We start from the raw sequence: 56,312 nt of genomic DNA, 5'->3' as shown, positions 1-56,312 counted from the left end.
CAATGTTCGCAAGGCAGCGGCATTGAATGTGTTACGGGACGCTTGGACGGGCGAAGCAATGAAGATCGAGCAGCTCGTCCTGAATCTGACTTCATCCGCGCTAAAGAATGTAAAGCCCCGAGCCTTGAAAATGGCGGATTGGCTTCCTGTTTCGCGCGACGCTGGTCGGGAGGCGGAGGGGGCATGTCATAAGGCTCCGCAGAAGCGAGCGCTCCTCCTGACAAGCCTGGGTGATAGCAGCTATTTTACGAGTTCGGTGGCCCTGTACAAACGGCTTGCGGGCTTTATGGACGTGCGTGTCTATAATGGTGCGGCCAGCGGGGGGGAAAAGTTCGCTGCCGCCACCCTCATCCGGCATGACCATCTGACGCCTCGTTTAGCACCGGACGTCGCTTTGCAGACCGCGATGAAGGCGCCAACGCGCCGGATGTTCGACGCCATCAGGGCGAACTGGACTGCCTCCCGAGCGGATATCTTCTTCCTCTGCAATGCGTCGCGTTTCGTTAACAGTATTCCGCTGGGGCTAGCGCATGAGATTGCTCAGGCACAGGCGTTACGCAACCTGTTGGTGACGGAGGGGATTGACCTGGTTATCACCATGCCGGGGCGCATGGTTAGCGCGCGTTCGACGACCATGATCGCACGCGCACTTGGTATCCCCACACTGGATCTTCAAGCCTTCTTTATCTCCCCGCATCCTCGTTATCATGCCAGCATGGCCGATATTTATGGCGGCCTGACCGAGGATCAGCTTGCCGTTTACGCCGCCAAGGCCCCCCCCAAACGGCAGGCCATCAAGCGTATCGGTTCGCTTATGATCGGCGAACAATTGGCGCGCGTTAGGGATATGACTGTCCAGCAGGCGCGCGCGGCTCAGGGAGTCTTTAACAAAAGACCGGTGATTGTTTTTGGGGCCCAGCACGGACAGGGCGCCGAAGGCGATGAGATCATTCGGATGATCGTGCGGGCGGCGAACACTGTCGATAACAGCCTGCTGATCGTGAAGCTTCATCCTCGCACGCCGATCGAGGCGGTCGACGTCATTCAGGCTATGGTGCGGGCCGAGGCGACCGGAGACGTCATGGTCCAGCGCGAGGGCGATGTCTACGCTCTCATGAAGGCGGCCGATTTGGTGGTGACGCAGTTTTCGAACGTCGGGTTGGAAGCGGCAGTTATGGGCCGAGCCGTGTTGTCGATCAATCTTACGGGATCTGACTACGTCGTAGATCTCGCTCGTCTCGGTGTTGCTCTGCGGGCGACCAGTGAGGCGGATGTCGTCGTCAAGTTGCATGCGCTGCTCTCTGACGAGGGCTGTCGCGCCGAGCTACGCACCAAGCGTGAGGCCTATTTCGACAAGAATCCGGAGCTCCGTGATCTGACAGCCGGGGAGACCGTAGAGGATATTGTTCGAGGAGCGTTGAATTTGGAGGTTCGGTCAGGAGCTTTACTGGCGGATCCAGCCTAAGGCGACTTCATCATTCGTATCGCACACCAGATCAGGCAGTATTTCGACAGCCGACTGCGAACGCCGCGTAGGCTTCAAGTCGCGCTGCGCCATCTTCGTGCTGGCAGAGCCGATCAGGCTGCTCGCGCGGCGGATAGAGTGCGAGCTCTCGAGCTGACCGATATGGCCGCTTTTGGCGAACTCATGCGGACAGCAACGGCGGAAGGGCGGGTCTCCGTCACGTCCAAGCTTTTCGCGCGTCATGTAGCCACTTTGGATACGTCGACTTGGTCGCCGATCCTTGTGGCTTTCCTTGCAACCTTGAGGGATCCCGATGCTGCCCGGACCCTTAGGCGCGAGCTCCGAGTTTACGTTAAAGACGGCGTGCCTGGCGCTATCGCGGTTGATGCTTGCCTGACCATACCCGCTCGCGCTGACTGGAGCGAGCGGCGACGTGCGCTTTACGCCGTGCAGACGCAATGTCCGAAGATGCTGGAAGCGCAGCTTGTAAGGGCCGCCTGCGCGGCCTTACCGCAAGATGACTTCCTCGAAACGGGCACCCCCGCTCAGAGCGTCCGCGCGGTGGAGGAAGCGGCGGCGGGCCGCTTCCTAGCGGTGCTTTCGCCCCAGACGGAACTTGCCCAACTGGCGAAAATTCTGCCGGAAGGCGCCAGCATCAAGGTTTGTTCCTATCGTCCGACGGATGAGTCCACCACTAATTGGATGCGGCAGGCCGCCCAGCAACCGGCGCTAATCCAGACGACGGTGTGCAATTCCTTCGAGAGCGCTTCTGATCTCAACAATGCCGTGCACGAGGCCCTGTCTGATATTGCGGACTCGGTCGCCCGCGATGCGCTCGCCGAGGAGGTGTTTCGCGGCGTATCGGAACGCGGCGCATTTATCCATTGGGCGGCAGCCGAACTGGCGCTCAGCGACAAGCTTTTCGCCTGGTTTCGGACCCAGCATGCGTTCGTCAAACTACTGGACGATCTCGACCCTACAGCCATGCTGCTTGTTGCGCCGACGGTCGAGGTGCGCGACTCTGTTCGCGCCGTTTTGAGGCGTCGTGAGACGTCCGTACGACTCCTGATAATGGAGGAGGCTGCGACGCTGTCCAGCCTGCGGCGTCGAGATCGCCCCACGCGCGATCTAGCCATGATTTCAGTGTCGCGGTCGGAAAACGACATGATGGAGATGGCGGAGAGTCTTATCGCGCCCTATCAGCACCTGCCTTGCGAAGGAGTTCTGGCGTCGGTCGGGCGCAGGCTCTACGAGCCGGCTGCGGCCCAGTTGCACGCTGTCCTTGGCGAAAAGACGGTGGACCTGTCGGACATGATCGCGGCTAGCGTCGGGAAGGTTCGTTTCAGCGCCGTAGTGGATGCTTCGGCAGCTCAGGCTTGGGGCGGCCCGGATCGCCGCCGCCTTGAACAAGTGCTGGAGATGGAGGCGAGCGATATTTCGGTTCAGCTCGCTCGTATCGTGAGCCGTTTTGTGAGTGTCGATCTTCCTCAACTGATGCTGATTGATGAAGCGACTCGTCTGGCGGTTCGGTGCTTGAAGCCGCGTTTTGGCGTGGTGATGCCCACGCGTCACCCGCCACTCCAGATCATGGCGCGGAACCTTCGAGCGGCGGGTGCCGTCGTTCATGAGCCGCAGGTGGTCTATTTCAGCGAGATGCCGCGCTATCGGGCTCCGGTGGTGGATTATTTTCATGCCCTGGACACATACTCGGCCCAGCAGGTGCAAGGACTGTTTGATCTTCCGGCTAAAGCAATCCGCGTCGGCGGGTCGCTCCGGCGCGCGGAGGCGACTCCGAACGACCGCGTGGTTGCGGCTGATGGGGTCTTGCGTGTCGTCCTTGCCAGTCAACCTGAGCCTTGGTGCGGGGCGGAGGAGCGTTTGAATGCCTTGGTCGCGGCGCTGAAACGGTTGAGTCGGCCGTGGCGGCTTTCCTTGCGCCCGCATCCTGCGGACGGAGCGTTGCGCCTGGAAGCCTACAAGGGAGCGGCCGCGAAGGCGGGCGTGTCCTTGAACTTTGGCGGCTCTCTGAGGGAAACAGATCTCTTGGTGGCCGGGTTTAGCAACTTGGTTCTTGAAGCTGCGGTGGCTGACATCCGCACGGTTGTATACTGGAGCAATACGTGTTCCCCGCCGGTACCCTATGCTCGCATGGGCTTGGCGTTACAGGTTAGTTCTGTGGAGGGCCTGGCGGGTGTTCTTCAGGCTTGTGCCGAGGACGCACCCGAGGCCATGGCGCTCGATGCATCCCGTCGCCGCTACCTAGCTGAAAATCCGCTCATCGTGTCGGGAGCGGCGGTCGCAATGGCGACCTTTATCGATGAAGCGAAGGGGCGATGAACGCCTGACCATTAACTGCGGACGGCGTTGAGCACGGCGGGTTCTCCAGCGAGAATCTTCGGAGCCAAGGCTTCACAAGCGATGAAATCGTAAAGTGAGTCGATGTCCCAGGCGCGTTCGAACGGTGTGGTGAAGGCCAGAGTGCCCTCGGGCGTGAACTTCCTCTGTTCCAGCAGGGCATCGGCGCGAATGATATAGACTGCGCCGTTGAGCATCATGATTTCGCTACCGTCTCCGTTGAACCGGTCAAGCTCACCAGTCGGACTGATCGCGCAGAGAAAGTTCTTGGGCTTCGGCAGAGGCGACACCGTCACGACCGCAGGCGCATCTTCGGTGAGGCATTTCTCGATCACCGCGTCGATATCGGCGGTAAGGCGCAAGGGTGATGTCGGTTGCAGCAAGACCACATAGTCCCAGGACTCTCCCAGGGTCTCGAGGGTATGGATGGTTGCGTCGACGACGGATGATTTGTCGCCTGCAAGATCTACCGGGCGGCGGAAGGGCGGTGGAAAGCCAGCCTCCGCGGCTGCTTGGGCGATGGCGTCATCGTCGGTGCTGACGATGATCTTGTCGAGATAGGCGGAGGCAGCGGCGGCTTCGAGCGTCCATGCGATCAGCGGCTTGCCGAGCAATGGGCGAACGTTTTTTCCGGGAAGGCCCTTGGAGCCGCCTCGCGCCGGCACAATGGCGATAATTCGGGGTTTCGCCAACACAAAGCCTCTCCTACGATCTTCCTATGTCGGTAGTGCAAGGCGTTCGACATAGTCAAGTGACGCTTTTGTCCAGTAAACGCTTGACGGGCAACCTCGCGACTGAAAAACCGAGTTCAAGTTTTCGAGGTGATCATGAGTGAGCAACTGTGGCTTATCGGTGCGGGGCGAATGGCGACCGCTTACGCGGCTGTCCTGGCCGAACTCGGAGCCAATCCCATGGTCGTTTGCCGCGGTGAAGCCTCTGCCGCGCGGTTCGCGGCGGCGACCGGCTTGCCGACCATGGCGGGCGGAGTATCGGCCAACCTGAACCGGGCCGGAACCGCACCGACCAGCGCCATAGTCGCCATCGACGTCGCCGAATTGACAGGTACGCTCCAGGAACTGATCCGCGCAGGTTGCCGTCGAATCCTTGTCGAGAAGCCGGGCGGGCTCAATTTTACCGAGATTGCTGAAACTGCGGCGCTGGCGGAGGGCCACGGCGCTGAGGTCTGGCTAGCCTATAATCGCCGCTTTTATGGATCAGTTCTGGCCGCACGAAGGGGGCTGGCGGAAGACGGAGGCGCCGTTTCCATGACCTTCGATTTCACGGAAGCCTCTGACGCGATCGTGAAGATCGGTCATCGCTCTGAAGTGCTGAACGAGTGGCTTCTCGCCAACTCTACCCATGTCATTGACACTGCGTTCATGCTGGCTGGCGAACCGACGAAATGGAGCACTCAGGTCGAGGGCGCGCTGGACTGGCACCCGCGGGCGGCGCGGTTCGCAGGGCACGGCCTCACTGAAACGGGCGCCCTGTTCTCCTACATGGCCGATTGGGACGCTCCGGGTCGGTGGATGATCGAGATCAGCAGCCGCAGGCGTCGTTTCGTCCTTAAACCGATGGAGCAACTTCAGGTTCAGAATCGCGGCTCCTTCGCGGTCGAACCTCAACCGGCGGAAGATGATCTGGACACGCGCTTCAAGCCGGGTCTGTTCCGCCAGACGCGCGCATTCCTCACAGGGGAAGACGCGGAGCTGCTACTGACCATCCAGCAGCATCGCGACAGGCTTGCCGCCATATATGCCCCGATGCTGCGGACGCAGACGATCGGTCACTGACGGAATTATATTATCAACAGTTCTCAGGACACTTCGCGCGTCGCAGTTGGATTTCTGATCGCCGACGATGTGGCGGCGGCGGAGCGCTTTATCGTCCGTTGCCGCGAGGCGGGGTTCAGTCCCCGGCTCGTGCGCGCCGCCTATGAGATTGAGCCGCAACTGCAGATCATCGACGTCCGAGTCGCACAGCCGATGGATTATTTGGGCGCGGCCCAGATGGATGTCGTCCATGCCGATGTTCTGGAGTGGTTGCGCCGGCTCCCCTCGACCGTCTTGAAGTCCGGCAAATCGCTGGCGGACTGGAGCGCAGGTCCAGAATATCCGGTGCCGGTGTGGGCTTGGCTGACGGCTCTTGGACCCTATGTTCAGATTTGTCTGCGGACCGTGAGATTGACGCGCGCTGTCGTTGATGCCGAAAAGCCCGCGGCTTGGGCCTTGCTGGGGAATGGGCCAGATGCGGGCTGGCAGGCTCCGTTGATGCGAGAACAACTGGCGCTGGCCGTTCCTGACGCACAATCCTGGGACGATGCATGCGCTGTGGCGCCGGTTGCACCCTCACGATCTTGGCACCGGCCAAATCTGGATGCCCTATTTCCTCACCTGCCCTTAGGCTTCTACCGACGTCGCGAGGCCTATCGAAAAGTCGAGGCTCGGCTGGTGGCTCAGGAGGCTGAAGTCCGGGAGCGGATCCGTGACTATGACGGCCACGTCGTGCTGATCAGCCGCGGTCAAAGAGGTGCGCACTGGTTGGTCAGCCGTGCCCGGGGGCGGCCTGTCCTCATTGATGAATACAGCGAGGGCATGCCCGACGCTCTGGCTGAGGCGTGCGTCCGCCGGAACTGGCGGTTGACTATCATTTGGGAAAGTCCTCGGCCGGTCTTCGAAGGCAAAGGCTATGCGGATCGTTGGCCATCGCATGTTGCGGAGTTGACGTTGGCAGACTTTGGAGGGTGGGCGTCTCAACTGCGTGCCCCCACCCGCACACGCTATGCTCATGCCTTGAACAAGTTGACCCGGGACCCGGGCTTCCGCCGAGCGATGCGAGTGGATGGCGTAGACATGTTCGGCCCATATGCCGACTACTTCAACCGGATGCTTTTGGACCTAGCGGTGTTGACCGCGACACAGGCTGAGGCATGGGGCAAGGCTTTTGCCTTGTTGCGGCCGGACATCGTCACGGCTGGCAGGCTTGAATCTCGCCCATGGATCAATCGCGCCGCCTTCCAGACCGGGGCGCGGACGGCATCGATTAAACTCGGGATTGGCGACGAGATGGCGCTCTCTCTTATGGCGACGCGTCCGAACGGGGAACCAGAGACCGACAACTGCCCAGACGCCTTGATTGTTTGGGGAGAGCACCAGGTTCGCCATCTCGCTAGGCGTCTGCCGGACAGCAAGATGGTTGTCCACGCGGCTGGTCGAGCGCGATCCGACACCTTCGTCAACGAGGGGGCGCTGACACAGACAGACATCGATACGGTCCGGCGTCTTCTTGGGCTGCGGCTTACAGGCCCCGTCATCGTCTGGGGAGGCACATGTCGGAGCCGATGGGGATTGTGGTCGGGACAGACTGCCGCCAGCGCCGTCATGGCGCCTGAGAGCTGGCGCGCCTGCCTTGCGGCCCTCTGCCAAGTCGCCGCCGATGTTGGGGGGCAGGTTCTGGTGAAACCTCACCCGGCAGACGACCAGGCCTTCGTCGCCCGTGAGGTCGCGCGAATGGACCCTGATGTCTGTGTTTTGTCGGCGGCTGTCGCCAGTGTGCACAATCATCAGCTTCTTGCTGCAGCTGATGTTTTCGTGTCGAGCGTCTCGTCCATGTTCGCCGAGGCCGCCTTGGCTGGGAAGGTCTCAGTCAACGTCTGGACCCCGGAAATATCCATGATTTACGAAACGGCGAGGTTCGAGCAGTATGCGAATCTTGCAGCTTCTGCGACCTCGGTGGAGGCGATGGCATTGACGACTCGTCAATTGCTGACGGATTCGGCAGCCTATGAACGTGAACTGACGCGGGCCATAGCGTCGATGCCAACCTATTTCGGCGGATTGGATGGGCGCAACGCCGAACGCACGTCGGAATGGTTGCTCGACTTCGCTAAGGCGAAGCGGAGCGGAACACATGAGTCATGACGCCGAATTCCAAAATCGAGGACCTGTTTGACAGCATTGTCCGCTGTCCGAGCGCCGATGCTCTGGTCTATCCCATGAGGTGTCGCGGGGCCTGGAGACGACTCAGCTTCGGGCGCCGTTCCGCCGAGGCCGTGGCCGCCGCCCTTTCAATGGATCGTTCGGCGTTGATCGTCGTCGGGCCAGGTGCCCGGCTGGGCGGTCAATTGGGCAGCGCAGCTGCTGAGGTCATCGATTTTTCCGGGACGGCAGGACGGGGCTACATCGACCCCAAGCGGCGCACTCTGCATGAGGGGTGGTTTAAACTGGCCAAGCAGGCGACTGAGGTGGCCTTGGCGAGCATTGTCGATGAACTGCCAACGAGGCTCGGCGAGCGAGTTGAGCGTCATCGTGAGGCGCTTGCGCTGCGCCTGAAGACGGACATCGCGATTCGGCTCCGGCGCCTGGAGATCGTCGAGACGGCGCTGCAGCGAAGCTCAGGTTTGGTCCTTCTGATTGAAGGAGATCAGCCGGTAGAGGACATGGAGATCGCTGCGCGAATGCGCGGGAGGGTGGTGAAGCGTCTGTTCGCGGATTGCGTCCCCGAGGCGCGTCGTCGGCAGCGACGGCGCCAGGATACCAGAAGCGAACCAGGAGCCGGCATCGAGGCTCTGGCGGCGACCATTGGGCGTTGGCGGCCGCCTCTACGAGGGCTTGGCCCTGCCATCATGGTGGCGGCCGACCTTCGCAGCTTGGGGGACTTCCGCCACGCCGCGACGGCGGAGGCCGTCCTCGCGGAACTGCGGGGCCGTGGGGGCTCTCGATCTGCTGTTTTGCTTCAGCCCTACACGCGACTGACGCGTAACGTGTTCCGCGCCTGGCGAAGGGCGCGCCGCAACGGCGCTTCAATGCACCTTCTGCGCCAGCCACGATCCTTTGGTCTCAATCCCCGTTTGGCGCCCTTGCGGGCTCGACTTTTGCAAGCCCTGTCGACGAAGCTGGATGGGGATCTGAATCCGGCGCGCAAGGCGGCGGCTCTGGAAGCGACGGGGGGGTTTATCTCGGCGTCCTTGGGGCCGCTCCTGGCCCTGATCCAGGCGTTTGAAGCGCATTGTGAGCGCAACCCTGCCTGTGCCGTCGTCTCCGTGCCGGTAGGGTCGCCCTTCGGTGGGGCACTGGTGTCCGCTGCGCGAGCCGCGCAAGCGCCGTCGATAGAGGTTCAAACCCTGATGATCGGCGTTTCAGAGCGCGATCCTGCGCCTATAGCTGAAAAGCTGGCAGTTCTGGACACCGAACAGATGCACATCTTCGCCACCCGGTTCGGCGTGACTGCCGATCGCTTCGTCCTCGCCGGCCGAGTTGGGCAGGACGAGCGGAGCGGCAGCGTTGAGCAGGCCATCGACAATGGCGATGTCCTTTTCGCATCGCAGCCTCTGGATGGGGTCTGTCTCGCCGCTGTGGAGTTGCTGGCGCCGGCTTGTGATGCGCATGGGGTCCGGTTGGATATCGCCCCGCATCCGGATGAAACCGACCAAGAGATCGAAGCCTATAGGCGCGTCCTTTCCCTGTATCCAGAGCTGAGGGGCACAGTGCTTAAACGGGGGGCGGCCACGCAGGCTATCCCCCGTTATGGTGTGCTCGCCACAGTGGTCAGCAACATGGCCATGTGGGCGGCAGCGCGGGGGCAGGACGTCCTGACCGTCGATGTCGGGGTCCAGCTGCCGCTGGATTTCGCTGACCTGGGAGTGGCGGTGAAGGCTGCTTCCGTAGGTCAGGCAATCGCCTTGCTGGAAGACTTGCGCGACAAGGGGCCGTTATCTGAAGCATTGTCCCATAGCCGCGCCGCATTTTTTGAGCGCAACTCACAACTTCAGGCGGGCGAAGCTGCGCGGATCATCGTCGATACGGTTCTGACACTGGCGGACAGCAGGGCCGCACGGTAAGCAACGCAGCAGGCGACATGCTGAAGGAAGCCTGATGAGCGAATACGAGACGGTCCGTGCGGCGATCCAATCGAGCGAGGCGGCGACGTTGTCGAACCGAAAGCTCGTCTACAAGGAACTCACCGAAGCTCTGCAGCGCAAGATTGCGGAGACGCAGCCCCGTTTTCGTTCGATCTTGGCGCAACGTCTGCGCGCGCTGCGTCAGGCGATCAAGGATTTCGAGCGCGACTATCTCGCGGAAACACTTCGGCCGGAAAGCGTCAAGATCGACAAGACGCCGCCCGATCCGTCAGTGTCGACGGTGTTTAAGGCGGCGCCGAGGGCACAACCTCTTGGGCGAGTGCGCACGATCGTCGCCTTGACGCTTAGATTCTTGCGGCATCTCAGTCGGATCGGGCCAGCTGCGGCGGTGTGGATATTTGTCGAGCCGATAATTCAGATGAGCGTGATTGTCGGTATCTACACCCTCATCGGCGCCACGACGATCATGGACATGGAGACACTTCCTTTCGTTGTCCTCGGAGTTGGTGCTTGGTTCATGTTCCGTATCATTGTCCTTAGAACCGCCAACATGGCGGTGGAGACCAACCTCATGCTCATCCCGCGGATACGCATGATTGATGTACTACTGTCGCGCGCGCTCGCTTATGCGATCCTCTATACGTGGTCGCTCTGTTTCTTCCTGATCCTGATTGAGTTGACAGGGCGAGGCGTCGAGATCGATAGCGTCTCCGGCATTGTCGCCAGCTGGTTTGGCGTGTTCCTCTTCGCCATCGCTGCGGGGCTGATTTTCAGAGGCTTGATCAGCTACGTGCCGGTCTTGGTGCGCTTCACGCCATGGATCGTGAGGCTGTTCTTCTATACTGGCGGTATTATCTTCGTGAGCGAGCAGATACCAGATTTCATTGCAAAATGGATGTTGTTGAATCCGCTGTTCGATGCAACTCAATCCTTGAGGTCGGCGTTCTTTACAACCTATCAATCGACAGAATCGTCTTTGGTATACTGTTACGTGGTCAGTATCGCCTTGATTGCGATCGGATTGATGGTGCAGGCGGGTAGGTTGAGCAAGCACTGAAGTATGCCCTGTCGACTGGGCGGTATCCAGCGCATCAAGTCGGCTCCGATGGAGCCGACTTTTAAGAAGCATGGCTGAAGTTGGTTTTGCGCCTTCAGCTAGGGCTTCCAGCGCCGAGCGTCTTCAGGTTATGGGCAAGCCTTGGTCGGTCGCTAGGCCCGTTCTGATGAACGCGGGCTCCAGCAGGGCGAGTAGCGCCTCGTGGGCTTTTGCACTTTCGTCCAAGGCAGGCAGCATCGGCGATTGGTCGGCCAGCATCGGGCGCGCGTAGAGGGCGCTCAATTCACTCTGATAAGGGGCCCGGCCGAGATCCTGGATGACAGATCCGGCCCTGTTGGTGACCTGCCCTGTGCCTTCCAGAAGGGTGAAGTGGCGGTCTCCCAGGGTCAGGCCGACGACTGGCTCCTCGGGGCTGTCCTCGGTGACCGATAGAAGCAGACTGGAGCCGCTGGGGGTTTGGAAGCGAACGGTGCCCCAGATTTCGAAATAGCCCTTTCGCTTGGATGGCCAAGGCTCGGACAGGGTGGCGTCGACAGCGACCACCTCCGAATCGCCCGAGAGCATTTGAAGGAGGTCGATGAAGTGGATGCCGTTGCAGGCTAGGCCTAGGTGTTTTCCGGAAACCGTCAGTGCAATTGGTTGACCCGAGATGCGGATGTCCTGGGCTAGCTTCTGATAGAGGGGCCAAAGGCGACGGGCGGTGTTGACGTAAGCCGTAGCGTGCACGGCCTCCAGCGTTGCTTGCGTCCGTTCAAATGCGGCTCGTTCCGTGAAGACGACCTTTTCCAGCAAAAGGCGCCGCGTTCCGCGAGCCAGTTCCTGCTGGATCATAGCCTCGCGTCCGGAGGCGGATGTCGCCAAGATCGTGAGGTCGGCAGGGTGTTCATGTATCTTGCTGAACTCGCCGTCGGACCCGGTATAGCTCGACCATTCGGCCGCAGCCCGTTCGCGCGCGGCCTCGGCGATGTCGTAGCCTTCGAGGCGGATGTCTCGGGCGATTGGCGCAAGCCCCTGAAGGTGACGAAAGCCGATATTGCCCAAGCCGATCAAGCGGACAGTCGGGCGGGTGGGGAGAGGCATGGCCGTATCCTGTAGAAGCGAGCCGGGGAGGGGTAGATGGCGCTCAGAAGAACTTCAACCCGGTTTGGCCATGGGTGTGGGATTCTGGATCAATCTCAGGTAAAAACTCGCAGATTAGTGCGCTACAGTTGCGCCAAAGGTGCTTCCCGAGGAATTTATGTCAAAAAAAGTCGTTGTTACCGGTGCTGATGGGTTTATCGGCTCGCATCTGACGGAAGCGCTGGTCCGCGCAGGATATGATGTCAAAGCGATGACGCTGTATAACTCGTTCAATTCGGACGGTTGGCTCGATAGCTGCGACAGTGACGTCAAGGGGCACTTCGAAACCCAGTCGGGGGATGTTCGCGACCTGTCGACCTGCATGGCTGCGGTCAAGGGCGCCGACCAAGTGTTCCACTTAGCGGCTTTGATCGCCATTCCTTACTCCTATGCAGCTCCCCGCTCCTACGTCGAGACCAACGTTATCGGCACGCTGAATATGCTGGAGGCCGCACGTAGCCAAGGCGCGCGGATGCTGCACACTTCTACTTCCGAGGTCTACGGCACGGCCCAGTATGTTCCGATTCCGGAATCCCATCCGCTGGAAGCACAAAGCCCCTACGCAGCCTCCAAGACCGGCGCGGACCAGATGGCTCTCTCCTTCCACCGCTCTTTCGGGACGGATGTCTTTGTCTGCCGTCCATTCAACACCTACGGCCCGCGTCAGTCGGCTCGTGCGGTTATTCCCACCATCATCAGCCAAGCCATCGCCAACAAGGGCGTGATTCAGCTCGGTGCCTTGAGCCCGACGCGCGATTTCAACTTCGTCAAGGATACGGCGGCCGGCATGATTGCGGCGATGAACAAGGCGCCTGGGGGATCGACGATCAATCTGGGGTCGGACTTCGAGATTTCGATCGGCGATCTGGCCAAAACCATCTGCGAGGTGGTGGGCGTGGAGCCACAGGTGTCGATCGATCCGACGCGTGTCCGTCCGGCCGCCAGTGAGGTCGAACGTCTGTGGGCCGACAATTCGCGCGCCAAGGAACTGCTCGGCTGGACGCCGAAGTATGGTGGGATCGAAGGCTTCAAGAATGGTCTGCGTGAGACTGTCGAGTGGTTCACCGATCCGGAGAACCTGAAGCTCTACAAGGCCGGTCAGTACAACGTTTGAGATCTTATTAGTTCATGACAACCGCAGCTGACACTCTGCGCCGCTTCCTGCGTGACGATCTTCGTCTGCAGGGTGGCGTACCGCTCCACAGTCCTATCTTTCGGGGCAACGAACGCGCCTATGTTCTCGATTGTTTGGAAAGCACCTTCGTCTCGTCCGTGGGCGAGTATGTAACTAAATTCGAGAATGAAGTAGCGCGGCGATCAGGGTGTCAGTTCGGCATCGCCACCATGAACGGAACGGCGGCCATCCACGCGCTGCTTTATGCAGCGGATGTGCAGTCCGGCGATCTGGTATTGTGCCCGGCCCTGACCTTCGTCGCGACTGTCAACGCCATCCTCTATACAGGAGCCGCGCCGGTCTTTCTGGACTCCGACGAAGAGACTTTGGGGCTATCGTCGCATGCTGTCGCCGAATTCCTGGCGATGTGCGAGTTACGCGACGGTCAAGCCTGGTTTCAGGGGCGTCGGGTCCGGGCTTGCCTGCCCGTGCATATCTTCGGACATGTTATCGATATCGCAGCCATCGAGGCTATTTGCGCACCCCATCAGGTCGTTGTGCTGGAAGATGCCGCCGAAAGCCTAGGGTCCAGTCGAGACGGGCGCGCCGCAGGTTCTCTGGCACGCGCTGCTGCCGTTAGCTTCAATGGCAACAAGATCGTCACCACCGGCGGTGGTGGGTGCATCGTCACCAACGACGAGGCCCTGGCCCAGCGGCTGAAGCATCTGACCACAACAGCGCGGGTCCGGCACCAATGGTCGTTCTTGCATGATGAAATGGGCTTCAACTACCGGTTGCCGAACCTTAATGCGGCGTTGGGCCTAGCCCAGATGGAGCAGTTGGACCGCTTTCTAGTTGCGAAGCGAGCCCTGGCCGAGCGCTACGCCGCCCTTTTCCAGGGCCTGTCCGAAGTGAGCTTTGTGAGCGAACCGGAGGGCGTAGTGTCCAACTACTGGCTGCAGGCTATTCGAGTTCGCGATCGTCAAGAGAGGGACGCGACGCTTGAGGCATTGAAAGCCGACGGCATCGAAGTTCGCCCTGTCTGGACGCTGATGCCGGATCTGCCGCATCTCGCAGGTTGCGCGAGGATCGGCGATCTATCTGTGGCGCGAAAAATTGAGGACACCCTCATTAATATTCCGTCCAGCCCCTGGCTCATGGACGAATTCGTCGCATGATTTAAAAGCGACGACGGGCGACCGGGGGCCTTGTAGCCGGTCGCCCGTTCAGGGTCAGTCGACTCCGAATGCCCGGGTGAACAGAAGCCAGATCATACCGGCGATCAATCCAACGGCAGCGCCGGCGAGCAGGGCCATCCATATATGGGGCCAAGCCTTTTGCGTCGGCGTGGTCGGGGAGCTTATCGTCAAAAGATAGCGCTGTTGCCGAGCGACGTTGATGCGTGCATCAGCAAGTTGCGACCGTGCTTCCTTGAGGTTTTCCTGCGCCATCGCCAAGTTACTATTGGCGTTCTCGAAGGCCGATATATTGCCCGAGATTGCGCTGGCCGAACCTACCAAATTATCGCGCTGCGCCTCGATAAAGCCGTCGAGCGTGCTGATTCGGGCGTTCAACTCGGCCATCTTGGGACTCCCTGTGGGCGCGCCCAACGCTTGGAGGGCCGCGCGTTCGGCCGCCGCGGACGCGCGTTGGATTTCCAGTTGTTGGATGACCGCCCCGATGCGGGTGGCTTCAGCCGCCGGATCGAGGCGGCCTGTCGTATTACGTAGAGTGCGGATTTCTGCCTGCGAAGCGGTAACGCGCAATTCCGCGTTCTGAACTTCCTTCTCCGCGAAATTTAGCAGATCGCCCCGGACCCGCTGGTTGTAGCGGTTGATGAAGGCCTCGGAGAGTTCGACTGTGGCCTGGGTGATCCGAGCGGCGTGGTCCGCGCGTCGGGCCCAGCCTTCGATCTCGACGTTCTGACGCGTCAGACTATAACGAACCTTGACCACGGAACGGTAGAATTTGAGTTTCTCTTCCGGGGTTGGATTGGCGGGTAGGGGGTGGAGCGGATCCGCGCTTCCGCCAGGAAAGAGGGCGAACAGGCCGATCTTGCGATCAATGGCCGTCATCGCATCAGGAGATTGAAGATAATCCTGAATCAGAAAGCCATCGAGCAGGGCGACCATGTCGCCGGACGCGGCGGTGCGGCGCGCCATGGAAGCTGCGGCGTTGGGCGAAATCTCGCCGGTGCCGCCGCGAACGACCACGGTTGCGATCGACGAATAGAGGGGAAGCGCCAGGAACAAGGCGTAGATCAGACCGATCAAGACGCCGGCGGCCGTGGTGAGGGCTAGCAGCGTCCAGGCCCGACTGCGCCGAAATGGGTCGATGACCTTTGACAGGTCAAGGCGATTGACGAAATCCAGCCTAGAAGAGTTCATCGTCATCGTTGAGGGTCCGTTTCGACTCTTCCAGCAGTTCGCCCGCTGCGGCGGGCTTCACATCCAGCAGGGCGTCGGTGACGTCGCTGTAGCATATGGCTTCATCAGGCCGCAGCAGAATGGTTATGTCGCACATCCAACTCCAAGGCTCCAGCGGCGGTCCAACCGCCAGCAGGCCGCGGCCCTCGAGCTTCTGTTGGAAACGCGCCAGCCATTCGGCCTCGAAGGCGTCGTCACGACTAGGCCCAGCGCCATATACGACATAGACGTCGAATTGAGGCCAGAGCACAGCCAACCGCTCGAACTTGAGCCGGTCGACCGTCGGCCAACTATTCATCACCGCCCCCATACGTTCAACGCCAAACCATCGGATAGCGTCGCGGGTGCAGACTCGCTCATCAAGATTATAGAGGTCGGCCAAGAACCGGATGGTCTCGCGTCCGGTCAACGTGCTCCGCATCAAGCTCTGACCGATTGGCCAGGATGGACGACCGTCCAGTTGGACGGAGCCCTTTTCTGGTCGACGCGAGCCGATGACCAAATTGATGAAGCCGGCGGGAATGTCGTCGCGTTCCGATATTAGTAGGGCGCGGCGTCGGCCGATCTTTAGCGAAAGCCCGGAGAAGATCGGGCGGTTTTGCGTTCCAGGAAAAGAAACGTTGTCGAAGGTCAGCACGTGTGTGGTCCGGGGGCCATCGACAGGATCAGTTGGCCAGGCGTTCGATCGTCGCCGCACTGGCGCCGACCGCAACCGTGCCCTGGATAGCGCTCAGGATCTTGGTCCACTGGGCGACCGGCGCTTCGGTGACGTACAGGGTGTCGCCTGGACGAATCAGGAAACGCTGCGCGATAGCGAAGGCGTCACGCTGGCGCATGTCCAACTGATAGACGATGGGGCGCGGGTCGGGGTCGGCGACGTCGGGCGACCGGAAGACGAACACGCCGCGTGAATTTGCTCGCATAGGGTCTAATCCGCCAGCTTCAGACAGGGCGTTCAGAAGTGTGACCTCGGCAGTCGTCAAGGGATGGGAGCCCTGGCGACGGACGGCTCCCATGGCTTGGAATACGGCAGGTTGCACCGTGATGATCAGGTCGGTGTCGCCGTTCAATGGCAAGGGCGGCCCGGCCAGAATCTGCGCTAGCGTGGCCTGGGAGGTGCTGCTTTCCTTGCGGATCATGACATTGGCCGTGAAGGGGGCCTCATACGGCGCGCCAGCCTTGGATAATGCATCCTGCACCGTCAGTATGTCGGAACCGATCGTCAGTCGTCCTGGGGTCTTGACCGCCCCAGCCACAGAGACGCTGCCGCGATTGCGGGATGTGATTTCAACCAGGGCGTCAGGGCGGGTGGCGAAGCCGCGCACGCGGGCGAGTATGTCGAGGCGAACCGCAGCCACATCGCGCCCCTCAACGCGCAGCGCGCCGACGTAGGGAAGGGCGATCGTGCCGTCCTCGCGCACGGGAACATTAGGGAAGACGCTGCCGCCTGTGGCTGGTGTCGCAAACACGCCGTCAGGTAGGCCCTCGAACAGGGCGATCGACAGGACGTCGCCGCTGGTGACGATGAAGCGTTCCATGGACGGTGCAGGAGCGTAAGCTTGGGGCGTCGGAAGCTCGAAAGTCGCGCGTTGTTCCGGGACCCCGGCCAGCGTTAGCGTCTTAACGCGCAGATCGCTTCCGGACACGATGGCGCCGGTAGATGGCCCATCAGTTGGAAGCCCCGCGCAGCCAACAAGCGTCATGGCCAAGCCTATAAAGGTGACCATTATCGGCGATCTGGCGTTCATACGGCTTGCCCTTTTACAGTCACACCCTGCCATCTACGTCAGTCGCGTTCTGGAAAGAAAGCGCCACGGCGCTTTTTGTGTGCCAATACTCTGTCGCAGTGCGACCCTGACTCAGGCCGTCCGTTCTACGGGCTTGAGTTCCTCGGTGGCGCGCTGAAGATCGCCAGGGCGCCCCACATCCATCCAGAAACCGTCGTACTCGTAGGCACAGACCAGATAGCCGGCCTTCTTGGCTCGGTCCATTAACTGGGGCATGTCGATCCGCTCACCTGCCGTTATGAGCGTCAGCAGTTCCGGATTAATGACATAGGTTCCTGCGCTAACACGGTAGGAGAAACTGGGCTTTTCGACCACCGAGAGAATTTCCCCGGCATCGTCCACGGAGATCACGCCGAAGGGGACGCTGACCTCATGCGGCACCGTCACGACCGTCATGTCGGCGCGCTGTTTCTCGTGCGAGGACAACAATGCAACATAATCAATGTCCGTCAGGATGTCGGCGTTGCAGACTAGCATGGGGGCGTCGTTCACCGGCCCCACCAGGGACAGGCCGCCGGCGGTGCCCAGCGGCACCGCTTCATGAGCGTAGCGAATCTGAATGCCCCAGTTGGAGCCGTCACCGCAATGGGAGCGAATCTTCTCCGGCAGATAGTGCGTCGTCAGAACATAGCTGTGCAGGCCGTAGCGTTTCATTCGGTGAATGATCCGCTCAAGCATGGGCTGGCCAGCGACCGGAATCAGAGGCTTGGGTACGTGGCGCGTTAATTCCCCTAAGCGGCTGCCGAAGCCGCCAGCCATCACGACGACAGTGTTCGCCCTGCGGGCTGCGGCAGGTCGGATGGTCAGTTCGTGAACTTCAGCATGCATAGAGAACGCCTTCAAACGAGAGAGGATACGGTTGTTCAAGGGACCAGAATGAACTTGGCGGTTTCCGGTTTCGCCCACATTAAAATTCAGCCTGTTCCGCTTCCGCGAATTTACAAAACTACGACAAGCAGATGCGGCCAGATGCTACGTCTTGAAAGCAATCTTAGACCATATGGTCATGACAAGGGTCCATATCCCAAAAATGCAACATTTGTTTTTCATCAGCTTTTAAATGGTTGATGTAGGGTTGAACAGATGAAGCAAGCGTGTCTTGGGGTTCCGATTTTCGCCTTGTATAGTTCTTGGCGCGATTAATTTGTCAGATTATGAAGGGAGGAGCGCGAAGGCGCGGCGTCTCCTGCATCGCTGTGCGGTCACTCAGGGATCTCTAGCGTGGGAATCGTCGGGCGATGGGTTGCGGCGGTGGGGGTAGGCTTTTCGCCTGAACTGCATACTAGAGAGGGCGGCTAGGATCCGTACACGACCGTCTACAACCGCTTCAATCGCTGGAGACGACAGGGCGTCTGGCATGACATCTTCAAGGCTCTGACCGACCACACCGGCATCTAGTCAAGCGCCGCCATCAACTCGACCTCGGTCAAGGCTCACCGCTCGGCGACGGGCGCAAAAGGCGGGCCTTCCTCTAGAGCATAGGCCGGTCACGGGGCGGCCGGACGACCAAGATCCATGGGCTGGTGGACGGCTGCAACCGGCCGCGCGTGCTGTTGCTCAGCGCCGGCAACACCAACGACATCACCATGGCCCATGCCCTGATCGAGGCCGCTGGACCGTTCCGAAAGCTGCTGGCCGATCGCGGCTATGACGCCGACCACCTTCGGAAGCGGCTGGACGAGCACCGCGGTGAGGCCGTCATCCCGACGACCGCGTCGCGAAAGCAACCCATCCCCTACGACGTCGTCGCCTATCGCCAGCGAAACACCGTCGGGCGCCTCTGGGCCAGGCTCAAGGGCTATTGTCGCGTCGCCACTCGATACGACAAACTCGCCGCCAACTACCTCTCCGGCGTCCTCATCGCCGCCGCCGTCTGCTACTGGGCCAAATGAGTCCGGACCCTAGGCCGACCATCCCCCCGCGCGGCTGAGCGCGCTGGGGTTGGGCTTGCCGATCTGATCGCCGATCCAGCGGGCCGTGTCGATCAGGGCGTCCAGGTCGTAGCCGGTCGCGTAGCCCGCGCGCTCCAGCATGTAGACCAGATCCTCGGTGGCGATGTTGCCGGTCGCGCCCGGTGCAAACGGGCAGCCGCCGATGCCGCCGACCGAGGCGTCCAGCACGTCCACGCCCGCCTCGACGCCGGCATAGGCGTTGGCCAGGCCGGTGTTGCGAGTGTCGTGGAAATGCAGGCGCAGGGTCGCGTCCGGCGCGGCCTGACGGGCGGCCTCGACCTTTTTCGTCACGCTCCAGGGATCGCCGACGCCGATGGTGTCGGCAAGGGCGATCTCCTCGACGCCCAGGGCGGCGATACGGGCGACCAGGTCGCTGACCTGCTGCACCGAGACCTCGCCGTCGAAGGGGCAGCCCCAGACGCAGGACAGGGTGGCCGACAGCTTCGGCGTGGCGCCCGGCGCGCCGTCTATGCTGCTTGGCGCATTGGCGCGGCCCGCCACAATCTCGGACAGCATCTGCACCTGCTGGTCGACGCTGAGGCCCTGGTTCTTCAGGCCGAAGCCGTCGGTGACGGACATGGCGACGTTGACCTCGTCCACCGCCGTGCCGAGCGCGCGGTCATAGCCCTTGCCGTTCAGGACGAGGCCGATGCGGCTGTGGCCCTCGACGCGGGGCAGGGCGGCCATGACCTCTTCGGCGCCCGCCATCTGGGGCACGTATTTGGGATGGACGAAGCTGACGGCCTCGATGCGCTTCGCCCCGGCCGCCTCTAGCCGCTGGACGAAATCGGCGCGAACGGCGGGCTCCAGCACCGCCTTCTCGTTCTGCAGGCCGTCGCGCGGGCCGACCTCGACGATCTGAATGAAGCGGCTCATCGGCCCGTGCTCCTTTGATTGGCGCTCCGCTGGCCCGATCCTGCGGGGGCGTAGACGGTCAGGCGCACGTCGTCGCCCGAGGAATAGTTGTGGCCGCTGACGACGCCGACGGCCCGCCCGGCGGCGCCCAGATCGGCCAGGGCGCGGCGGAAGGCTTCGTCGTCGCCCGCCTCGACGATGGCCGGGCGGCCCTCGGCCAGGGCGCGCGCGGCGCCCGCGCCGTCGGTCAGCTGGGTGTCCTTGCCGGTCAGGAAGACGAAGCTGGGCTCATGGAAGGTGGTGATGGCCACCGGCCCCGGATAGCGGCCCTGGGCCGGGCTCAGCTCGGCCGATTCCAGCGTCTGGACCAGGCGCGGCGCGATCGACAGCGGGCGCAGCTGACGGATGGTCCCGGCCAGACCCGCGTGGGCCAGAACGCCGAAGACGATGGCGATCAGCACCCCGGTGATCGCCGCACGGTTGACCAGCAGGAAGCCGCCGATCGCGGCGGCCATGACGGCGAAGACGATGGTGACGGTGGCCCAGGTCTGGGCGGTCGAACGGCCGAACTCGGTCAGGCCGTAGACGGTGATCAGGCAGATGACCACGGCCGCGAACAGGCCCAGCAGCGCGCCTGTCACGCGCGAGACCTTGCCGATCGGCTGGGTCAGGGCGGCGGCGGCCAGCAGGGCGATCGCCCCGAACGTCGGCAGGGTGTAGTGCCACAGCTTGGTCGGCGCCAGTTCGAACATCAGCCAGGCCGGGACCAGCCAGCAGACGGCGAAGCGGATGGCGGGCTCGGCCCGGCGGCTCCAGCCCGTCGACAGGGCGGCGGGCAGCATCAGGGTGACGGGGAATAGCAGCAGCGGCGACAGCAGCACATACATGCCGGGGAAGCCGCCGTGGCTTTCGTGCGCGCCCGCGATCTTGGGCGCCAGATCGCCGCCGATGGCCTCGCGCCAGAAACCGCCGTCGGTGGCGATGGTGATGGCGATGGCCCACGGCCCCACCAGCAGCGCCACTAGCGGCAGGCCCCAGCCCCAGCCCAGCTGACCCAGCCACTTGATGTTCCGGTCCCAGAGCGACAGGGCGATGATGGTCAGGGCCACGACCAGCAGGCCGATCGGACCCTTGATCAGGATGGACAGGCCGATGCCCGCCCAGAACAGCAGCTTGTGCAGCCGGTTCGCCTTCTCGCCCGCCCGCGTGGACATGTAGATGCGCGCCAGCGCGGCCATCGACAGCGTGGTCAGGCCCGCCAGCATGGCGTCGGTCTTGGCGATGCCCGCCTCAGTCGAAAGCAGGAAGGTCGCGCCCAGCATGGCGCCCGCCAGGAAGCCCGCCCTGTTGCCGAACAGGGCCGCGCCCGCCCAGGCTAAGGCCCAGGCCGCCAGCATGGCGCCCAGCAGCGACGGCAGGCGATAGGGCTGGATATTCCGGTCCTCGACGTCCGAGGTCGCGGCCACGGCCGCCGCCTGCATCCAGTAGATGCCGATGGGCTTCTTCCAGCGCGGATCGTCCTGGAAGCGGATGTCGACATAGTCGCCGCCCTCCAGCATCTGGGCGGTCGCCTGGGCGAAACGGCTCTCGTCCCGGTCCAGCGGCGGCAACAGCATCAGGCTGGGCAGGCCGGCGATCAGGGCCAGCAGGGCCGCAAGAACAGGGCCGCGCCAGTCGGCGATGTAATGATCGAGGTTCGGGCGGTTCATGCCGCTGTCGTATCATGCCCGATGCGTCGCCCGGAAGCTTCACCTTCTTCACCGGCTGTGGACGCGCCGTTTCGCCGAGGCGCGGCCTGCGCTAAAGAGCGTCGATGATCGACCGCTCTGCTTCCTCGCCCGACATTTCCGTCGTCGTGCCCGTGCATGATGAATCCGGCGCCGCCGTGCCCCTGGCCCGTGAAATCGCCGAGGCCTTCGCCGGGCGGTCCTATGAGATGATCTTCGTCAACGACGCCAGCCGGGACACGACCCTGGCCGAGCTGCAGGCGGCGATGGCCGAGCTGCCCGCCCTGCGGGTGCTGTCGCACGGAACCAACGCTGGGCAGAGCCGTGCGGTGCGCACCGGCGTCCTTGCCGCGCGGGCGCCGATCGTGGTGACGCTGGACGGCGATGGCCAGAACCCGCCCGCCGATGCGCCGCGTCTGGCCGACGCCCTGCTGGCGGCCCCGCCCAGCGTCGCCCTGGTCGGCGGCGTGCGCGCCAAGCGCCAGGACACCAACGCCAAGCGCCAAGCGTCCTTGTGGGCCAACCGCATCCGCAAGAAGCTGCTGGGCGACGACGCCGACGATACGGGCTGCGGGCTGAAGGCGTTCCGCCGCGACGTCTTCCTGCGGCTGCCCTACTTCGATCACATCCACCGCTACCTGCCCGCCCTGATGATCCGCGAAGGGTATGAGAACCGCTACCTCGACGTCGATCACCGTCATCGCGAGACGGGCCGCTCGAAATACACCAACTGGGGACGGCTGCGGGCGTCCTTCTCGGACCTGCTGGGCGTGATGTGGCTGAAGTCCCGCTCGCGCCGTCCGGGGGACGTCAGCGAGTTCTGAGAACGGCCATACAGCGTAGCCGCTCCATTCCACGCCGTCATCCTCGGGCTTGACCCGAGGATCCAGTTGTCCGCCTGCTTAACAGTCGAGAGTGAGGACGCCGCTGCGCTGGATCCTCGGGTCAAGCCCGAGGATGACGGCAGAGGGTAGGAGCCCCTTAGCTGAACGCCAGAAAGATCACGGCCACCACGGTCACGTCGAACAGGCGAGCGGTAAGGCTGAAAACGGCGGGCATGGCGCGATCCGAAGACGGTTGAGCCTTCGTCTACGCAAGTCGGGCGCCAGTCGGCGTCAGATCTCGGTCTTGCGCGATCGTCCCGGCGAGGGGCGCCGGTCATGCCGCCCCGAATATTCCCGGCCCAGATAGGTGGTGCGCGCCGCATCCAGCACCGGCGTCCCGCCCTTCAATCCGCGCTTCTGCCCCGACTGGCCCAGCACCTGGGCGGCGAAGGCGGCGGGCGGCGGGGGCGGCGTGACGGCAGGCTTTGCCGAGGAGGCGGCAGGATCGGCCGCCTCTTCCGACGTATCGGTCTCGGTCGGGACCAGGGCGCGCGCACGCCGCCGCTCGCGATGGCGGCGGTCGCCTTCGCGGCGGTCGTCCACGACAGGGTCGTTCAGCGGCCCCGACGCGCCGATGGGACGGATCTCGTCCGTCACGTCGGCCTCAGCCCTTGGACTGGGCGAGGCGGTCGATCTGGGCCCGCATCTCGTCCATCTGACGGCGCATCTCGTCCAGAGCCGCGCCCCCGGCCGCAGATTCGGCCGCCTTGGGTTCAGCCGCAGGAGCGGGGGCTTCGGGCGTCTCGCCTTCCGGGCGGGCGTGGGCGAAGCCGGGGAACATCCGCATGGCGCGCTCGAACATGGCCATGTTCTGACGCACGGCCTCTTCCATCAGATTGCCGCCGGGCGCAGCGGCGAAGGCGCGCGTGAACTGACCGCGCAACTGTTCCTGCTGGCGCGTGAAGGTGTCCAGCGACATCTCCAGATAGGACGGCAGGACGCCCTGCATGGAGTTGCCGTAGAAGCCGATCAGCTGGCGCAGGAACTGCACCGGCAGCAGGGCCTCGCCCCGGCTTTCTTCCTCGAAGATGATCTGGGTCAGGATCTGGCGCGTCAGATCGTCATTGGTCTTGGCGTCATAGACGACGAACTCCACGCCCTCGCGCACCATGCGGGCCAGATCGTCCAGCGTCACATAGGCGCTGGTGGCGGTGTTATAGAGCCGCCGGTTCGCATACTTCTTGATGACGACCATGCCGTCACGGGTTTTTCCGCCCTCGGATTTCTTGTCGGCCACGCTTGTTCTCGCGATGTTGCAACGCCCAAGCATCCCGCATTGCGCGCGCGAAGGCGAGTCCCGTCTTTGGCGCAGGGCCTGTTGGGTGTGGGCGCTCAGCCCTGGACCAGCACCACGCCGATCAGGATGGCGGCCCAGTGCACGCCCGCACCGGTGACGACGAAGCCGTGCCAGATGGCGCGCCGGAACTTCACCTTCTGGCGGATGAAGACGAAGACCCCGGCCGTATAGATCAGCCCGCCCGCGACCAGCAGGCCCAGCGCCAGCGGATGCACCGTCTCGATCATCGGCTTCAGCGCGAACACCGCCACCCAGCCGAACAGGACGTAGATCACGCTCCAGAAGGCGTCGGACAGGCGCGGGGCCAGCATCTTCACGCCCGCCCCGACGATGGCCATCGTCCACACCGCCAGGGTGAAGCCGACGGACCATGCGCCCTCGAATCTCACGGCGGTGAAGGGGGTGTAGCTGCCCGCGATCATCAAGAAGATGGCCGCCTCGTCCAACCGCCGCAGCACCGGCCGCGCCGCGCACGGGTGGGTCAGGTTGTAGACGGTTGAGGCCGTCAGCATGGCCACCAGACACAGGGCGTAGATCGCCGTCGAGACCGCCGCGCCAACGCCTGCATAAACGCTGGCCAGAACGGCCAGGATCACCCCGCCCGCCGCCGCCAGCGCCAGACCCACGACGTGCACCCACAGATCGGCCAGGCGCTCGGCCCGCGTCTGATAGTGTTCGATCATGTCCAGATCGTCGGGGGTGCAGATCCGACGCGCGAGGGCTTTCAGCATGATGGGGCTTTCAGCAAGGTCACGTCTCCTTCCCCTTCTGAAAGCACGGCGCAGGGCATCGTTCCCGGAGGATGGTGCGGCGCGGCGATGACGTTTTGCTGATTGCTGCATCGCAACAGGTGACGTGCGTCTGCGAATGCGGCACAACCTCGCGCAAAGAATTTCTCCAGGGAGTGAATAAAAATGACCGACGTCGTCATCGTCTCCGCCGCCCGCACGCCGGTCGGCTCCTTCCTCGGCGCCCTGTCGACCCTTCCGGCCTCCAAGCTGGGCGAGGTCGCCATCAAGGCGGCGCTGGAGCGCGCAGGCGTGGCCGCCGCTGATGTGGATGAAGTGATCCTGGGCCAGGTGCTGCAGGCGGGCGCGGGCCAAGGCCCGGCGCGTCAGGCCGCCATCGGCGCCGGTCTGGCCAATGAAACCCCGGCCTGGAGCCTGAACCAGCTGTGCGGCTCGGGCCTGCGCGCCGTGGCCCTGGCCTATCAGCAGATCATGCAGGGCGACGCCAAGATCGTCGTCGCGGGCGGCCAGGAGAGCATGAGCCAGTCGCCGCATACGGCCCAACTGCGCAACGGCCAGAAGATGGGCGAACTGGCCTTCAAGGACAGCATGCTGCAGGACGGCCTGATCGACGCCTTCCACGGCTACCACATGGGCCAGACGGCCGAGAACATCGCCGCCAAATGGTCGATCGACCGCGCGTCTCAGGACGCCTTCGCCGTCGCCTCGCAGAACAAGGCCGAGGCCGCCCAGAAGGCCGGAAAGTTCGCCGACGAAATCGTCCCCGTCACGATCTCGACCCGCAAGGGCGACGTGGTCGTGGACCAGGACGAATACATCCGCCACGGCGCCACCATCGAGGCGATGGAGAAGCTGAAGCCCGCCTTCGTCAAGGACGGCACGGTGACGGCGGCAAACGCCTCGGGCATCAACGACGGCGCCGCCGCGCTGGTGCTGATGAGCGCCGATGAAGCCAAGGCGCGCGGTCTGGAGCCGCTGGCCCGCATCGCCTCGTGGGCCACGGCGGGCGTCGACCCGGCCATCATGGGCACCGGCCCGATCCCAGCTTCGAAGAAGGCGCTGGAGAAGGCGGGCTGGACTGTCGCCGACCTGGATCTGATCGAATCCAACGAAGCCTTCGCTGCCCAGTCGCTGTGCGTGGTCAAGGAGTTGGGCCTCGACCCGGCCAAGGTCAACGTCAACGGCGGCGCCATCGCCATCGGCCACCCGGTCGGCGCCTCGGGCGCGCGCGTCCTGACCACCCTGCTGCACGAGATGAAGCGCTCGGGCACCAAGAAGGGCCTGGCGACCCTGTGCATCGGCGGCGGCATGGGGGTGGCCCTGTGCGTCGAGCGCGCCTAAGCACGACGCCACAGGCTGAAACAGGAAGGCCGGCGAGCGAGCGCCGGCCTTTTTGCTTGCGCCCTATAACCCCCGCTCAGAACCCCCGCCGCCAGCTGCCCAGCAGGGCGTAGCCGGTCGGCGCGCCCGCGCGGTGCTGCTCCTCGCGGCTGGCGACGGCCTCCAGTTGCAGCCAGGAGCCGCCGGGCAGGGCGTGCAGGCTGCGCACGCTGAAGTCGATCTGCCGCCCCGACGGCGCGGCCGAGAAGCGCCGCTCCGAGAAGGTCACCGGATCGAAATAGTCCAGCGGCACGTCGGCCAGCCAGGCGCTGAACGTCCCGTCCTCGATCCGCAGCGGCTGGGAAACCTCCCACGTCAGGCTGCGGCAGCCCAGGGCCTTGGCGAAGGACCACGCCGGGCAGGCCGACTGCAGCGAGGCGCGCCACGTCGAACTGAGCGCCGGGGCCGACAAATGCAGGAACCGCCCCTCCAGCTCGGTGCGGCCGACGCCCGCCTCGCCCGACAGGGTGAAGCCGCGTCCCAGCTCCACGTCCGCCCCAACCGCCGCAAAACGGGTGCGTGAAGGCAGGGCGAAGTCCGACTGCGTCGGCAGATAGGCGCCCAGCGGCCCCATCCGCTCGTCCAGGGCGCCCAGGCTGAACGACAGTCCCCCTCGGTCTTGGCCGCCGTTCTCGGCGCGCCAGTCCAGCCCGACGCGGGCATAGGTCGAGGCGTCGCGCTCGACCGGACGCAGCGGCGCGCGCCGGTCGCCCGATCCGCTCTCGGCGCTGAAGGTCAGGGCGCCGAAGTTCAGGGCCCCGCGCAGGGCGTGATCCGCCTGGCTCAGCGCGACGAAGCCGTCGCCGGACCCGCTGCGGAACGGCGAGCGCGCCCCGCCCTGGCCCTGCCAGGCCGAGAAGGACAGCCGCCCGGCCTGAACGTCGAACAGGGCCTCGCTGCGCGGCTCGTCGCCCAGCCACGGCGCGTCATAGGGGCCGTAGCGCGCCACGACCGGCTCAGGCAGTTCAACGGGCACGGCGGCGGCCAGGGCCAGCCGCGTTCCGCCGGGCGCGTCCATCGACACCTGCGACTGGCGCATGGGCGTCGGCGTCTCCGGCTGCCAGCTGCGGCGCGGCGCCGGGCCGTAGGCCAGGCCCAGGTCGACCCGGAACAGCCGCTCATACTCGTCATAGGCGATGGTGTTCAGCGCCCCGGTCCGGCCCATCGCGTCCCCGAACGGTCCGCCCACATGGGCGCCGGGCGCGACGGCGATGCTCATCGGCCCGCCCGCCGCCATGGGCGCAGCGGTGACGCCTACGGGATGGAAGGCGCGGACGATGCTCAACAGGCCGCGGCCGTAGACGATGTCCGTGCCTTCATCGCCGACCTCATTGGCCGTTCTCAGAAGGATCTCGACGATCTCCTTGCCGGAAAGGTTGGGGAAGGCCTCTTTCAGCAGGGCCATGGCGGCGGCCACCGCAGGCGCGGAGAAAGAGGTCCCGCTGACGCGCCAGCAAGAGGTGTCCTCGCAGTCCACCACGACGTCGGCGCCGGGGGCGGACAGATACCAGTTCTGAGCGACGCCGGCGCGGTTGGAGAAGTCCGCCATCTCGTTCAGATTGTTATGGGCTCCGACCACGATGATGCCGCCCATGAAGCGGGGGTCGATGGCGTAGCGGCCGGGCCAGTCCGGATTGGCCTTGCTGTCGTTGCCGGACGCGACGGCGAAGATGACGCCCTGGCTGATTGCGTTCTGCAGTGCGTTCTCGAACAGGGGCCCCATGGGGTCTTCCCCGCCGAGTGACAGGTTGATGATCCGGGCGCCGTTGCGAACGGCGTAGTTGATCGAATTGGCCAAGTCTGAACTGCGGAAGCAGATATCGTCGTCCACATCCTGACAGTCGCTGATGTCGGCGCGGATCGACAGGATGGTGCTGTTGAAGGCGATCCCCACCGTGCCGAAGTCATTGTACGGCGCGGCGATCACGCTGGCGACGCGCGTGCCGTGGCGGTCTGTGCCTTCGCGCTGATCGCGTCCTGCAACGATGTCCGTCGACAGGGGCGAGATGTTCGTCCCCAGGTCCGGGTGGTTCATCTGGATGCCGCTGTCCACGACGGCCACCGTGACGCCTTTGCCCGTGGCGCCTTGCTGCCAGGCGGCTGCTGCGGTGGTGTTGAAGACCCCGTAGTTCCGGTGAAACTCCGCCGAATTCTCGGAAGGGCTCCCATCGAGCGGCGGATAGGGCGGGGGTGGAGGCGGCGGCGGCGGGGGAGGTGGCGGCGTCACGATCCCGCCGCCGGCCCCGCCCCCGCCGCCTCCACAGGCGGCCAGGGGAAAGGCCAGCAGGCTCAAGGCTCCGATCGACACCGCCGCCCGGCGCCAGCGCAACCGCTTCATCTTCCGCCTCCTCCCGATCCCTGGGGCGTATTAGGCCCTTGAGCGATCCGGAAGGCGAGCGAAAAAACGTCGTGCCGTCAGTCGCGCAGCAGCTCGTTCACGCCGGTCTTGGCGCGGGTCTGGGCGTCGACGCGCTTGACGATGACGGCGCAATACAGCGACGGGCCGCCGTTCGGGTCGGGCAGGGCGCCCGGCACCACGACGGAATAGGCCGGGACCTCGCCGCGGAAGATCTCGCCGGTGGCGCGGTCGACGATCTTGGTCGAGGCCGACAGATAGACGCCCATGGCCAGGACCGCGCCTTCGCGGACGATGACGCCCTCGGCCACCTCGGCGCGGGCGCCGATGAAGCAGCCGTCCTCGATGATGGTGGGGTTGGCCTGAAGCGGCTCCAGCACGCCGCCGATGCCCGCGCCGCCCGACAGGTGGACGTTCTTGCCGATCTGGGCGCACGAGCCGACCGTGGCCCAGGCGTCGACCATCGAGCCTTCATCGACATAGGCGCCGATGTTCACGAAGGACGGCATCAGCACCACGTTCTTGCCGACATAGGCGCCGCGACGAACGATCGCGCCCGGCACCGAGCGGAAGCCGGCGGCCTGATAGTCGGCGGCGCTCCAGTCGCCGAACTTGTTGGGCACCTTGTCCCAGAAGGGGCCGACGGCGACCGGCTGATCGGCCGACAGCGGCAGGGTGGCGGCGTGGCCCGCGCGCATGATGACGTTGTCGTTCAGGCGGAAGGACAGCAGCACCGCCTTCTTCAGCCACTGGTGCGTGCTCCACACGCCGTCATCGCCGCGCGAGGCGACGCGCGCCTGGCCGGAGTCGAGCAGGGCCAGGGCAGTGTCGACGGCGTCGCGCACCTCGCCGCGCGTGGCGGCGGAGACTTCGGCGCGGGCTTCCCAGGCGGCCTCGATGACGGATTCCAGGTGGGTCAGGTCGGTCATTGCGGATCTCCGTCCAGCATGGCGGTGGTCAGGAAGGGGCCGAGGGAGGCGGCCCGGTGTTGGATATGGTCGCCCTCGGCGGTGAGGGCCTTGGTTCCGACCAGGACGGTGGTCATGCCCAGGTCGCGCGCCGGCTCCAGGTTCTTGGGCGTGTCCTCGAAGAAGCAGGCCGTGGCCGGATCGACGCCGAAGCGCGCCAGCATCTTGTGGAAGGTGCGCGGGTCCGGCTTGGGGATCAGGTCGGCGTCTTCCAGGGCGAACACCCCGTCGAAGAAGGGCGTCAGCTCCAGCTTCTCCATCACCCGTTCGGCGTGACCGGCAGAGCCGTTGGTGAAGATCAGGCGCGGACCGTTCAGCCGCTCCAGCGCCGCATGAAGACCGGGGTCGGGCGTCAGCACGTCCAGCGGCACGTCATGCACTTCGGCCAGGAAGTGATGCGGGTCGATCTCATAGTGCATCATCAGCCCGGCCAGGGAGGTGCCGTAGTCGTGCAGATAGCCGCGCTGCACCGACAGGGCCTCGGCCGATTCCAGACCCGAGGTGCGCACGACATACTGGTTGATGCGCTGCTCCACCTGACGCAGGAACTGCGTCTCCGGCGGGTACAGGGTGTTGTCCAGGTCGAAGACCCAGGACCGCACATGGCGCAGGTCCGCGCCGATTTCAGTAGGCGCGGTTTCAGGCGCCGTCTTCGACGCCGAACCCGTCACTTCCGTCTGACCAGGGTGCCGGCGCCATGCTCGGTGAACAGCTCGACCAGCATGGCGTGGGGACGACGCCCGTCCAGGATGACCACGGCCTCGACGCCCGCGCGGATGGCGGCCATGGCCGTCTCCAGCTTGGGGATCATGCCGCCGGTGGCGACGCCGTCGTCGATCAGGCCTTGCGCCTCGTCCAGCGTCATCTGGCGGATGATCTCGCCGTCGGCGCCCTTGACCCCCGGCACGTCGGTCAGCAGCAGCATCCGCTTGGCGTGCAGGGCGCCCGCGACGGCCCCGGCCACGGTGTCGGCGTTGACGTTATAGGTCTGGCCGTCTTCCGCCACGCCGATCGGGGCGATGACCGGCACCCAGTCCTCGGTCTCCGAGGCGATCAGGCCCTTGATCAGCTTGGGATCGACCTTGGTCGGCTCGCCGACGAAACCCAGGTCGACCTCGTGTTCGATCATGCTGTCGGGGTCGCGCTTGGTGCGCTTGGTCTTTTCGACCGTCAGCAGACCGGCGTCCTTGCCCGACAGGCCGACGCCGCGCACGTCGGCTTCCTTGCCGGCGACGGTGATCCAGTGGGCGATCTCTTTGTTCACGGCGCCGGACAGAACCATCTCTGCCACCGACATGGTGTCCTTGTCCGTCACGCGCAGGCCGTCGACAAAGGCCGACTTCACGCCCGCCTTGTCCAGCATGGCGCTGATCTGCGGGCCGCCGCCGTGGACCACCACGGGGTTCACGCCCATCAGTTTCAACAGCACCACGTCGGCGGCGAACTGCTTGGCCACGGCGCTCTCGCCCATGGCGTGGCCGCCGTATTTGATGACCACGGTCTCGCGGTCATAAACTTGGATATAGGGCAGGGCCTCGGCGAGCGTCTTCGCCGTTTCCCAGCCGCGTTCCTCGGATTGCCGATCAGTCTCTATCATCGTGCGCGCTCGATAGCCCCAAGGACGGCGGGAGTCACGGGCCAAGGGCGGGGGTAAGGTGGAGTAATCGTGTTCTGTGGGTGTATTTCTTGGAATAACTGCGATACTCAAGGCCGATGCGTCTTTTTCCAGTAATCATGTGTGGTGGTTCTGGGACGCGCCTCTGGCCGGCGTCACGACTTTCGCGGCCAAAGCAATTTATTCCCCTGGCAGGTAGTCGATCACCCTTCCAGGAGGCCGTTACGCGGGTGGCGCCTCTGGTGGCCGAGAGCGGGCGGATCGTGGTCATCGGCGGGGCGCTCCATCGCCGAGTTATTCTCGAACAACTTCTGGAGATCGGCGTCGATGCGGCCGTGTTGCTGGAGCCTGAAAGTCGGGACTCGGCGGCCGCGATGGCGGCGGCGGCGCATTGGACCCTGGCGCAGGAGGCGACGGGGGTGAACGTGTTCTTGGCCTCGGATCACCACGTGCCGGATCATGCGGCTTTCCGCGAGGCTGTGCTCAAGGCGGCGAAGGCCGCTCAGACCGGGCGGATCGTCACCCTCGGCGTGCGGCCGACCGAGCCCTCCGAAGCTTACGGCTACATCAAGCCCCGCGCCGCTGGGCTGTCTCCTGTCGAGGCCTTCATCGAAAAGCCCAGCCGCGAACTGGCCGAACGCTACATTGGCCAGGGGTTTCTCTGGAATAGCGGCAATTTCATCGCGCGCGCCGACGTGCTTGCCGCAGAGTTGAGGCGGTTCGTTCCGGGAGTCGAAGCGGCGGCACGGGCGGCGCTGCAGCCGGTGCTTGAGGGCGCGGAGATGCTGCTTGGGGCGGCGTTTGTGGAGGCTCCGAGAATCTCCATCGACTATGCGGTTATGGAACGAACGGAGCTCGCCTCGGTTCTGGCCATCGACTTCAAATGGTCCGACTTGGGGACTTGGGGGGCGATCGCGACTAGGTGCGACGATGAGATTGGCGGCCATATCTTTGAGGACGCTGAAGGCTGTATGGCGCGAGCGCCTGACGGCATGATCGTGGCGGCGTTGGGAGTCAGAAACCTGGCCATCGTCGCTGAGCGGGACGCGGTGCTCGTCTGCGATTTGAGCCGGACTCAGGAAGTGAAGAAGATCGTAGAGCGTGTTCGACTCTCTTCGCCGCAGCATATGGACTTTCATCATCCGCCGGATGAGGATTTGCGTAGTGGGTTTGTGCGCTTGTGCGACTGGCTGCGCCTTCGCGCGTTGCCGGTCTGGGCGACAGTGGGGCGCACTGAAGGTGGAGTTTTCTGTGAACTGATTAGCCTTGAGGGGCGGCGCGTTGCGGCGCCTGCGAGCATGCAGGTCCAGGCTCGACAAGCGGGGGCCTTCCTCCTGGCGGGCGGTTTGGGCTGGGAGGGACCGTGGCGCACTGTCGCCATGGACGCTCTAGAGTGTTTGGATGAGGCCGCGTTACGCGCCGCGTTTTGGGCGGAGAGGGCCGATCAGGAAACGACTAGCTGCGGGGCGATCGCCTTGTCTGCCTGGGCGGCTGCGGCGAAGATCGGCTTGGACACGGCGAATCTGCAGGGTTATGCAGCGGCGCTTCGAGACGATTTGATGCCGGAGACGGTATCTTTTCCTGCCAGGGTCACGCAGCGCTTAGTTTGGTTGACGGCCTGCCTCGATTGGGCGGAAGCGACGGACGAGCCTGCGTGGAGGGAGGTCGTGCGGCTTCTGACCATTTCTGTGTGCGCATCGTTTGAAGAAGAAGAGATGCTCGGGGCTGCACCTAGTGTGATGCTCGAAGCGGCCTGTCTTCTGGTTCGCTCGGAACGTTTGATCGGCGGCACGAAGATGCTGCATATGATTCGCCGTCTTTACTCTACGGCTGCATCTCAAAAGGACGCCTTGGGGCTTTTTATTCTCGATGGAACTCATGGCGACCTTGAATGTCGCCCCCGGAGCGCGCGCTTCAGCGCGCAAATTGCGTGGTTGAGAGCTGCAACGGTGTTGTCGGAGGCGGTTGATTTGCGGTCTCGGAACTTCTTTGCGAATGAAGCGGCGGCGACTTTGCGATCAGTTCATGCGTTTCTAACGAATGAAGGTTTTTGGCATGATGATCGGCTAGAAAATGGTGTTTTTGTTGGTAGATTTTCTAGTGCTTCGAGCCTCTATCATCTTGTGAATGCTTGTAAGTGCTTGTCTGAATCGAGACTAATTAATTCTGAATTTGAAGTGGTGGCCGCTCTTCGCTGAGTTCTTAACAGAGTCTTGCCTCGTGTATCTTCGGGGCCACGGTGGTGTTGCAATGAATTGCAACAGCTTAGTTTCCTGCTCGACCCTATAAGGCAGCGCTGATAAGGAGAGGGTAGGCGATGTTCTGCGTCGTCCACTTGAAACAGACCTCGGAGGGCCGCATCATATGCGTGTCAAGAGTTTGATCCTGGCGTCGAGCGCGGCGGCCGCCCTGGCCCTGTCGGCTGGCGCTGCATCGGCTGAGCCCGATGGTTGGTACGGCGCGATCGACGCCGGCTACCACATCATCGACGATATCAATACGGAAGCGTCGGCGACCGGCCAGCACTGGAACTGGGAAGTCAACGACGGCTGGGCGGCGTTCGCTCGCCTCGGCTACCGTTTCAACCCGAACTGGCGTGTTGAACTCGAGGGCGGCTATCGCTCGGGCGACATCGGCAAGGTGCGCGCTCCTGGGAACGTGAGCGGCCTGTGCAATGTGACTCCGGCCACCGGCCCGTGCCACTCGCCGGCAGGCGACATCGAGTCGACGACCCTGATGGCCAACGTTCTGTACGACTTCGGTTCGCCGGACTGGACCATCCGTCCGTTCGTCGGCCTGGGCGTCGGTGTGAACCGCGTCAACGTCGACACCACCGGCTTCGTGCGCGGCAACCGCGGCGTCGGCTTCTCGGCTGACGACAGCTCGACCAAGTTCGCCGCTCAGGCGATCGCTGGTCTGGCTTGGGCTGTTGGCGACCGCGCCAACATTGACCTGACGTACCGTTACCTGACGGGCGACATGGAATTCGACGCCACGACGTCGGGCACGGGCGCTATTCCGGCCGGCACCCTGTCGGGCGACTACGACCAGTCGCACACCGTGACGCTGGGCCTGCGCTATGCGTTCGGCGCCGAGCCGGCTGCTCCCCCGCCGCCGCCTCCCCCGCCGCCGCCCCCGCCGCCGCCTCCCCCCCCGCCCCCGCCGCCGCCTCCGCCGCCTCCGGCCAAGCCGGCTGCGCGTCAGTTCGTGGTCTACTTCGACTTCGACCGTTCGGACCTGACGGCGGAAGCCCGCTCGGTGGTGACGCAAGCCGCCAACTACGCCAAGTCGGGCGCTCCGACCCGCGTGCTGGTCGTCGGCCACACCGACACCCAGGGCGCTGCGGCCTACAACCAAGGCCTGTCGAACCGCCGTGCGCGCACCGTGGCTGACGCCCTGGTCGCTCAAGGCGTCAACGGCGGCGTGATCTCCCTGGACGGCAAGGGCGAGACCCAGCCGGCCAAGGCCACCGGCGACGGCGTGCGTGAGCCGCTGAACCGCCGCGCCACCGTCGACATCAACTTCTAAGGCTTAAGGGGGCCGGTCATGATCGGCCCCCGATACCTTGAGGTTGCAAGACATGAAGGACGGTCGATCTCACGGGTCGGCCGTCCTTTTTCTTTGGCTTTTTCTTAGACCTGCGGCCGGGCGTCGCTGGTGATCCGCCGCGACCGGGGCTATTGCGGCAGGAACGGTTGAGAAGAGGAGCAGTCCATGCGCGTCGCCATGATCGGAACGGGCTATGTCGGCCTGGTGTCAGGCGCCTGTTTCGCCGATTTCGGCCACACGGTGACCTGCGTCGACAAGGACGCCTCGAAAATTGAGCGCCTGCACCAGAACATCATGCCCATCTATGAGCCGGGTCTGGATGATCTGGTCGCCAACAACGTTCGCGACGGACGCCTGGCCTTCGCCGTCGACGGCGCCGAGGCGATCCGCACGGCGGACGCCGTCTTCATCGCCGTGGGCACGCCTTCGCGACGCGGCGACGGTCATGCGGATCTGTCCTATGTCTATGCGGCGGCTGAGGAGATCGCCGACCTGATGCAGGGCTTCACCGTCGTGGTGACCAAGTCCACCGTCCCCGTGGGCACCGGCGACGAGATCGAGCGCATCATCCGCGAGCGCCGTCCCGACGCCGAGTTCGCGGTCGTCTCCAACCCTGAGTTCCTGCGCGAAGGCGCCGCCATCGGCGACTTCAAACGCCCTGACCGCGTGGTGGTCGGCACGACCGACGAGCGCGCCCGCGCCGTCATGTCCGAGCTCTATCGCCCGCTCAATCTCAATGAGACGCCGATCATGTTCACCGGACGGCGCACGTCCGAACTGATCAAATATGCGGCCAACGCCTTCCTGGCCATGAAGATCACCTTCATCAACGAGGTCGCCGACCTGTGCGAGGCGGTCGGCGCCGACGTGCAGCAGGTCGCGCGCGGCATCGGCCTGGACAACCGCATCGGCTCGAAATTCCTGCACGCGGGACCAGGCTACGGCGGATCGTGCTTCCCCAAGGACACCCTGGCCCTGGTCCGCACGGCGACCGACGCCGGATCGCCCCTGAAGCTGATCGAGACCACGGTCGCCATCAATGACGCGCGCAAGAAGGCTATGGCCGACCGCGTCGCCGAGGCCTTGGGCGGCGATCTGAAGGGCAAGACGGTCGCCTTGCTGGGCCTGACCTTCAAGCCGAACACGGACGACATGCGCGACGCGCCCTCGCTGGACGTGGCCCCGGCGCTGATCGAGCGCGGCGCCATTGTTCAGGCCTTTGATCCTGAAGGCATGGAAGAGGCGGCCAAGCTGCTGGATGGCGTGGTGTTCAAGGAGGGCCCCTACGACGCCCTGGCGGGCGCCGACGCCGCCGTCATCATGACCGAGTGGAACCAGTTCCGCGCCCTGGACCTGGACCGGATCAAGCTGCTGCTGAAGCAGCCGGTCATGATCGATCTGCGCAACGTCTATCGTCCGGAAGACATGCGGGCGCGGGGCTTCCGCTACTTCTCCATCGGCCGCCCGCTGGACGCGGCCTGACTAGAGCAGCAGCAGGCGGCCAACGGTGATGACCATGGCGGCGACCACGACGGCTGACGCCGCCGCGATCCCAACCAGTTTCATCGCCCGGCCCAGGCCGTCGTCTTCCATCCGAATCTCCTGCCGGAACAGCAGGCCGACAGTCCGCCTCTCAAGGCAAGAGGGCAGGGCGTAAAGCTGTGCTGTTTCCGGCCTGAACCGTCGGGCGTGAACCGTCGGGCATGAAAAAAGGGGCGGCGCCGAACGGGCCGCCCCTTCTTCACGTTCTGGCTTCGCCGATCAGCCCGTGAAGGGGCGGATCAGGATTTCGACGCGGCGGTTCTGCGCCTTGCCTTCCGGGGTGGCGTTGGAGCCGATCGGCGCGCGGGCGCTCATGCCGGCGACATAGATGCGCTCACGCATCACGCCGCGGTTGATCAGGTGCGAGGCGACCGAGGCGGCGCGGCGCTCCGACAGCGGCTGGTTGATGGCGTCGCCGCCCGAGGAGTCGGTGTGGCCGATCACGTCGACCATGGAGCGGTCGTACTGGCTGATCACACGGGCCACGTCGTCCAGCACCGGCAGGAAGCGTGGGTCCAGGTCCGACTGGTTGGTGGCGAAGGTCACGTCCGACGGCATCCGCAGGACCAGGTTGTCGCCCTGACGCGCCACGCCGACGCCGGTGCCCGACAGTTCGGCTTCCAGGGCGCGTTGCTGGCCGTCCATGTACTGGCCGACCCCGGCGCCGGCCAGGGCGCCGATGCCCGCGCCGATCAGGGCGTTCTTGCGGCCTTGCTCGCCGCTGGAGGTGTTGGTCAGATAGCCCAGCAGCGCGCCGCCCAGGGCGCCGGCGACGGCGCCGGTGCCGGTGTTGTTGCGGCGCGGCGTGGAGCTGTAGGGGTCGGTCGTGGTGCAGGCGGCGGCGCCCAGAAGGGCGGCGATGCTCAGGCCGGCGACGGCAAGCTTGGCGCGCATGAAGAATCCTTTCGATAGCGACGTCTGGTCGCGTGAACGCTTGCCCTATAGTTAAGGTTTCAATGTGTATGGACCATGAACGCGCAGCGGGGCCGCCTGCCGTTGACCTCCGGAGCCAGCCCCCCCATCTGTAACCGCGGCCGGGCGCTTCGCCGATCACGGGGGGCGCCGGACGGTCGAGGTCGCTTCATTGCGAGGGCCCCATGACTGCACGCACCCTGCTGTTCGACAGCCCCTTTCTGTTGGGCTTCGACCACACGCGCGCCCTGATCGATCGGGCGACCAAGGCGGCGGCCGAGTCCTATCCGCCTTATAACGTCGAGCAACTCGGCGAGGCGGCCGTGCGCATCACCCTGGCGGTGGCGGGCTTCACCCCCGAAGAGCTGTCGGTCATGGTCGAAGGGCGCCAACTGACCATCACCGGCAAGCGCGAGGACGCCGGGCGCGATCCTCAGGCTTTCCTGCACCGAGGCATCGCGGCGCGCGGCTTCGTCCGCAACTTCGTCCTGGCCGACGGGCTGGAGATCGCGGGCGCCCGCCTGGAGCACGGTCTGTTGCACGTCGAGCTGATCCGCCCGGAACAGGAACGTACCGTGCGACGCATACCCATCACGACGGGCTGAAGGCCGTCGAACCGCCTGGCTTCCCAGGCGTTTAGTCAAGCGTAAGGAGGCGGTCTTATGACGCCCAACATGAATACGAAGGACTTCGCCGATTTCGGCGCCCCGGATCTGGTCTATGTCCGCGCGATCCGCGCCTCCGACGTCCTGGGGGACGCCAGGGTCGAGACGGCCGCCGATATCGAAATCGATCCCGATCAGATTCTCTACGCCGTGCATGGCGCGGACGGCGAGCGCCTGGCCGTCATGCTGGACCGGGAAACCGCCTTCGCGGCCGCCGTGGCGCATGACCTGGAGCCGATGTCGGTCCATTAGGCGCATCTGCGCCGTTCTTGAAAAACGGATGAAGACGTGAGGAAGACCGCTCAGGCGGCGGTCTTCGACACATCCTTGACGAACAGGGCGCGGATGGCGTCCACGGTCCGCGCCTGGCGTAGCTGCTCGCGCAGTTCCGGCGAGCGCAGAGCGCGCGACACCGCCGCCAGCGCGCGCAGATGTTCGGCCCCGGCGTCCAGGGGCGCGAACAGGGCGAACAGCAGGTCCACCGGACGATCGTCCAGCGATTCATAGGCCACCGGCGTGTCCAGGCGCACAAAGACGGCGCAGACGCGGTCCAGACCCTTGATGCGCGCGTGCGGCACGGCGACGCCCGACCCCAGACCCGTCGAGCCCAGGGCCTCGCGTTCCTGCAGGGCCTCGAACGCCTTGTCGGCGTCCAGGTCGAAGGCGGCGCCGAAGGCCTCGGCCACGGCGTGCAGCGCCTGACGTTTGGATGACGCCCCGCCCCGCAGGACGATCCCGTCCGACGACAGCAAATCAGCGATGTCCATCTCTACCCCGAAAATCGAACCCGACATTGGCGGAAGGGCGGGTGCTCTTTAGCGCCTTCGCCCCTCCTGAGGAAGCCTCAGCCGACGGCTTGAACCGCGGCGCCCTTGGTCGTGCGTTGCGGATCGATCCAGCCGACGTTGCCGTCGGGCCGGCGATACACCACGGCCAGGCCGCCGTGGGCGGCGTTGCGGAACATCACCAGCGGATAGCCGGTCATGTCCAGTTCGGCCACCGCGCGCCCCACGGTCAGGGTGCGAATCTCGGCCTCGGTCTCGGCGATGACCATGCCCACGGGGGGCGGCTCGCCCGGCAGACCCGCCTCGCCGAACTCCTCGTCCTCGACAGTGTCGGGATCGCGAAAGATGGTCAGGGCGGCGACTTCGCGCGCCGCGTTCTCGGTCTTCTCGGGCGACAGGCCCTTGGGCCCGATGTGGTGGTCCTTGAGGCGGCGCTTGTAGCGACGCACGCGCTTCTCGAGCTTGGCCAGGCTGTCGGCGAAGGCCGCCTGGGCGTCGCCGCCGAAGCCGGTCGTCACCAGCGACTGGCCCGAGGCCAGGCGCACCCAGCAATCGACCCGGAAGCCGTGTCGATCCTTGGACACCACGACCTCGGCGTCCTGGGCGCCGCGGGCGAAATACTTGCCGATGCCCTCTTCGAGTTCCTGGGAGATGCGCGAGCTTAGCGCTTCGCCGACATCCACTTGCTTGCCGCTGACTTGGATCTTCATGTCCCTAGAACGCGACTGACTGGCTTTGGTGTCAATGCCGATCACCGATTTGTGGTGACGCTTGAGAAGGGGTCAGCCGGCCTTCATCAGGCGGCGGCGCTGGATCGACGAGGGAATGCGCAGCGCCTCGCGATATTTCGCCACAGTGCGTCGCGCGATGTCGATGCCGGCCTCGTTCAGGATCTCCACGATGCGGTCGTCGCTCAGCACGTCGCCGCCGCCGGATTCGCCGTCGATCATCGTCTTGATTCTCTGGCGCACGGCCTCGGCCGAGTGGGCCGCGCCGCCGTCACTGGACTGGATGGCGGCGGTGAAGAAGAACTTCAGCTCGAACACCCCGCGCGGGGTGGAGACGTATTTGTTCGAGGTCACGCGGCTGACCGTCGATTCGTGCATCTCGATGGCCTCGGCCACCGTCTTGAGCGTCAGGGGCCGCAGGAACTCGACGCCGAAGGCCAGGAAGGCGTCCTGCTGGCGCACGATCTCGGACGCCACCTTCATGATGGTGCGGGCGCGCTGGTCCAGCGACTTGACCAGCCAGCTGGCCTGGGCCGCGCAGTCGGCGACGAAGGTCTTTTCCGTGTCCGATCGGGCGCCGGCCGCCACCACGGCGTGATAGCGTTTGTCGACCAGCAGGCGGGGCAGGGTGTCGGTGTTCAGCTCGATCCGCCAGCCGCCGGCCGGGTCGGGGCGCACATGGACGTCGGGCACGACCGTCTGGGCCGGTTCGCCGCCGAAGCCGGCGCCGGGGCGCGGCGTCAGGGCCTTCAGCTCGGCGATCATCTCGACCAGATCCTCGGCGTCGACGCCGCAGACGCGACGCAGCCCGGCCAGGTCGCGTCGCGCCAGCAGCTCCAGATGGTCCAGCAGGGCGTCCATGGCCGGATCGAAGCGGTTGCGCTCGATCAGCTGCAGCTTCAGGCATTCGGGGATGGAGCGGGCCATGACGCCGGTCGGCTCGAAGCCGTGGCAGACGGCCAGCACGGCCTCGATGCGCGCCTCGTCCACGCCTAGCCGCTCGGCGATCTCGCCCAGGTCGGCGCGCAGATAGCCGCCCTCGTCCGTGGCGTCGATCAGGGTCAGGGCGATGGCGTGATCGGCGGGGCCGAACCCGGCGGCCGAGGCCTGGGCCTGCAGATGCTCCCACAGCGTCTCATCGCGCTGGTCGGGGCGCTCGCGCTCCTCGCCGTCGGCCAGGCCGCCGCCGGAGCCGGCGCGGGACCAGTCGGTCAGGCCGGGCTGGTCGGTCGCCTGATCGTCCTGGCGGTCGCTGACGCGCTCGCCGGGAGCGGCGTCGCCGTAAAGATCGTCGGCGCCGGCGTCCAGGCTCCGGGCGTGAACGTCCGAGCCTTCGTCAAAGCGCATCTCGCCGTCGCCTTCAGACGGGGCGGCGTCATTGGCGGCCTCGGGCGCGTTCTCGGGGGCGGGTTCGCCCTCATCCCGTTGCAGCAGGGGATTGCGCTCCAGCTCGCCCTCGACGAAGGCCTCCAGCTCAAGGTTCGACAGTTGCAGCAGCTTGATCGCCTGCTGCAGCTGGGGCGTGATGACCAGCCCCTGCCCCTGCCTGACCTCCAGCCTCTGACCGATCACGTCGTTTCAACCCCGCACGCAGGCGCTGTTGGCCCGCTTCTTGCTGGGATCATGGATCGGAAGCCGTTAACGCGAGGCGAACAGGCCTGCGCGCAAAGCCTTGCGGGCGTCAGGAGTACATTTCGCCCAGGTAGACGCGGCGCACCTCGGCGTCGGCGACGGCCTCGTCGGCCGTGCCCTCGAACAGCAGCGAACCGGACGAGATGATCGAGACGCGGTCGATGATGTCCAGCGTCTCGCGCACATTGTGGTCGGTGATCAGCACGCCGATGCCCTGGCTGGACAGATAGCGGATCACCTGGCGGATGTCGGCGATGGCCAGGGGGTCGATGCCCGCGAACGGCTCGTCCAGCAGCATGAAGCTGGGGCGCGCGGCCAGGGCGCGGGCGATCTCGACGCGGCGCCGCTCGCCGCCCGACAGGCCGGTGGCCGGGGCGTGGCGCAGGTGGTCGATGCGCAGCTCTTCCAGCAGGCGGGTGGTCTCGTCACGCACGCCGGCGGCGGTCTTCTCGCGCAGTTCGACCACGGCCTTGACGTTCTGCTCGACCGTCATGCCGCGGAAGATCGAGGCTTCCTGCGCCAGATAACCCAGGCCCATGCGCGCGCGCTGGTACATGGGCTGCTGGGTGATGTCCTCATTGTCCAGCCAGATCGAGCCGCTGTCGGCGGGGATCAGGCCGGTGATCATGTAGAAGCAGGTCGTCTTGCCCGCCCCGTTGGGGCCCAGAAGGCCGCAGACCTCGCCGCGCTGGACGTTCAGGGAGACGTCGCGCACCACCTGCCGCTGGCCGAAGCTGCGGGCGATGTGTTCGACGCGCAGACCCGTGGGGCGCGCCTCTTCGGCCGTCGGCGTCGCCGTCTCGACGGCGGACGCGTCTCGGTTCAGGGCTGAGAGTTCCTTGCGCGCCACGCGGGGTCAGTTCCCTTGCGGATAGAAGACGCCCTGGACGCGGCCGTTGCCGCCGCCGCCCTCGATGCGCGCCGTCTCGGTGCGGACGTTGTAGACGAGGCGGTTGCCGGTCAGCACGCTCTTGCCCTGGGTCAGGATGACGTCGCCCGTCACCACCACATTGCCGTCGTTCAGCGTGTAGACGGCGCGGTCGCCCTTCATACTCTGGTCGGGGGTGACGAAGTAGACCTCGCCGGTCGCTTCGATGCGGGTCAGGTCGCCATTGGCGGTGAAGCCGCGGATGGCGCTGGCGCGCAGGCGGTTGGAGCCCTGGGTCACCTCGGCCCGCCCGCGCAGCGAGAAGCCGCCGGGCGTGTATTCGCCGGAGTCGGCACCGTACTGGACCGGCTGTCGGCTGGCGTCGGCGCGGTTGGCGGACGTGTTCTGGGCGCCCGAAACGGCGGGAAGGGCCAGGGCGGTCATCAGGACGGCGCCCGCGATCGTCAGCTTGGACTTGGACATGTTCATCGGTCGGCTCCGGCGGGATTGATCGTCCCGCTTACCTTGTTTTCGCCCTGGCCGTTGAAAACGACCCGCTGGCCTTGATCATAAATCGCATAAGACGAAGCATCGATGCTTCCAAGGGGGCCGCGACCCTGCACGCCCTTGTCGCCGGTCACCACGCCGGTTTCGGTGTCGACCACGGCTTCGGGCGTGACCAGAGTCCAGCCCGTGCCGCCGTCGGTGATCTTCACGTTCGGGCCGATGACGACCTTGCGCTGGGTTTCCAGATAGGTGCCGCCGTCGGCCGTCAACTCGGTCGTCTTGCGCGCGCCCAGGTTCAGCCGCAGCAGGGGGGCCACCAGGCGGAAATGGCCGGTCGCCGGATCGCGCACCGCGCCCTGGGCGCCGATGACGAAGGAGCGACCCTGGGAATCCTGTCCGTGGAACATGGGGTTGTCCAGGCGGATCTCGCGGCTTTCGCTGGCCTTGCGCTCCACGCCCGACATGACGGTGCGGAACACGGTCCAGGTCAGGGCGCCCCCCGCCAGCATCAGGATGACGATGGGCAGGACGCGCCGATACAGCCGCACCCGCTGCGCGCGCGCGCGCCAGCGCGCCCCGGCCTGGGCGACCCGGAGCTCGTCGGCGCGTTTTTGCGCGTCCTGGGCGTCGCGGTCGGCCATGGTTCTCCTCAGGCGTGGGCGAAGATGTCGATCTCGTCCCAACCGGCCAGGTCGAGGCGCGAACGCATGGGCAGGAAGTCGAAGCAGGCCTGGGCCAGCTCCATGCGGCCCTCGCGGACCAGCATGTCGTTCAGCCGGTTCTTGATGGCGTGCAGATACAGCACGTCCGAGGCGGCGTAATCCATCTGCGCCGGGCTCAGTTCCGCCGCGCCCCAGTCCGAGCTCTGCTGCGCCTTGGACATGTCGATCCCGGCCAGTTCGCGGGCCACGTCCTTCAGGCCGTGACGGTCGGTGTAGGTGCGCGCCAGCTTGGAGGCGATCTTGGTGCAGTAGACGGGCCGCGTCTCGACCCCCAGGTGCAGTTCGAACATGCCGATGTCGAAGCGGCCGAAGTGGAAGATCTTCAGCACCTTGGGATCGGTCAGCACCCGCTTCAGGTTGGGGCAGTCGTAGGCCGGACGGTTCAGGCGCACGACGTGGGCGTTTCCGTCGCCGGACGACAGCTGCACCACGCACAGCGGATCGCGGCGGAAGCGCAGGCCCATCGTCTCGGAATCGATCGCCACCTCAGGGCCCAGGTCGAGGCCGTCGGGCAGGTCGCCTTCGTGGAAATAAACCGTCATGCAGAAACTCGTCAGTCGTTCAGTCCGTAACATAGACGAACCGCGCGCTATCGCTAGGACGCAAGCTCGACCTTTGCTGTCACGGCCGTCGTAAAAGGAAAGGGGAGGGCCGAAATGACAAACGGCGCCGCATCCGATCGGATACAGCGCCGTCTGAGAAATGGTGCCCAGGAGAGGACTCGAACCTCCACGGCCGTTAAGCCACTGGCACCTGAAGCCAGCGCGTCTACCAATTCCGCCACCTGGGCCCGGTGGGTCGCCCCGCCGAGGCGCGGACTAATAGGGGGGACCCTCGGGGCGGTCAACAGCCTTTTTCCGCTTTCGTGAAAAAACTGCACCGTTGACTGAAAGCCCCGCGATTTCCGCGCCCTATCAGGCCAGCCAGACCATCATCCGCGTATCGGCGCTCTCGCCCCGCGCGCGGCTGAAGGCCGGACGGGTCTCGCCGGTGTACAGGAAGCCTGCCTTCTCCAGCACGCGGCCCGAGGCCGGGTTATCGGCGAAGTGGCCGGCCATCAGGGCGCGGCGCTTCCAGCGCGTCGAGGCCCAGACCAGGGCGCCTTCCAGCGCCTCGGTGGCGTAGCCCCGGCCCCAGAACTCCCGCCCGACCCAATAGCCGGCTTCGGGCACGGCGTCGGTGTTCTGGAACATGCCGATGACGCCCACGGGACCGTGGTCCTCGTGCTCGATCAGGAAGGTGTTGGCCCGCTTCGGGTCCTGGGACGCCACCTGCAGGACGAAGTCCTCGGCGTCGTCGACGCGGAAGGGGTGGGGCATCCGCTGGGTCATGCGGGCGATGTCGTGGTCATTGGCCAGGGCCGCGATCCGCGTCACGTCCTGGGCGCCGGGGGCGCGCAGCAACAGGCGCCGCGTCTCGACGACGGGAGAGGTTTCGATCACGCACATGGTTCGGCCTCGATGTCTTCGGCGCCGCCTCCTTGGAGGGCTCGGGCGGCATTCGAGGCGGGGAAACGCAAACGGGGAGCCTGGTGATCCAGACTCCCCGCGGAAAATTTTCCCTTGGTCCGGATCGGCTGCTGTCGAGAGCAACGCGATCCGGGGAAATACTGTCCTGGCTTCGCGTTACTCGGCGGCCATCGCCTGGGCGTCGTCGTTGGCCGGGAGAATCGACACGTAACAACGGCCGCCACGTTTGGTGGTGAACTGCACCGAGCCGGTCACAGTGGCGAACAGGGTGTGGTCACGGCCCAGGCCGACGTTGGTGCCCGGGTGGAACTTGGTGCCGCGCTGACGCACGAGGATGTTGCCGGCCAGCACGCGCTCGCCGCCGAACTTCTTCACGCCAAGGCGCTTCGACTCTGAGTCGCGACCGTTGCGCGACGAACCGCCAGATTTCTTGTGAGCCATCTTGCTGCTCCTCTTCCTTGGTGCGCTACCGCCCGTTCGGGCTGCTTGAGCGCTCCATCTGTCCTGCTAGGCGCTGATCCCAGCGCCGGTGAAAATCTTAGGCTTCGGCGCCTTCGGCGGCGTCAGCCTTGGCGGCCTTCTTGGCCGGAGCCTTCTTGGCCTTCGGAGCTTCAGCTTCGACGGCTTCGACGCGCGGGGCCAGACCACGGGCGCGAGCGTTGATCTCGGCCTTGGTCATCAGGTCGACCGTGCCGTCCCACTTGGCCTTCTCGCCGGCGCCTTCGATGCCGGTGATGCGCAGGACCGATTCCATCTGACGATGGCCGTTCGTGCGGCGATAGCCCTGACGACGGATCTTCTTGAAGATCTTGATCTTCTCGCCCTTGCGGGTCTCGATCAGCGTGGCTGCGACAGCGGCGCCGTCGATCAGCGGAGCGCCGACCGTAACACCCTTGTCGCCGCCCAGCATGAGGACTTCACCGAAATTGACGGCAGCGCCAGCGTCGCCGTCGATCTTCTCGACAACAATCACATCGCCCGGTTGAACCCGGTACTGCTTTCCGCCGGTCTTGATCACCGCGTACATTTGGAAGCCTCAGCGTGAACGCAAAAATGGATGCGCCCGCCAGGAGACCCTGCGGGCGAAGAGCGGCGACATATACGGATGGTCACGGAAGAGTCAACGTGAAAGGGCGGCGTCCGGGGCGAAAACCCGCACGGAACCTGTTCCTGGCGGACTCTGTGGCCCGATTGCACGGGTGACGCAATGGGCGACACAGGTTGTTCGCGCGCGTATGCGAGCCAAGGGTGCGGCGACGCGGCGTGGCGTCGCGCGTGAAGATTCTTCGCCGATTCTTCTCGATTGTTATAAGGTAACATTCTAAGGGAGCGGCCATGTCCTCTCCCGATCTCGCCGAGCCGGTTCTGCTGTCGCTTCTGGGCGGCGGTTTCGTCGCGGCCTTTCTGCATGCGGCGCTGCCGACTCATTGGCTGCCTTTCGTCCTGGTCGGCCGCGCCCAGCGCTGGAGCGTGGCGCGGGTGATGACCGCCGTGGTCACGGCCGGGCTGGCGCACATCGTGTCGACGGCTCTCGTCGGCTCGCTGATCGTGGCGGCGGGGCTGGCGCTGAACCGCTGGGTCGAGGGGCTGCTGCCGCACCTGTCGGCGGCGCTGCTGTTCCTGTTCGGCGCCTTCTACCTGGCCAAGGCCTCGCTGAAGCGTCCCGCCACGGCGGGCGGACCGGCGGCTGAACTGGCCGAGCCCGCGGTTTCGGACAAGGCGGCCTTCTGGGGCCTGGTGTTGATGATGGCGGTGACGCCGGGCGAGGTGCTGCTGCCCATCTATCTGTCCTCGGCGACCGAGGGCGTGGGGGCCCTGGCCCTGTTGACCCTGACCTTCGCGGCGGGAACGGTCCTGGGCATGACCCTGCTGGCCGCCCTGGCGACGGCGGGCTACTCTATCCTGCGGCTGGAGCGGTGGGCGCGTTATGAAGGCGCCATCCTGGGCGGAGCGCTGATCCTGATCGGCTTCCTGGTGCTGACGCATCAGCACTGAGTTTCGATAGGTTATACATTTACATTCAAAGACTTATGTTCTGCGGGGCTTGACCTTCCCGCGCGGGAAGACCTAGCTGAGCGGACATGGCGCACGATCACGCACACGGCCATGACGGCCACGATCATCACGATCACTCCCACGACCATGACCACGGTCATTCGCACGGCCATGGCCATTCGCACGGCTTCGGCGGGCACCACCATCATGGCCCGACGGATACGGGCGATTGGCGCTACGCCGTCGGCTTGATCATCAACCTGGCCTTTGTCGTCGCCGAGTTCACGGCCGGCTTTATCGCCGACTCCACCGCCCTGATGGCCGATGCGGGCCACAATCTGTCCGATGTGCTGGGTCTGGCCATGGCGGGCGGGGCGGCCTGGCTGGCGCGCCGCGCGGCGGGACCGAAGCGCACCTACGGCTACGGCAAGGCGACGGTGCTGGCGGCCCTGGGCAACGCCCTGCTGCTGATCTTCGCCTGTGGGGCCATCGCCTTCGAGGCGGTGCGTCGCCTGGCCGAACCCGCGCCGGTGGCTTCGGGCGTCATCATCGTCGTGGCCGGGATCGGCTTCTTCATCAATCTGGGCACGGCCCTGCTGTTCATGAAGGACCAGCACAAGGATCTGAACGTGCGCGGGGCCTATCTGCACATGATGGCCGACGCCGCCGTGTCGTTGGGCGTGGTCATCGCCGGCGTGGTCATCCTGTTCACCGGCTGGTCGCTGATCGACGGGATCGTCAGCCTGATCATTGTCGCCGTCATCATGATCGGCACCTGGGGCCTGCTGAAGGATTCTGTGAACCTGGCTCTGGACGCCGCGCCGAACGGGCTGGACGTGAGCGAGATCCGCGCCGCCTTCCTGGCCCTGCCGGGGGTGACGGCGGTGCACGACCTGCACGTCTGGGGCCTGTCGACCACGGACGCGGCCCTGACCGCCCACATCGTCCATGAACGTCCCGACGGCGACGCCCTTCTGGCCGAGGCGCAGGGCCTGGCGCGCGGCCGCTTCGACATCAGCCACACGACGCTGCAGCTGGAAACGGGCGTCCTGCCGGATTGTCCGACCTGCTGAGCGGTTTCGCCTCTTCCCAAGGCGGCCCTCAGCCGCCATCTAGCGAGCCATGACCCAGAAGACTCCCGTGACCGTCCTCACCGGCTACCTCGGCGCCGGCAAGACCACCCTGCTGAACCGCATCCTCACCGAGGATCACGGCAAGCGCTACGCCGTCATCGTCAATGAGTTCGGCGAGATCGGCATCGACAACGATCTGGTGGTCGGCGCCGACGAGGACGTGTTCGAGATGAACAACGGCTGCGTCTGCTGCACGGTGCGCGGCGACCTGATCCGCGTGGTCAACGGCCTGATGAAGCGCCAGCGCCCCGGCAAGCCCGCCTTTGACGCCATCATCGTCGAGACGACCGGCCTGGCCGACCCCGGCCCGGTGGCCCAGACCTTCTTCGTCGACGACGAGGTCAAGGCCAAGACCCAGCTGGACAGCGTCACCGCCCTGGTCGATGCCAAGCACGTCATGGCGCGTCTGGACGATTCCAAGGAGGCGCGCGAGCAGGTGGCCTTCGCCGACCGCATCATCTTGAACAAGATCGACCTGGTGGACGAGGCCGCACTGGCCGACGTCGAGGCCCGCCTGCGCGCGCTGAACCCGCTGGCCCCCATCGTCCGCGCCGAGCGTTCGAACGTGCCGCTGGATCAGGTGCTGGGCCTGCACGCCTTCGATCTGGACCGCATCCTTGAGGTCAAGCCGGACTTCGTGAACCCGCCCCACGGCGCCGAGGGCCACGTCCACGACGAACACTGCGGCCACGATCACGGGCATGATCACGTTCATGACGAGCACTGCGGCCATGAGCATCATGACCATGACCACCACGATCACGGCCCGCGCGGCCATGCCCACAATGACGACATCAAGGGCGTCTCCCTGACGCTGGACCGCCCGCTGAACGGCGCCAAATTCACCGCCTGGCTGGACAAGCTGCTGGGCGAGCAGGGGCAGAACATCCTGCGCGCCAAGGGCATCATCGACGTGGCCGGCGAGGACCGCCGCCTGGTCTTCCAGGCGGTTCACATGATCCTGGAGGGCGACCTTCAGAAGCCTTGGGGCGAGGCCGAACGCCGCTGGAGCCGCGCCGTCTTCATCGGCCGCGATCTGGACGAGGCCGCCCTGAAGGCCGGGTTCGAGGCCTGCGCGGCATGAACCCGCCACCCCGCCCGCGCGCCGAAGCCAAGCTGATCTACGGCACGCCCGAGTTCGAGATCGTGCAGCACGGCGACCACGTCCGCTGCGCCGTCTCCGGCGTCCCGATCCCGCTGGAGGCTCTCAACTACTGGAGCGTCGAGCTTCAGGAGGCCTATGCGTCCGGCGAACTGATGACCCAGCGCTGGGTCGAAACGCACAAGTAACGCCCTCTCCCATCAGGAGAGGGACGCGAGCCACCCCGTCATCACCCGCGCCAGCGCCTTCGGCTGTTCCAGCGGGATCATGTGGCCGGTGTGCGCCACCGTCTCCAGCGTCGAGCCTGTAATTCCCCGCCGCAGTTCCTCCGCCTCCTCAGCGCTGCGCAGCCGATCCGTGTCCGCCGCCACGATCAGCGTCGGCTGAGCGATCTCTCCCAACCGGTCCAGATCGCCCGCCCGCGCCATCGCCGACTGGCGATGAAACACCTCGCCGCCCAGCCTTAGCCCCATGTCCCGCACCCGCGCGATCATCGCCTCGTCGTCCGCCAGATCGGGGTGCAGGGACGAGACGATGGCTGGACGGCTCAATCCCTTGAAGGCCTTCGGCGGCGCCTTCAACGACGAGCGCCGCTGGCGGATCAGCTCTTCGGTATCCCCGCGCGCCGAGGTGGCGATCAGGATCAGGGCCTCGACCCGCTCCGGCGCGATCCGCGCCAGTTCCCGCGCCACATAGCCGCCCATGGAAAAGCCCACGGCGACGAACCGATCCGGCGCATCGCTCAGGATCGCCGCCGCCATGCTCTCGATATCCTCGCCCCGGCTGAGGTCGGTGGCGATCAGCGGCCCGAACGGGGCCAGATCGTCGGTCATGGCGTCCCACAGGGTCGCATCGGCCATGAAGCCGGGAATGAGCAGCAGGGTCATGGCCCTCCTCATAGACCCGCCACGCGACAGACGCGACGGGGCAGCCATGACAGGTTTGAGCGAAGATCTGAGCTCACATGCGTTCGCATGTGAGCCGATTTCGCTCTATGAGGCGCATCCGACTTTCCTTGCGTGTGCGAGCCGATATGACGACCTTCTCCTTCGACGCCCAGGTCACCGCCGCCCTGTTCGACAAGACGGGCGCGATCTTCGCCCTGGGCGACGGCTCGGTGCGCTTCGAGAGCGGCGCCCGCAGCGAGGTCCATGACGGCGCCGTCCTGTGCGCCTGCGTCCACCCCTCGGGCGAGGGGATCGTCACCGGCGGCGACGACGGCAAACTGGTCTGGAGCCGCGAGGGCGAGGCCGTCCTGCTGGCCCAGACCAAGGGACAGTGGATCGACGCCGTCGCCGCCTCGGCCGAGTCCGGCCTGATCGCCTTTTCCTCGGGCCGGACGCTGAGCGTGCTGGACGTCAAGGATCCGCACTTCCGCCGCGACTTCCAGCACGAGCGCACCGTCTCGGGCGTGGCCTTCGATCCCAAGGGCCGCCGCATCGCCGCCTCGACCTATGGCGGCGCCTGGCTGTGGTACGCCCGCATCGAGCAGCAGCAGCCGACGAAGCTGGCCTGGGCCGGGTCGCACCTGGCCGTGGGCTTCGCGCCCGACGGCGCCTATGTCGTCACGGCCATGCAGGACAACCAGCTGCACGGCTGGCGTCTGAAGGATCAGAAGAACATGCGGATGGGCGGCTATCCGTCCAAGATCAAGAGCTTCGCCTTCATGGCCAAGGGGCAGCTTCTGGCGACCTCGGGCGCGCAGGGCGTGGTGTTGTGGCCCTTCGTCGGCTCCAACGGGCCGATGGGCCGCGAGGCGACCGAGATCGGCTATGACGAGACGACCCTGATCGCCCAGGTCGCCGCCGCCCCCGCCCACGGCCGTCTGGCGGCGGGGCTGGAAGACGGGCGCGTCTGGTGGGCCGACCCGGCCGGGCGCGGGCTTCAGTTCGTCAAGCAGGACAAGGGCGCCCCCATCACCGCCTTGGCCATGAGTTCCGGCGCCGCCCGCATCGCCTGGGCCGACGAGGACGGCCATGCGGGCGTGGCCTCGCTCTGATCGCGCTTGCGCTGAAGCTTGGCTGAGGCAGGATGACGGTATGACCCGCGCAAAGGGCCGCAGGCGGCGGCCGATCCTGACCCTGCTCGTGATCCTGGCCCTGTTCCCGCTGGCCGGGGTGGCGGTGCATCGTTTCCTGCCGCCGCTGGCGACCATCCTGATGGTCAAGCAGGCGGCGGCCGGGCACGGCATGGACTATCGCTGGCGTTCGCTGGACCGTATATCGCCGCGTCTGGTCGAGGCGGTGATCGCCGCCGAGGACGCCCGTTTCTGCCAGCACCACGGCTTTGACGTTGAGGCGATCCAGAAGGCGATGGAGGCCAATGAGCGCGCCGAGCAGCGCGGCTCGGACAAGAGGCGCGGCGCCTCGACCATCAGCCAGCAGACCGCCAAGAACGTCTTCCTGTGGCCCGGCCGCGACTGGGTCAGGAAGGGGCTGGAGGTCGGCTACACCGGCCTGATCGAGATCGGCTGGGGCAAGCGGCGGATCATGGAGATGTACCTGAACGTCGCCGAATGGGCGCCGGGCGTCTACGGCGCCGAGGCCGCCTCGCGCCACTGGTTCAACAAGAGCGCGGACAAGCTGACGGCGCGCGAGGCCGCCCGCCTGGCCGCCATCCTGCCCAGCCCGCGCCGCTACAACGCCGGATCGCCCGGTCCCTATGTCCGCCGTCGCGCCGCCCGCATCCAGGCCGCCATGGGCACGGTGCGCGAACAGGGTCTGGACGCCTGCGTCGACCGCCGCTGAAGCCGGCCGTTTCGCAACCCGCCGTTAACCGTGAACGGGGGGCCAAGCCTTAACGGACCCGCGTCATGCTGAGGTCGACTGCGGACCTGTGCGTCCGCGCCGAGGCAGCCGGGGTTTGGCAAGACGATGGACCGACTGAAACGCGCCTGTGGGGCCGCCGGCCTGAAGAGCCTGGCCTCGCGCTTCCTGCGCCAGACACAGGGCAATGTGGCGATGATGTTCGCCATGGCCCTGCCGGTGCTGTTGATGATCACCCTGGGCGCCATCGACATCCACCAGGCCTCCAAGGTGAAGGCCCAGCTTCAGGACGCGCTGGACGCCGCCGCCCTGGCCGCCGCCCGCTCGAACTTCACCGACGACGTCAACATCAACAAGGCCGGCATGGCGGCGCTCAAGGCCAATATGCCGGGCTATTTCGGCGAGACCTCGGGCGACACGGCCAGCTTTGATCTCGTGGACGATGAAAGGGTGGTGGCGCAGGCCCGGGTCAATGTGAAGGTGCTGGTCGCCAACGTGGTCCTTCCGCCATACGGCAAGCTTCTGGACGACTACCTGCCCGTATCGGCCAGTACGGAAGTTCTTCGCCCGACCAGAGATATCGAGGTTTCGCTTGTTCTCGACATCACGGGATCGATGGAAGGCTCGCGTTTGACCGACCTTCAGAAGGCGGCGAATGATCTGGTCGAACTTCTGATTTTGGAAGATCAGAGCGTCAACCGAACCCGCATGGCTCTGGCTCCCTATTCCATGGGGGTGAATGCGGGCGACTATCTTGATGTGACGCGAGGCAAGGCGCGAGGGGCGACGGCGATTACAGACGCGTCTTGGATGGTTTCCGGGTCGCAGAAGACGATCAGCGGCGTGACCAAGGCGGATGAGGCTGTCTTCACCGCCAATAATCACGGCTATGACACCGGCAACTTCGTCTGGATCAGCGGTGTGACCGATTCCGGCAGCGGCAGTGATCTGGCGGGATGGCTGAACGGGCGTGTCTATCGGGTGGTGCGGATCACTTCCAACACCTTCAAACTGGAACGCTGGGACGGCTCCCGTTGGAGCGTGGTCTCTACCACGGGACGTCAGAACTACGCATCCAACAGCGGTATTGCGCGGCGGTGTCATGCCGCCACCTGTGAAGTGGTGGTGACCTCAGACAAGCACGCCCTGAGCACGGGCGAGGATGTCCGGATTCTGAACGTCGGCGGCATGACGCAGATCAACACCCAGAATTCGGTCGAGCCGGCGTCGCGATCGTCCGTTCCCTTCTACCAGACCGTGACCAAGCTGACGGACACGACCTTCGCGCTGAACGGCGTGGTCGGCCCGACGACGACGTTGGGCAACTACAGCAAAAATACCGGCACGGTGCAGTGCCTCGAGTACGGTTGCGAGAGCTTCCTCTTCACGAACAACGAGAACAACCGTCGCATATTCTGGGCGTCGTCCTGCGTCAGCGAGCGCGTCGGCCCAGAGGCCTATACCGATACCGCGCCTTCTACCGATGTCGTGCCTGCGACAGCCACGGTCGCCTTCTCCTATGTCGGAACGACCAATGTCGGCCAGGGCGGGTGCATGAGCACGACGTTCACCCCGCTGACCAGCAACCGTGACACGCTCACGAGCCACATCAACAAGTACAAGGCTGAAGGCGGCACCGCTGGACAGATCGGCGTGGGCTGGGGCTGGTACCTGATCTCGCCAAACTTCGGGGCGGTGTTCCCCGAGGAAAGCCGGCCGGAACCTTACGGCACGCGCGGATTGGTGAAGGTCGCCATCATCATGACCGACGGCGAGTTCAATGCTGTCTATTACGACGGGGTCCGGGCGCGGGATTCCGGTACGGGCGGCGGCACGAACGAGCGCTGGATCAACCATGATTCCAACAACGGCAGCCCTTTCCTCCAATCTGTAAGGATGTGCGAGGCGATGAGGGAGCAGGGGATCATCATCTACACGGTCGGCTTCGATATCTCTGACGCCAACGACCGCACGCCGGGCACGGTCGATACCGCCGCAGAGGTCATGAGGGCGTGCGCGACCAGCCCGGAGCACGTCTACCTGCCCAAGAGCGGCGCCTCGCTGAAGGATGCTTTCGCCGCGATCGGACGCAGCATTAGCCAGCTCCGCATCGCCAAATAGCGAAAGCGCCAAGGTAAAAAGGGCGGCCGACAAAAAGGGCCGGCGGAGCGATCCGCCGGCCCTTCGTGCTTTTCAGTCGCTCCGCCCGGTCAGATCAGGCGGATCTCCTTCAGGCGCTCGGTCAGGAAGGCCTCGGCCAGGATGGTCTTGCCCGCATAGCGGTCCGGGTTTTCCGCCGTGATCGTCGACGGCAGGGTCTCGATCGGGAAGTCCGGGTTGAAGTGCAGGAAGAAGGGCGTCGAATAGCGGGCGAAGCCGCGACGCTCGGGCGCCGGATTGACCACGCGGTGGGTCGTCGACGGCAGGACGTGGTTGACCAGCCGCTGCAGCATGTCGCCGATGTTGACCACCAGGGCGCCCGGCGGCGGGGCGATGTCCAGCCACTCGCCATCGGAGTCCTTCAACTGCAGCCCGGCCTCTTCGGCGCCCAGCAGCAGGGTGATGACGTTGATGTCCTCATGGGCGCCCGCGCGCACGCCCTCGGCGTCGGCCGGGATCGGCGGATAGTGCAGCAGGCGCAACACGCTGTTGCCCAGCTGGACCTTGTCCTCGAAATAGGCGTCGTCCAGTTTCAGATAGCGGGCGATGGCCTTCAGCACGCGGCGGCCCAGTTCGTCCAGACCGTCGTACAGGCCGTAGACGTGCTCCTGGAAGCCCGCGACCTCGGTCGGCCAGACGTTGTCGCGCATGTACTGGCGATAGGGATGACCCTCCGGCAGTTCGCGGCCCGTGTGCCAGAACTCCTTCAGGTCCACCGCCTTGGCGCCCTTGGCCGCCTCGACGCCGAAGGGGGTCAGGCCGCGCGCGCCGCCGGTGCCCGCCTGATGGTACTGGCGTTTCACGTCCTCAGGCAGGGCGAAGAAGGCCTTGGCGTCGGACACGGCGGCGTCGATCAACCCCTGGTCCAGGCCGTGGTCGGCGATGACGGCGAAGCCGTAGCGGGCGAAGGAGGCGCCCAGGGCGTCGGCGAAGGCCTGGAAGTCGGCGTCATAGCCCTTCATCGACACCGGAACGATGGCGCGGGTCTTGGCCTTGTCCTCGGCGGAAACGGCGGTGAGGGAAGAGGTCACTGTGAAATCAGCCTCTCTGATAGTGAGCATGGCGGCCCTCATACGCCCAATGGACGCGAAAGGGCAGATGGCGCGGGTCGGACCTTTGGTCCATCGTCAGTCCTGCGGGATGACGGCCCGGATGACGCGCGCGGACGAAGGGCGGCCGGCGATGCCGCGCCGGGGGTCGACCACGACGCGCAGGTCGCCGCTGGAATAGGTCACGCTCGCGCGCTGGCCCTCGACCACGGTGATGCTGCGAAGCCGATCCAGGAAGGGGCGGGCGCTGGGCGAGCGGGCGATGCGGACCACGGCGTCGGTGGTGACGATCAGGGCCTCGATGCACAGGGCCTCGGACTCCTCGCCGAAGACGTTGATGCGGACCAGGCGGCCCATGGCCTCCGAGACCAGGCTGCTGCGCCGGGTCATCAGGTTGAACATCTGCACCGGGCCGAGGGAGGGCGGCTCCAGGCTGACCGGCGGCCCGGCCAGGCTGACCGGCGAGCCGCCGGGCGCGCGCGTCGTATAGACGGTGATGCCGCCGCCGGTGGTGACGCGCAGCACCTGATCGCCCGCATCGTTGCGATAGATGGTGTCGCCGCGCGGCGCCGAGGACGGACGCAGCGCCCAGGTCTCGGTCGAGCGTTCGAACCGCAGCAGGGTCAGCGACCCCGCCCGGTCCAGAATGAAGGTCTGGCCCGCCTCGGAGACATAGCGCCCCGGCGGCGGGGTGGTGCGGATGACCGATTGGTCGCGGATGACGCGGCTCTGTTCGGACTGCACGTTCGAGCGGGTCTGGGCTTCGGCTTCGACGGCGCCCGCCAGGCAGGCGAAGGCCAGCGCCAACCCGGTGGCCTGGAGCAGGCGCACGCCCGCGCCCGTCGCTGCGCTGGGCGTTGCGACGGCGAAGAAAGGCGGTTTCTCCGCCACGACTTCGACCGCAGTCTTCATGTTTTCAGAGGTGATACGCGCGAACGGCGGATTTTGGGCGAACGCGGCTTATCCAACCAGGTACTGCCCGCCGTTGAGCGAGAGCGTGCACCCTGTGACATATCCGGCACGCTCGCCCGACAGCCAGGACACCATGTCGGCGATCTCCTCGCCCTTGCCCAGGCGGCCGACGGGGATCTGGGCCACGATGGCGTCCAGAACCTTCTGGTCCATGGCGCCGACCATTTCGGTGTCGATATAGCCGGGCGCGATGCAGTTGACGGTCACGCCCTTGCGCGCATTCTCCAGCGCCAGCGCCTTGGTGAAGCCGATCATCCCGGCCTTGGCGGCGGAATAGTTGGTCTGGCCGATCTGACCCTTCTGGCCGTTGATCGAGGAGATGTTGACGATGCGACCGAAGCCCCGGTCGCGCATGCCGTTGATGACCTGGCGCGTCATGTTGAACACGCTGTCCATGTTGACGCGGATGACGTCGGACCACTGATCCGCGCTCATCTTGTGGAAGAAGCCGTCGCGCGTGATGCCGGCGTTGTTCACCAGGACGTCGATGGGGCCCAACTGCGCCTCGACTTCCTGCACCGCGCGAGCGCAGTCCTCGAACGAGCCGACGTTGCCCTTCACCACCATAACGCCCAGTTCGCGGGCGGTGGCCTCTGCGGCCTCGGTGTTGCCGGAATAACCGGCGGCGACCTGCAGCCCGTCTTCCTTCAGTCGTTGAACGATCGCCTTGCCGATGCCCCGGGTGCCCCCGGTGACGAATGCGGTACGCGTCATGACGTCTCCCTGTCCTGTGCGGCGGTCGTCATGGTCGCGACGCCGTCCGTCTCCCTTGCTGACAGCCTTAGCGCGGC

The 56,312-nt window shown here is 65.2% G+C and carries 53 protein-coding genes and 1 tRNA gene (1 of these 54 running past the window's edge); 23 read left to right on the top strand and 31 right to left on the bottom strand.

The window, feature by feature from the left end; translation table 11 throughout:
* Together AC3IPP_RS14455 and AC3IPP_RS14450 are read left to right on the top strand one after the other, a co-directional pair.
* Positions 1–1,465: the 3' end of a hypothetical protein gene (locus AC3IPP_RS14455; RefSeq protein WP_489149476.1), read on the top strand. It extends 1,769 nt beyond the left edge of the window; 1,465 of the gene's 3,234 nt are visible here — the last part of the coding sequence; its start codon lies off the left edge, out of view; the stop codon is at positions 1,463–1,465.
* A gap of 138 nt (positions 1,466–1,603) precedes the next feature.
* Entirely contained in the window at positions 1,604–3,802 is a 2,199-nt protein-coding gene (locus AC3IPP_RS14450; protein ID WP_489177420.1) for a hypothetical protein, read from the top strand.
* Positions 3,803–3,813: 11 nt separating this feature from the next.
* Here AC3IPP_RS14450 and AC3IPP_RS14445 read toward each other — a convergent pair whose 3' ends face one another.
* On the bottom strand, positions 3,814–4,515 hold the full coding sequence (locus tag AC3IPP_RS14445; RefSeq protein ID WP_489177419.1) for an acylneuraminate cytidylyltransferase family protein: 702 nt from the start codon (positions 4,513–4,515) through the stop codon (positions 3,814–3,816).
* Between the two features lie 132 nt (positions 4,516–4,647).
* Here AC3IPP_RS14445 and AC3IPP_RS14440 point away from each other — a divergent pair, with 132 nt between their 5' ends.
* The 4 genes from AC3IPP_RS14440 to AC3IPP_RS14425 all read left to right on the top strand — a co-directional run bounded on the left by AC3IPP_RS14440 (position 4,648) and on the right by AC3IPP_RS14425 (position 10,737).
* The gene (locus tag AC3IPP_RS14440; protein ID WP_489149472.1) at positions 4,648–5,613 is read left to right on the top strand and encodes a Gfo/Idh/MocA family oxidoreductase; all 966 of its coding nucleotides are present in this window, start codon (positions 4,648–4,650) and stop codon (positions 5,611–5,613) included.
* A gap of 129 nt (positions 5,614–5,742) precedes the next feature.
* On the top strand, positions 5,743–7,740 hold the full coding sequence (locus AC3IPP_RS14435) for a hypothetical protein (protein WP_489177418.1): 1,998 nt from the start codon (positions 5,743–5,745) through the stop codon (positions 7,738–7,740).
* A complete protein-coding gene (locus AC3IPP_RS14430) occupies positions 7,737–9,659 on the top strand; it encodes a hypothetical protein (protein WP_489149470.1) in 1,923 nt (640 codons plus the stop codon). The genes AC3IPP_RS14435 and AC3IPP_RS14430 overlap by 4 nt, the downstream gene beginning before the upstream one ends.
* A gap of 34 nt (positions 9,660–9,693) precedes the next feature.
* A complete protein-coding gene (locus tag AC3IPP_RS14425; RefSeq protein WP_489149469.1) occupies positions 9,694–10,737 on the top strand; it encodes an ABC transporter permease in 1,044 nt (347 codons plus the stop codon).
* 123 nt (positions 10,738–10,860) lie between these two features.
* Here the strand turns inward: AC3IPP_RS14425 and AC3IPP_RS14420 are convergent, their stop codons facing one another.
* Positions 10,861–11,817, bottom strand: a complete 957-nt coding sequence (locus AC3IPP_RS14420) for a Gfo/Idh/MocA family oxidoreductase (protein ID WP_489149468.1) — start codon at positions 11,815–11,817, stop codon at positions 10,861–10,863.
* Between the two features lie 157 nt (positions 11,818–11,974).
* Here AC3IPP_RS14420 and AC3IPP_RS14415 point away from each other — a divergent pair, with 157 nt between their 5' ends.
* Together AC3IPP_RS14415 and AC3IPP_RS14410 are read left to right on the top strand one after the other, a co-directional pair.
* Complete coding sequence (locus AC3IPP_RS14415) at positions 11,975–12,970, top strand: SDR family NAD(P)-dependent oxidoreductase (protein ID WP_489149467.1); 996 nt, start codon at positions 11,975–11,977, stop codon at positions 12,968–12,970.
* Positions 12,971–12,984: 14 nt separating this feature from the next.
* Positions 12,985–14,148 (top strand): LegC family aminotransferase, encoded by a 1,164-nt coding sequence (locus AC3IPP_RS14410; protein ID WP_489149466.1) that lies wholly within the window; start codon positions 12,985–12,987, stop codon positions 14,146–14,148.
* Between the two features lie 54 nt (positions 14,149–14,202).
* On the opposite strand, the gene AC3IPP_RS14405 is transcribed toward AC3IPP_RS14410, so the two are convergent.
* The 4 genes from AC3IPP_RS14405 to AC3IPP_RS14390 all read right to left on the bottom strand — a co-directional run bounded on the left by AC3IPP_RS14405 (position 14,203) and on the right by AC3IPP_RS14390 (position 18,050).
* The gene (locus AC3IPP_RS14405) at positions 14,203–15,363 is read right to left on the bottom strand and encodes a KpsE/RkpR family capsule polysaccharide export protein (RefSeq protein WP_489149465.1); all 1,161 of its coding nucleotides are present in this window, start codon (positions 15,361–15,363) and stop codon (positions 14,203–14,205) included.
* Positions 15,344–16,033 (bottom strand): hypothetical protein, encoded by a 690-nt coding sequence (locus AC3IPP_RS14400; RefSeq protein ID WP_489149464.1) that lies wholly within the window; start codon positions 16,031–16,033, stop codon positions 15,344–15,346. The genes AC3IPP_RS14405 and AC3IPP_RS14400 overlap by 20 nt, the downstream gene beginning before the upstream one ends.
* A gap of 28 nt (positions 16,034–16,061) precedes the next feature.
* Entirely contained in the window at positions 16,062–16,934 is an 873-nt protein-coding gene (locus AC3IPP_RS14395; RefSeq protein WP_489149463.1) for a polysaccharide biosynthesis/export family protein, read from the bottom strand.
* Positions 16,935–17,255: 321 nt separating this feature from the next.
* Positions 17,256–18,050 (bottom strand): nucleotidyltransferase family protein, encoded by a 795-nt coding sequence (locus AC3IPP_RS14390; protein WP_489149462.1) that lies wholly within the window; start codon positions 18,048–18,050, stop codon positions 17,256–17,258.
* 656 nt (positions 18,051–18,706) lie between these two features.
* On the opposite strand from AC3IPP_RS14390, the gene AC3IPP_RS14385 reads away from it, so the two are divergent.
* Positions 18,707–19,075: a transposase gene (locus AC3IPP_RS14385; protein ID WP_489177417.1), complete on the top strand. Its 369-nt coding sequence runs from the start codon at positions 18,707–18,709 to the stop codon at positions 19,073–19,075.
* Between the two features lie 9 nt (positions 19,076–19,084).
* Here AC3IPP_RS14385 and AC3IPP_RS14380 read toward each other — a convergent pair whose 3' ends face one another.
* Both AC3IPP_RS14380 and AC3IPP_RS14375 read right to left on the bottom strand, forming a co-directional pair.
* Positions 19,085–20,011, bottom strand: a complete 927-nt coding sequence (locus AC3IPP_RS14380) for a hydroxymethylglutaryl-CoA lyase (RefSeq protein WP_489149461.1) — start codon at positions 20,009–20,011, stop codon at positions 19,085–19,087.
* A complete protein-coding gene (locus AC3IPP_RS14375; RefSeq protein ID WP_489149460.1) occupies positions 20,008–21,699 on the bottom strand; it encodes a phospholipid carrier-dependent glycosyltransferase in 1,692 nt (563 codons plus the stop codon). Before AC3IPP_RS14375 ends, AC3IPP_RS14380 begins: the two co-directional genes overlap by 4 nt.
* Positions 21,700–21,803: 104 nt before the next feature.
* Here AC3IPP_RS14375 and AC3IPP_RS14370 point away from each other — a divergent pair, with 104 nt between their 5' ends.
* A complete protein-coding gene (locus AC3IPP_RS14370; RefSeq protein ID WP_087141108.1) occupies positions 21,804–22,541 on the top strand; it encodes a glycosyltransferase family 2 protein in 738 nt (245 codons plus the stop codon).
* 291 nt (positions 22,542–22,832) lie between these two features.
* Here AC3IPP_RS14370 and AC3IPP_RS14365 read toward each other — a convergent pair whose 3' ends face one another.
* From AC3IPP_RS14365 to trhA, 3 genes are all read right to left on the bottom strand, one after another.
* Positions 22,833–23,198: a hypothetical protein gene (locus AC3IPP_RS14365; RefSeq protein WP_128719461.1), complete on the bottom strand. Its 366-nt coding sequence runs from the start codon at positions 23,196–23,198 to the stop codon at positions 22,833–22,835.
* 7 nt (positions 23,199–23,205) lie between these two features.
* Positions 23,206–23,796 (bottom strand): polyhydroxyalkanoate synthesis repressor PhaR, encoded by a 591-nt coding sequence (gene phaR / locus AC3IPP_RS14360; protein ID WP_489151070.1) that lies wholly within the window; start codon positions 23,794–23,796, stop codon positions 23,206–23,208.
* Between the two features lie 137 nt (positions 23,797–23,933).
* Positions 23,934–24,629: a PAQR family membrane homeostasis protein TrhA gene (gene trhA / locus AC3IPP_RS14355; RefSeq protein WP_087141105.1), complete on the bottom strand. Its 696-nt coding sequence runs from the start codon at positions 24,627–24,629 to the stop codon at positions 23,934–23,936.
* A 183-nt stretch (positions 24,630–24,812) separates the two neighbouring features.
* Between trhA and AC3IPP_RS14350 the strand changes: the two genes are divergently transcribed.
* On the top strand, positions 24,813–25,988 hold the full coding sequence (locus AC3IPP_RS14350; RefSeq protein ID WP_489149459.1) for an acetyl-CoA C-acetyltransferase: 1,176 nt from the start codon (positions 24,813–24,815) through the stop codon (positions 25,986–25,988).
* A 76-nt stretch (positions 25,989–26,064) separates the two neighbouring features.
* Here AC3IPP_RS14350 and AC3IPP_RS14345 read toward each other — a convergent pair whose 3' ends face one another.
* The 4 genes from AC3IPP_RS14345 to argB all read right to left on the bottom strand — a co-directional run bounded on the left by AC3IPP_RS14345 (position 26,065) and on the right by argB (position 30,948).
* On the bottom strand, positions 26,065–28,365 hold the full coding sequence (locus tag AC3IPP_RS14345) for a S8 family peptidase (RefSeq protein ID WP_489149458.1): 2,301 nt from the start codon (positions 28,363–28,365) through the stop codon (positions 26,065–26,067).
* Between the two features lie 77 nt (positions 28,366–28,442).
* A complete protein-coding gene (dapD, locus tag AC3IPP_RS14340) occupies positions 28,443–29,312 on the bottom strand; it encodes a 2,3,4,5-tetrahydropyridine-2,6-dicarboxylate N-succinyltransferase (RefSeq protein WP_489149457.1) in 870 nt (289 codons plus the stop codon).
* Complete coding sequence (locus AC3IPP_RS14335; protein WP_489149456.1) at positions 29,309–30,022, bottom strand: pyrimidine 5'-nucleotidase; 714 nt, start codon at positions 30,020–30,022, stop codon at positions 29,309–29,311. The genes dapD and AC3IPP_RS14335 overlap by 4 nt, the downstream gene beginning before the upstream one ends.
* Positions 30,019–30,948, bottom strand: coding sequence for an acetylglutamate kinase (argB, locus tag AC3IPP_RS14330; RefSeq protein ID WP_128720705.1), 930 nt, complete (start codon positions 30,946–30,948; stop codon positions 30,019–30,021). Before argB ends, AC3IPP_RS14335 begins: the two co-directional genes overlap by 4 nt.
* Positions 30,949–31,064: 116 nt before the next feature.
* Here argB and AC3IPP_RS14325 point away from each other — a divergent pair, with 116 nt between their 5' ends.
* From AC3IPP_RS14325 to AC3IPP_RS14315, 3 genes are all read left to right on the top strand, one after another.
* A complete protein-coding gene (locus tag AC3IPP_RS14325; protein ID WP_489149455.1) occupies positions 31,065–33,164 on the top strand; it encodes a sugar phosphate nucleotidyltransferase in 2,100 nt (699 codons plus the stop codon).
* A gap of 166 nt (positions 33,165–33,330) precedes the next feature.
* Positions 33,331–34,494 carry an OmpA family protein gene (locus AC3IPP_RS14320; RefSeq protein WP_489149454.1) on the top strand — a complete coding sequence of 388 codons (1,164 nt, stop codon included), beginning with the start codon at positions 33,331–33,333 and terminating at the stop codon, positions 34,492–34,494.
* Positions 34,495–34,680: 186 nt separating this feature from the next.
* Positions 34,681–35,997: a UDP-glucose dehydrogenase family protein gene (locus AC3IPP_RS14315; RefSeq protein ID WP_489149453.1), complete on the top strand. Its 1,317-nt coding sequence runs from the start codon at positions 34,681–34,683 to the stop codon at positions 35,995–35,997.
* Between the two features lie 279 nt (positions 35,998–36,276).
* Here the strand turns inward: AC3IPP_RS14315 and AC3IPP_RS14310 are convergent, their stop codons facing one another.
* Entirely contained in the window at positions 36,277–36,951 is a 675-nt protein-coding gene (locus AC3IPP_RS14310; RefSeq protein WP_087140392.1) for a YiaD family glycine zipper/OmpA-like lipoprotein, read from the bottom strand.
* A 203-nt stretch (positions 36,952–37,154) separates the two neighbouring features.
* On the opposite strand from AC3IPP_RS14310, the gene AC3IPP_RS14305 reads away from it, so the two are divergent.
* Both AC3IPP_RS14305 and AC3IPP_RS14300 read left to right on the top strand, forming a co-directional pair.
* On the top strand, positions 37,155–37,574 hold the full coding sequence (locus AC3IPP_RS14305; RefSeq protein WP_489149452.1) for an Hsp20 family protein: 420 nt from the start codon (positions 37,155–37,157) through the stop codon (positions 37,572–37,574).
* Between the two features lie 57 nt (positions 37,575–37,631).
* Positions 37,632–37,886, top strand: coding sequence for a DUF1150 family protein (locus AC3IPP_RS14300; protein WP_489149451.1), 255 nt, complete (start codon positions 37,632–37,634; stop codon positions 37,884–37,886).
* Positions 37,887–37,936: 50 nt separating this feature from the next.
* Here the strand turns inward: AC3IPP_RS14300 and AC3IPP_RS14295 are convergent, their stop codons facing one another.
* The 11 genes from AC3IPP_RS14295 to rplU form a co-directional block, all read right to left on the bottom strand.
* Positions 37,937–38,401 carry a PTS sugar transporter subunit IIA gene (locus tag AC3IPP_RS14295; RefSeq protein WP_003163938.1) on the bottom strand — a complete coding sequence of 155 codons (465 nt, stop codon included), beginning with the start codon at positions 38,399–38,401 and terminating at the stop codon, positions 37,937–37,939.
* A gap of 77 nt (positions 38,402–38,478) precedes the next feature.
* Positions 38,479–39,129, bottom strand: a complete 651-nt coding sequence (gene hpf, locus AC3IPP_RS14290; protein ID WP_087140389.1) for a ribosome hibernation-promoting factor, HPF/YfiA family — start codon at positions 39,127–39,129, stop codon at positions 38,479–38,481.
* A gap of 72 nt (positions 39,130–39,201) precedes the next feature.
* The gene (gene rpoN / locus AC3IPP_RS14285; protein ID WP_489149450.1) at positions 39,202–40,719 is read right to left on the bottom strand and encodes an RNA polymerase factor sigma-54; all 1,518 of its coding nucleotides are present in this window, start codon (positions 40,717–40,719) and stop codon (positions 39,202–39,204) included.
* Between the two features lie 109 nt (positions 40,720–40,828).
* Positions 40,829–41,629 (bottom strand): LPS export ABC transporter ATP-binding protein, encoded by an 801-nt coding sequence (gene lptB, locus AC3IPP_RS14280; protein ID WP_489149449.1) that lies wholly within the window; start codon positions 41,627–41,629, stop codon positions 40,829–40,831.
* A 6-nt stretch (positions 41,630–41,635) separates the two neighbouring features.
* Entirely contained in the window at positions 41,636–42,136 is a 501-nt protein-coding gene (locus AC3IPP_RS14275; protein ID WP_489149448.1) for an LptA/OstA family protein, read from the bottom strand.
* A complete protein-coding gene (gene lptC, locus AC3IPP_RS14270; RefSeq protein WP_489149447.1) occupies positions 42,133–42,795 on the bottom strand; it encodes an LPS export ABC transporter periplasmic protein LptC in 663 nt (220 codons plus the stop codon). Before lptC ends, AC3IPP_RS14275 begins: the two co-directional genes overlap by 4 nt.
* Before the next feature lie 8 nt (positions 42,796–42,803).
* Positions 42,804–43,418, bottom strand: a complete 615-nt coding sequence (locus AC3IPP_RS14265; protein ID WP_489149446.1) for a ribonuclease D — start codon at positions 43,416–43,418, stop codon at positions 42,804–42,806.
* Positions 43,419–43,579: 161 nt separating this feature from the next.
* A tRNA-Leu gene (locus AC3IPP_RS14260) sits at positions 43,580–43,666 on the bottom strand.
* A gap of 124 nt (positions 43,667–43,790) precedes the next feature.
* On the bottom strand, positions 43,791–44,324 hold the full coding sequence (locus AC3IPP_RS14255) for a GNAT family N-acetyltransferase (protein WP_489149445.1): 534 nt from the start codon (positions 44,322–44,324) through the stop codon (positions 43,791–43,793).
* A gap of 177 nt (positions 44,325–44,501) precedes the next feature.
* On the bottom strand, positions 44,502–44,786 hold the full coding sequence (gene rpmA / locus AC3IPP_RS14250; protein WP_087140382.1) for a 50S ribosomal protein L27: 285 nt from the start codon (positions 44,784–44,786) through the stop codon (positions 44,502–44,504).
* A gap of 97 nt (positions 44,787–44,883) precedes the next feature.
* Entirely contained in the window at positions 44,884–45,372 is a 489-nt protein-coding gene (rplU, locus tag AC3IPP_RS14245; protein ID WP_087140381.1) for a 50S ribosomal protein L21, read from the bottom strand.
* A gap of 308 nt (positions 45,373–45,680) precedes the next feature.
* On the opposite strand from rplU, the gene AC3IPP_RS14240 reads away from it, so the two are divergent.
* From AC3IPP_RS14240 to AC3IPP_RS14225, 4 genes are all read left to right on the top strand, one after another.
* Entirely contained in the window at positions 45,681–46,340 is a 660-nt protein-coding gene (locus AC3IPP_RS14240; protein ID WP_087140380.1) for a hypothetical protein, read from the top strand.
* Between the two features lie 86 nt (positions 46,341–46,426).
* The gene (locus tag AC3IPP_RS14235; RefSeq protein WP_489149444.1) at positions 46,427–47,413 is read left to right on the top strand and encodes a cation diffusion facilitator family transporter; all 987 of its coding nucleotides are present in this window, start codon (positions 46,427–46,429) and stop codon (positions 47,411–47,413) included.
* A 49-nt stretch (positions 47,414–47,462) separates the two neighbouring features.
* Positions 47,463–48,557, top strand: a complete 1,095-nt coding sequence (locus tag AC3IPP_RS14230; RefSeq protein ID WP_489149443.1) for a CobW family GTP-binding protein — start codon at positions 47,463–47,465, stop codon at positions 48,555–48,557.
* The gene (locus AC3IPP_RS14225) at positions 48,554–48,763 is read left to right on the top strand and encodes a DUF2093 domain-containing protein (RefSeq protein ID WP_087140377.1); all 210 of its coding nucleotides are present in this window, start codon (positions 48,554–48,556) and stop codon (positions 48,761–48,763) included. The genes AC3IPP_RS14230 and AC3IPP_RS14225 overlap by 4 nt, the downstream gene beginning before the upstream one ends.
* A 12-nt stretch (positions 48,764–48,775) precedes the next feature.
* On the opposite strand, the gene AC3IPP_RS14220 is transcribed toward AC3IPP_RS14225, so the two are convergent.
* Complete coding sequence (locus AC3IPP_RS14220) at positions 48,776–49,462, bottom strand: alpha/beta fold hydrolase (protein WP_489149442.1); 687 nt, start codon at positions 49,460–49,462, stop codon at positions 48,776–48,778.
* Positions 49,463–49,608: 146 nt separating this feature from the next.
* Here AC3IPP_RS14220 and AC3IPP_RS14215 point away from each other — a divergent pair, with 146 nt between their 5' ends.
* The 3 genes from AC3IPP_RS14215 to AC3IPP_RS14205 all read left to right on the top strand — a co-directional run bounded on the left by AC3IPP_RS14215 (position 49,609) and on the right by AC3IPP_RS14205 (position 53,461).
* Entirely contained in the window at positions 49,609–50,574 is a 966-nt protein-coding gene (locus AC3IPP_RS14215; protein ID WP_087140375.1) for a WD40 repeat domain-containing protein, read from the top strand.
* A 40-nt stretch (positions 50,575–50,614) separates the two neighbouring features.
* Entirely contained in the window at positions 50,615–51,322 is a 708-nt protein-coding gene (gene mtgA / locus AC3IPP_RS14210; protein ID WP_087140374.1) for a monofunctional biosynthetic peptidoglycan transglycosylase, read from the top strand.
* 225 nt (positions 51,323–51,547) lie between these two features.
* Positions 51,548–53,461 (top strand): vWA domain-containing protein, encoded by a 1,914-nt coding sequence (locus AC3IPP_RS14205; protein WP_489177416.1) that lies wholly within the window; start codon positions 51,548–51,550, stop codon positions 53,459–53,461.
* An 89-nt stretch (positions 53,462–53,550) separates the two neighbouring features.
* Here the strand turns inward: AC3IPP_RS14205 and AC3IPP_RS14200 are convergent, their stop codons facing one another.
* Genes AC3IPP_RS14200 through phbB form a run of 3 tightly spaced genes read right to left on the bottom strand, consistent with a single transcriptional unit; the run spans position 53,551 to position 56,235 of the window.
* Positions 53,551–54,573: an isopenicillin N synthase family dioxygenase gene (locus AC3IPP_RS14200; RefSeq protein ID WP_489149440.1), complete on the bottom strand. Its 1,023-nt coding sequence runs from the start codon at positions 54,571–54,573 to the stop codon at positions 53,551–53,553.
* A 54-nt stretch (positions 54,574–54,627) separates the two neighbouring features.
* Complete coding sequence (locus AC3IPP_RS14195) at positions 54,628–55,461, bottom strand: DUF4908 domain-containing protein (protein ID WP_087140371.1); 834 nt, start codon at positions 55,459–55,461, stop codon at positions 54,628–54,630.
* 48 nt (positions 55,462–55,509) lie between these two features.
* Entirely contained in the window at positions 55,510–56,235 is a 726-nt protein-coding gene (gene phbB / locus AC3IPP_RS14190) for an acetoacetyl-CoA reductase (RefSeq protein ID WP_489149439.1), read from the bottom strand.
* Between the last annotated feature and the right edge of the window lie 77 nt (positions 56,236–56,312).

This window comes from Brevundimonas sp. KH_060, from assembly GCF_057838275.1.
Note: the sequence above shows the minus strand (reverse complement) of the source record. Positions and strands in the feature narration are given on the sequence as shown.

Coding starts and splice junctions, on each gene's coding strand:
- phaR (WP_489151070.1), bottom strand. CDS start 23,796: ATGGTCGTCATCAAGAAGTATGCGAACCGGCGGCTCTATAACACCGCC.
- lptC (WP_489149447.1), bottom strand. CDS start 42,795: ATGGCCGACCGCGACGCCCAGGACGCGCAAAAACGCGCCGACGAGCTC.
- AC3IPP_RS14275 (WP_489149448.1), bottom strand. CDS start 42,136: ATGAACATGTCCAAGTCCAAGCTGACGATCGCGGGCGCCGTCCTGATG.
- AC3IPP_RS14430 (WP_489149470.1), top strand. CDS start 7,737: ATGACGCCGAATTCCAAAATCGAGGACCTGTTTGACAGCATTGTCCGC.
- AC3IPP_RS14370 (WP_087141108.1), top strand. CDS start 21,804: ATGATCGACCGCTCTGCTTCCTCGCCCGACATTTCCGTCGTCGTGCCC.
- dapD (WP_489149457.1), bottom strand. CDS start 29,312: ATGACCGACCTGACCCACCTGGAATCCGTCATCGAGGCCGCCTGGGAA.
- AC3IPP_RS14215 (WP_087140375.1), top strand. CDS start 49,609: ATGACGACCTTCTCCTTCGACGCCCAGGTCACCGCCGCCCTGTTCGAC.
- AC3IPP_RS14345 (WP_489149458.1), bottom strand. CDS start 28,365: ATGAAGCGGTTGCGCTGGCGCCGGGCGGCGGTGTCGATCGGAGCCTTG.
- AC3IPP_RS14300 (WP_489149451.1), top strand. CDS start 37,632: ATGACGCCCAACATGAATACGAAGGACTTCGCCGATTTCGGCGCCCCG.
- AC3IPP_RS14440 (WP_489149472.1), top strand. CDS start 4,648: ATGAGTGAGCAACTGTGGCTTATCGGTGCGGGGCGAATGGCGACCGCT.
- argB (WP_128720705.1), bottom strand. CDS start 30,948: ATGATAGAGACTGATCGGCAATCCGAGGAACGCGGCTGGGAAACGGCG.
- AC3IPP_RS14325 (WP_489149455.1), top strand. CDS start 31,065: ATGCGTCTTTTTCCAGTAATCATGTGTGGTGGTTCTGGGACGCGCCTC.
- rplU (WP_087140381.1), bottom strand. CDS start 45,372: ATGTACGCGGTGATCAAGACCGGCGGAAAGCAGTACCGGGTTCAACCG.
- AC3IPP_RS14350 (WP_489149459.1), top strand. CDS start 24,813: ATGACCGACGTCGTCATCGTCTCCGCCGCCCGCACGCCGGTCGGCTCC.
- AC3IPP_RS14305 (WP_489149452.1), top strand. CDS start 37,155: ATGACTGCACGCACCCTGCTGTTCGACAGCCCCTTTCTGTTGGGCTTC.
- AC3IPP_RS14200 (WP_489149440.1), bottom strand. CDS start 54,573: ATGAGGGCCGCCATGCTCACTATCAGAGAGGCTGATTTCACAGTGACC.
- AC3IPP_RS14405 (WP_489149465.1), bottom strand. CDS start 15,363: ATGACGATGAACTCTTCTAGGCTGGATTTCGTCAATCGCCTTGACCTG.
- AC3IPP_RS14425 (WP_489149469.1), top strand. CDS start 9,694: ATGAGCGAATACGAGACGGTCCGTGCGGCGATCCAATCGAGCGAGGCG.
- AC3IPP_RS14320 (WP_489149454.1), top strand. CDS start 33,331: ATGCGTGTCAAGAGTTTGATCCTGGCGTCGAGCGCGGCGGCCGCCCTG.
- trhA (WP_087141105.1), bottom strand. CDS start 24,629: ATGCTGAAAGCCCTCGCGCGTCGGATCTGCACCCCCGACGATCTGGAC.
- AC3IPP_RS14295 (WP_003163938.1), bottom strand. CDS start 38,401: ATGGACATCGCTGATTTGCTGTCGTCGGACGGGATCGTCCTGCGGGGC.
- AC3IPP_RS14265 (WP_489149446.1), bottom strand. CDS start 43,418: ATGACGGTTTATTTCCACGAAGGCGACCTGCCCGACGGCCTCGACCTG.
- AC3IPP_RS14410 (WP_489149466.1), top strand. CDS start 12,985: ATGACAACCGCAGCTGACACTCTGCGCCGCTTCCTGCGTGACGATCTT.
- phbB (WP_489149439.1), bottom strand. CDS start 56,235: ATGACGCGTACCGCATTCGTCACCGGGGGCACCCGGGGCATCGGCAAG.
- AC3IPP_RS14310 (WP_087140392.1), bottom strand. CDS start 36,951: ATGCGCGCCAAGCTTGCCGTCGCCGGCCTGAGCATCGCCGCCCTTCTG.
- AC3IPP_RS14375 (WP_489149460.1), bottom strand. CDS start 21,699: ATGAACCGCCCGAACCTCGATCATTACATCGCCGACTGGCGCGGCCCT.
- AC3IPP_RS14315 (WP_489149453.1), top strand. CDS start 34,681: ATGCGCGTCGCCATGATCGGAACGGGCTATGTCGGCCTGGTGTCAGGC.
- AC3IPP_RS14255 (WP_489149445.1), bottom strand. CDS start 44,324: ATGTGCGTGATCGAAACCTCTCCCGTCGTCGAGACGCGGCGCCTGTTG.
- AC3IPP_RS14230 (WP_489149443.1), top strand. CDS start 47,463: ATGACCCAGAAGACTCCCGTGACCGTCCTCACCGGCTACCTCGGCGCC.
- AC3IPP_RS14205 (WP_489177416.1), top strand. CDS start 51,548: ATGGCCCTGCCGGTGCTGTTGATGATCACCCTGGGCGCCATCGACATC.
- rpmA (WP_087140382.1), bottom strand. CDS start 44,786: ATGGCTCACAAGAAATCTGGCGGTTCGTCGCGCAACGGTCGCGACTCA.
- AC3IPP_RS14225 (WP_087140377.1), top strand. CDS start 48,554: ATGAACCCGCCACCCCGCCCGCGCGCCGAAGCCAAGCTGATCTACGGC.
- AC3IPP_RS14420 (WP_489149468.1), bottom strand. CDS start 11,817: ATGCCTCTCCCCACCCGCCCGACTGTCCGCTTGATCGGCTTGGGCAAT.
- AC3IPP_RS14195 (WP_087140371.1), bottom strand. CDS start 55,461: ATGAAGACTGCGGTCGAAGTCGTGGCGGAGAAACCGCCTTTCTTCGCC.
- hpf (WP_087140389.1), bottom strand. CDS start 39,129: ATGAAGATCCAAGTCAGCGGCAAGCAAGTGGATGTCGGCGAAGCGCTA.
- AC3IPP_RS14395 (WP_489149463.1), bottom strand. CDS start 16,934: ATGGAACGCTTCATCGTCACCAGCGGCGACGTCCTGTCGATCGCCCTG.
- AC3IPP_RS14220 (WP_489149442.1), bottom strand. CDS start 49,462: ATGACCCTGCTGCTCATTCCCGGCTTCATGGCCGATGCGACCCTGTGG.
- AC3IPP_RS14380 (WP_489149461.1), bottom strand. CDS start 20,011: ATGAGCCGCTTCATTCAGATCGTCGAGGTCGGCCCGCGCGACGGCCTG.
- AC3IPP_RS14415 (WP_489149467.1), top strand. CDS start 11,975: ATGTCAAAAAAAGTCGTTGTTACCGGTGCTGATGGGTTTATCGGCTCG.
- mtgA (WP_087140374.1), top strand. CDS start 50,615: ATGACCCGCGCAAAGGGCCGCAGGCGGCGGCCGATCCTGACCCTGCTC.
- AC3IPP_RS14235 (WP_489149444.1), top strand. CDS start 46,427: ATGGCGCACGATCACGCACACGGCCATGACGGCCACGATCATCACGAT.
- AC3IPP_RS14240 (WP_087140380.1), top strand. CDS start 45,681: ATGTCCTCTCCCGATCTCGCCGAGCCGGTTCTGCTGTCGCTTCTGGGC.